This window comes from Micromonospora sp. NPDC057141 (genome assembly GCF_042670805.1).
Classification (GTDB): Bacteria; Actinomycetota; Actinomycetes; order Mycobacteriales; family Micromonosporaceae; genus Micromonospora.
Genome location: NZ_JBHUVA010000002.1, coordinates 1 through 56,811 on the forward strand (window position 1 = coordinate 1; position 56,811 = coordinate 56,811).

Consider the following 56,811-nt stretch of genomic DNA (forward strand, 5'->3'; position numbering starts at 1 on the left):
GGGGAGAGGCGCCGGGGCCACGACGGGCCCGGCCGGCTTCGGTGCTGCCGTGGGTCAGCGGTCGACGGCGGTCCCGTCCACCGTGGCCGCCTCGGCACCGGCGTTGCGCGCCGCGCCCAGCTTGGCGAGCAGGCCGGCCAGGTCGATGCCCGTCAGGTCGGTGCCGAGCTGGAGGCCCTGCGCCACGTTGCTCGCCACCGACTTCGTCAGCGACGACGCCCCGTCGGTGGAGATCACCGTCAGCTTGTCGATCGCGCCGATCGGTGCGCTGGCGGCCTCGACCACCTGCGGCAGCACCCGGACCAGCAGGTCCAGCACTGCGGCCTCCCCGTACGCGGCGAACGCCTCGGCCTTGCGCGCCATCGCGTCGGCCTCGGCCTGGCCCCGGGCGAGGATGGCCGTGGCCTCGGCCTGGCCCTCCCGCTCGACGGCCTCGGCGATCGCGGAGCGCCGGCGCTGCTCGGCCTCGCCCTCCTTGGCGCCCTCGATCGCGTTCGCCTCGGCCAGCGCGGCCCGGCGGGCCCGCTCGCCCTCACCGGTGAGCCGGGCCTGCTCGGCGGCGGCCTGCGCGGCGGCGATGACGGCCTGCCGCTGCGCGTCGGCGTTGAGCACCGCCGCGTTGCGGGCCGCCTCGGCCTCCTGCTCCACCTTGTACCGGGCGGCGTCGGCGGGCTTGCGCACCTCGGTGTCGAGCTGGCGCTGCTTCAGCTCGGCGTTGCGCTCGGCCACCTTCTGCTGCTCGGAGAGGATCGCCTGGTCCCGCTCGGCCTGGGCGAGCGGCCCGGCCGCCGCCGACTTCGCCTTCGCCGCGTCGATCTCCGCCTGGATGCCGGCCTGCTTGAGCGACAGGTTCCGGTTGGCCTCGGCGATGGCCTCCTCGGCGAGCAGCCGCTCCTGCTCGGCCTGCTGCCGGGCCCGTGCCTCGGCGATCGCCGCGTCCTTGAGGACCCGGGCCGCCTCCGGTCGCCCAAGGTCCTGGAGGTACGACCCCTCGGCCACGATGTCCTGGAGCTGGAACGTGTCCAGCACCAGCCCCTGGTTGGTCATCGAGTGCTCGGCCTCCTCGGCCACCGCGCTGGCGAACGCCGCCCGGTCCCGGATGACCTCCTCGATGGTGAGCCGGCCGACGATCGAACGCAGCGCGCCGGCCAGCACCTCGCGGGTGAAGTTGTCGATCTCGTCCTGCTGGTGCAGGAAGCGCTGGGCGGCGGCGCGGATCGCGTCCTCGGTGCCGCCGACCTTGACGATGGCGACGCCGTGCAGCTCGGCCCGGATGCCCTGCTTGCTGACCGCGCCCTTGATGCCGACGTCGATGCGGCGGCTGGACAGGTCCAGCGACTGGATCTTCTGCACCACGGGCAGCACGAACACCGACGCGCCGAGGACGACCTTCTGCCCGGACATGTCGGTGGACCGGCCGCCGTCGGCGGTCTGCGTGGTCCGGCCCTTGCGGCCGGTGACGATGAACGCCTCGTTGGGCCCGGCGACCTTGATCCGGGACAGCACGAACAGGATGAGGACGACGACGAGGAGTACCGCGCCGCCGATGGCGATGAGAAGGGCCATGCGACTTCCGCTCTGCGAGGGGGAAAGGGTTCAGTAGGTCTCGACGTGCACGCTGGTCTCGCTCAGGGCCTCGACCACGAAGATCTGTTCGCCCATCCCGATCGGCCGGTCGGCGCGGGCGTTGAGCTTGACCGGCTGGCCGGCGACCCTGACCCGGACCTCGCCGTAGCCGTCCACGGGGATCGGGGTCACGACCAGGCCGAGCGCGCCGACGAGGTGGTGCCGGGTGGGCGTGGGGTCGGTGCGCATCGTGCGGGCCGCCCGGCTCATTCGGGCCGCGACCCAGGCCGTGGGCACCGCCGCGACCGCGCCGCCGGCCACCGCCGCCGCGATCATCCCGGGGGTACGCGCACCGAGCAGCTCGTTGACGATCGCCGCGCCGAAGCCGAACGCGCCGGCGAACCCGGCGACCGCCTCCAGAGACACCGGCCCGTCGGCGCCGGGATGGCTGAAGTGGAACAGCTCGGTGCCGAGCAGGGCCAGCGCCAGCACGCCGACGCCCGCCCCGCCGATGATGAGGAAGATGAGCGTCCCGGTGGCCACGACCTGCACGGTATCGACACCGCGCAAGGTCATCCGGCGTCCGGCCGGCAGCCTCGTTACCGGGGGGCGACGGTGATGTTCCGGTCGACCAGCTCGGGCGGTACCGGCTGGCGCACCAGTTCCCGTCCGGTCGGGTCGGCGAGCACGAAGTCCCGGTCGCCGTACGGGCGTCGGTAGAGCAGGCGGTCGTCGGTGACGAAGGCGGCGTCGGCGGCCGGCAGGGACCGGACCACCCGGCCGTCAGCGGTCTCGACGAGCAGCGGTTCGCGCTGGCCCTGCACCACCACGAGCCGCCCGTCGGGCGACCAGGCCCACGGGCCGGACGGGTCGCCGGGCATGGCGACGAACCGGGTGGGCCGGCCGTCGTCGGCGGAGAAGAGCTGCACCCCCCGGCGGGGGTGCCGGGCGGACTCGGACGTGGGTGCACCCGGCTTCGTCTGCTGGAGCACCACCTCCCGGCCGTCGCGGGTCCAGGTGAAGAAGCAGGAGTCGGTGCAGAAGTAGCGGTCGGTGTCGACGGGAAACGACCGGAACCCGCCGTTGGCATCGAGCATGCCGAGGCGCATCGGATCGCCCTCCGCCCGGAGGGTCAGCAGGAGGCGGCGGCCGTCCGGCGACCACTGCGGCTGCATGAGCCACTTTCCGGTCCGGAACCAGCTCGTCCGCCGCCGGGCCGCATCGGCCAGGCCGATCTCCCCGGGCCGGTCCTCGTCTGCCAACGCACTGAACGTGCCCTTCGGCGCGGGCCATACCCCGTCGTACCCCTCGGCGCGCAGGTAGCGGCCCCGGTCGCGGTCCAGCACCCAGCCAAAGCCGCCCCGGACGGCGCTGGTGACCACCCAGCCGCCGGGCAGGGCCAGCGGCGACGCACTCCAGCTCGGCCCCGGGGTGGGCAGCATCTCCGGGGTCGGGGTGACCGTCGCCGTCGGCTCGGGCACGGCCGGCCGGACCGGTGATTCCGGCCTGAGCAGCACGAACGGCAGCGCCACGGCGGCGACGGCGACCAGGGCGGCACCCGCTGCCGCAGCCGCCCGCCGACGAACCCGCAGCCTCCGGCCGCGCCGCATCGCCCCCGCCGCCAGGTCCGGCACCGGCCGCGCCTGGAGTGCGAGATCACGTACGGCCGCCCGTAGCGCCTCCTCGGCCGGGGAACTCATCGGGACACCTCCGGACGCTCGGCGTACTCGGCGAAGCCCGGCACGAGCCGGCGGAGCTTGGCCAGGGCCCGGGACGCCTGGCTGGCCACCGTAGTCAAGCGTTGTTAGAAGCCAATCCTTGTAGGCGGGCGCTGAAATCCGACACTCGGCGCCATTCCTGTCAGAGTGACAGTAAGTCTATGGTCGATTCATGTCTGACGATCGTTGGGTTCCGCCGACCGTTCTTCTTGCGGTTGACCTCGTCATCCTCACCTTGCGGGAGTCCTGCCTTCATGTGCTGTTGATCGAGCGCGGGGTTGAGCCCTATCAGGGCGCCTTGGCCCTGCCTGGCGGCTTCCTCGGCCACGAGAAGGAAGACCTCGTGGCTGCTGCCCATCGAGAGCTTGCCGAGGAGGCGGGCTTGGGGCCGGATCAGTTGCACCTCGAACAACTTGGCGTCTACGGCGCGCCGGATCGTGACCCCCGAGGGCGGGTGGTCTCCGCGGCTTACCTGGCCATCGCCCCTCGGCTACCCGAGCCAGTCGCCGGCACCGACGCATCCCGGGCGTGTTGGACACCGGTGGAGCAGGCGTTGTCCGGTGACGGGCAACTCGCCTTCGATCATGAGCAGATCCTGACCGATGGGGTCGATCGGGCGCGGGAGAAGTTGGAGCGCTCGGCGCTCGCCACCGCCTTTTGTGGTCCGACCTTCACGATCTCGGAGCTTCAGGACGTCTACGAGGCGGTGTGGGGCGTGCGGCTGGACCCACGGAACTTCTACCGGAAAGTGCAGAGCGTGGACGGCTTCATCGTCCCCGCCGGGCCGAGTCGCAAGACCGATGGTGGGCGTCCCGCTCGGCTATTCCGTCCTGGGCCCCGCACGGCTCTTCACCCTCCGATGATCCGACCCTTCAGCCAGGCAGACAGGGAGACAGCGTGAGCACGAACAGCGGTCTCGTCGTGATCCTCACGGCGCTGGACCTCGAATACGCAGCGGTCCGCGACCAACTGACCGACCTACGTGTAAGGCGGCACCCCGCCGGCACCCGCTTCGAGGTCGGCCGGATCGGCCAGAGCGAATGCAGGGTCGCCCTGGGGCTGGTCGGTAAGGGCAATCATCCGGCCGCGGTGCTCGCCGAGCGGGCGATGGCCGAGTTCTCCCCGGACGCTGTGCTGTTCGTGGGAGTCGCCGGTGGCCTTTGGCCCAACATCCGACTCGGTGACGTCGTCGTCGCCAGCAAGATCTATGCCTACCACGGCGGCACCAGCGAGGACGACGGTTTGAAGGCCCGACCGAAGGCGTGGGAAATCCCCCACGAGGCCGACCAGATCGCCCACCACGTCGACAGGTCCGTCGCGTGGCGTCGTGGTCTCCCCGTAGGCGCAGCACCCAAAGTCCACTTCGGGCCGATCGCCGCAGGGGAAGTGGTGCAGGACTCGGGGATCTCCGAACAGGCCCGCTGGATCCGCCAGCACTACAACGACGCCGTTGCGATCGAGATGGAAGCGGCCGGTGTGGCCCAGGCGGGCCATCTCAACCGTGCCCTGCCCGTGGTGGTCGTGCGCGGCATCAGCGACCACGCCGACGGCAGCAAGGCAGCCACGGACGGACAGGACTGGCAACCGAAGGCCGCACGCCACGCCGCCGCGTTCGCCACCGCACTGGCGCGAGAACTGATTATCGACGGGCCGTCCAGCCGAGGCGGCGCGGACCGGGACGGGAGCCCCACGATGCGCATGAGCAACCGCAACATCGCCACCGGGAACGCCCAGGTCGGGGTGCAGGCCGGGCAGATCTACGGCAACGTCACCGTCGGCGCTGGCGCCGATCAGCCGATCGATCTGGCAGCGAGCATCGCAGACCTGCGAACCCACCTCAAGGAGGCCCACCTCGACGGACAGTTGGACGAAGAAACCTACGCCGCGGCCGAGTCGGAATTGGAGGCGGCGGCTGCATGCGTCTCGGCGGGCACAGCCGAGAAGAAGAATGGCCTGATGGTCGCGCTCAAGCGGTTGCGGGGCCTGGTCGCCGACGTGTCTGAGCTGGCCGCGCGGCTCGCAGTGATCATCGCCGTGGTGCGGGACCTGTGATGACGACCCCGACCGCGACCAACGTCGCCCAAGGAGACGCGCACGTCGACGTACAGGCAGGCGTAGTCCACGGTGACATCAACTTTTACCGCCTGCCCCCACACCCGAGTCCGGAGGAGCAGTTCGCCTTCGCGCTGAAGTATCTCGACGCGCGAGTTCGTGATCAGGCGCGCGAGCTCATCGAAAAGGCTGTCGCCGGTGGGTATGTGACCACGGAGGTCCAATTCTACCGGCTGATCGCCCTGTTGAGCGGACGCACCCTGCGCCAACTCGCCCCCGAGGAACTGGAGCGCCTCACCGCCATCTGCGCCAGCCTGCCCCACCTCGACGACCATGACGAGTGGACTGCGGGGTTGAAGGTAGTCATCCGCCTCCTGGCTCCCGTCGGCGCCGCCGAGACGGATCTCGTGGTTAAAGAGATCGACGCGCTGAACCGGCGTCAACGCGACGGGATCTACGGCCACCTCGAAGCGCTACGCGAAGGCGCGATGCAAGAAGAGATGTGGCGGAAGTCCGTCGCCCTGGCGGACTCGCAGCGCACAGCGGAGGACCGATTCAACCGCGTCTGGAAGTTCTTTCATCCCACACCCGCGCAGCCTCGGACCCTACCGGTGCAACCCGCTGCTGTTGCGCTGCGCGACTGGCTACGCGCCGGCGCCGGCGCGGCCGTGTTCACTCTAGCCGTGGTGCAGATGATCGTGCTGGTGGCGGCCCGCGGCACGCTCGACCCGTTCCTCGGTCTACTCGCCGCCCTGGTCGGACTGGCCGCGTTTTGCGTCGGTGGGGCGGACCGGTACTACCGCGGAAGACGGCTGCGCGCGAAGGAAGCCCAGATCCGTCCACCCCAGCAGCGGCGACGAGAGGCGCCACCGGGAGGCTTCGCCCGCAAGGTGGACCGGCTCTTCGACCGCTACTTCCGCCGGTACGTGCCCGAAGGAACCGACCGAGCCTACTGGCTCGACCAGACGGCGGGGATCCGGCGGCACCTCCGCGACGAGGTGGTCGAGCTCTACCGGGAACAGCGCATCGAGGCCGAACGGGTCGCCTGGCTCGTTCGACACCTGGTGGGAGATGTCCGAGGGCAATGGGAACGAGACACGCTGACGGCGTACCGCCAGCAGCTGCGTAACCCTGCCAGAACCAAGGCCCTCCACCTCGGGGGACTGGCCCTCCTTGCCGCGGGGAGCCTCTGGGCCGTTCCTGCCATCGTGACCAGCGCCCCCTTGTCCGGCACAGGTTGGTTTCTGCTCGCGGTGGCGTCCGCGGTGCCGGCGGTGCGCTCGTCGTTTCGGGTCGTCGCCGAGCGACGCAGGGTCGCCGACGACCAGGCGGAACGCAACGACAAGGACACGGCCCGCTGGGCGGCATACCACCGGTGGTGCCACAAGCTGTCCGACAAGCCGTCGGACACCGAGATGGCCACCTGGTTGGAAAGCGACCGCAAAGTCCTGGTCGACCAGGCCATGCAGCAATACCGACTCCGCCCCAGCCAGGTAATCGCCCACGCCTTCATCGAGGCGCCGGCACCCTCATACAAAAAGGCCCGCTACCCGCAAGGGCCATGGCGGTACTCCCGGTATCGCCTGCTGCTGTTCCTCCTCACCGACGACGGCGTCCGGCAGGTCAACATCGATCTCGACTTCGAAACCTCCGCAAGCCGCACCACCCAACGGCTCAACTACCGTTTCGACGCCGTCGCCGCCGTACGGATCGACGGCATCGCCACCCGACAGCAGACCTTCGAGCTGACTCTGTTCAACGGAGAACCCATCTCAATCCGAGTGAGCGATCCTGACAACGGGACGCTCCAGCACGACGAGGACCCAACCAAGATCGCTGAGCTGTCGCTAGACGCTGCCGGGCTCAGTCACACTCTGCACGTCCTCGAAGGCGTCGCCGCCGAAGGCAAGGAATGGGTCAAACACCGACGCGACCGCGCAGACGAAAGGCTTGCCAACCTCGCGAGCGCCATACGCGGGCTGCTCGATTAGGTCAGGGCGGTATCAACACCATTGCAGAAATTAGGTAGGAGCCTACCTATTTGGATGGTGCACCTTCCCGGTAGTCAAGTGGCTATAAAAGCCAAACCGTCTGCGTGGCACCTCTGGCTATGCGCTGCTCGGTGTGGACTTGGCTATTCAAGTCCCAAGCTGCGGACAGTAGAACTCGATAAGGGCGCGCGTGAGTTGTTCGCCACGGATGGCTACGGCCTGTAGGTCCGCAGGTGTCATCCGGGCGAAGTTGGTCGGGTATGCGACCACCTGTTCGCGCTCAACGAGGTCTGCTATTGGGACTGGGAGGCGGTCGTCACGCATCCCTAGGTAGGAGTACACGAATCCCTTGACGTGGCCTGTTGCTGCTAGTTCGTGGACCCGAGCGCGGGAACCGTCTTGATTGCGTGTGTGGGCGATCTCGAAGCTCCGCTTGAGTCTGCCCAGCATGAAGTTCGGTGCCCGAGGCGCCGTTCGGCCTGGGCCGGCGTCAACCGCGATGATGTAGTCGAGGTCGTACACGTGACTGGTGTGTTGCCTTGATCGTCCAGGGAGCAGCGGGCTGAGGCCGAGGTTGTCGTAGACGCCTCCGTCGGTCATCGACATCGTTCTGATGTGCTGGCTGCCGTCGGCTCGGGTGAAGGTGTAGGTGCGGTTGATTTGGGGCAAAAGGACCGGGAATGCGGCTGAAGCGGCCACTGCGTCTGCGACTGATACCGGTCCAATGATGGTGCCGTGCGGTGAGCAGGAGGAGACGTCGCTGCCAAACCGGACAGCATTGCCGGTTGACAGGTCAGTTGCCGAGATGACGGTGCTCAACCCGGGGTGAGTGACCTGGGGCATCGCCTTGGACCCAAATGACCGGGAGGCCAGCGCATCAACGAGCGCCTCGGTTCTGCTGCTGCGGCGAGGGCGGCTTTTTCCGCCGGGCAGTGCCGCGGACGTAGCGCTCAGGATGTTGGTCATCGTTCTGCGCGGCGTGAAGGTGCGCTTGGCGAGTTCCATCTGCAGGCCGCGACCGAGAAGGTCGGTGACGGTTGAGTCGAATTCCCCGAAGTCCTCCGGTCCATAGGCCCACATAGCCGTTAGCAGGCTGCCGCCGCTGATTCCTGAGACGACGCGCACGTTGGGCAGGACTCCGCGGTCGTGCAGCGCTCGTAGCGCTCCAAGCCCGAATGCGGTGGCACGAAACCCTCCGCCGGAGAGCGCGAGCCCGACACGTGGCCGCTCGGTCGCCGTGCTCACGGACGCCTCCTGAGCCATGCCCACCAGGGCGAAGGGCGACCGATCGGTCCTGGAACCGACTCGCCACCACGGCGTACCCGTACGGGGCTGCCCGATCCGCCGCGGAAGTACCATCCGGCGGGAAGCTGCTGAAGATTCAACCCACCCACGTACCCAGGGTGTCCGCTCATGACTGGGCCGTCTGAGCGCGGCACGACCCTAAGGTAGACATCGGGTCGGACTCCGGCCTTACAGTTGCGCCAGTTCCACCAGGTTCCCTCGTCGCCGCCTAGGATCATCATTAACGCCCGCCGGGTGGTCCCGTCCGGGGCAACGATTGATGCCATGCCCTGCTCATCCGTCGGACTCGGACGCGCGCGCCCTGAGGGATGGCTGTGCCAGAAGCCGACGAACCCGGTGGCGCTCGCGGTCCGCCTGACCTCAGCGCTGACGCGTTCCTGCGTGCCTTGGATACCGTGGTGGAAATAGGTCGCGGACAGGTAGCTGTCCGGCGGCGGGCCCGTGACCTTGTCGATGTACACGACGCCGGTCGCGTCGTCGAACGCCCCGAGGAGCATCCCGCCGGTCTCGATCTCCGGTGTCCGAACCCTAGCCCCGCGCTGGACTTCGGCGCGGGCTTCGGCAAGCGCTGTAACGCTCACTCGGACTTGGAACTCTCCTGATTCGTCGGTCTGCACGACGTCGGCTGGCCAGCTCACGCGTGAGGTACCGGTCGTGGCCGCCGCCCCCATCCGGACTGCGGAGGCGAAGGCCACCTGCTCGTCGCCTACCGTCTCCCGGTGGCCGCGGTCAGTTGCATGAAGGACCATCAGCGCTTCGTGGAGCATCATGCCGGCGAGCGCGGCCGACTGCGCTGCCGAGCCGACAAAGGTCGGCGAGGAGCAGCCAGGCTCAGGGAAGAATAGCTTGGTTCGCGGAGTTGCTGGGAACAGGTCGTCGCCTATATCGACCCATCCAGCTGTCTTCGACGCGGCCAGGAGTGACACCTTGCGGAAGGTATCGGCGGCCGCGCCGGTCGCCGCGGGCAGGTTCGTGGTGACCAGACCGCGTTCGGCGTTGTGTCCGATGACCATCGTGACCAACGGTGGGCGTACGGCGGCATCTTTTCGGGCTAACTCGATGTTGGAGCGGACTGATGCGTCAGCTGTCGCGTCGATGACCAGGTCGTACGCGCTCAGGTCCTGATCCGGTGCGAAGAACCCGGACCGTACGTTTCCGTGCGACGGCGTTACATCAAGGTCATCACGGATGGCGGACAGGCGGCGTGCAAGCGCGCGTGCCTTTCCGAGACCGATGTCGGCGTCGGTGTACGGCTGCCGGACCAGGATTCCGGGGTTCACCACGGCGTAGTCGGCGACGGTCAATTCCTTCACGTCAGCCCGCACGCAGAACTCCGAAACCGGCGCCCCCAGGGCGCCCGACCCGAGCACCAGGACGCGTCGGCCGGCAAGCCAGTTCGACGGGGTGCCCCGGTCGCGGCGTTGGGTTACCTCCGGCCGCATTTCCATAACCCGCATCCAGGCGATCGGTGAGGAGTCGAACAGGCTGAAGGCTAGGTCGCGGACCTTGCCCTGAAGCTCGGCAGACTCTCCAGACACCTGAAGGTCGCGAATCTGCGCGAACAGGTCGGTGACCGCCGCGCTCAGGGCGTCCAGCTTCCACGCGGCCAGGTGGGCCAGGCGCACGTCTCCCTCCACCCGTCGAGACGGCGTGCCGACGAGCATCGCCGTGAACAGCGGAGCTTCTTCGTCAGTCGTCTCGTCCCAGGGGTTTCCCGCTGCCTCTGCATTGAGATCGACCTGCCGAGCTCGTAGCTTCCTGTTGATGTACGTGCAGGACGCCAGGTCGTTGAGGAGAGCGTCCTTGTCATAGCCCGACTCAGCGAGCCCGGCACTAAGGGATTTCACGTCGTCGGGGTACTCGGATCCGAACTCGTCGGGCGTCAAGACAACCGGGATAGCGATCAAAGGCCTGCCACCGTGGAACACCTCGATCGCGTCGGCCTCTGCCCGAGCGATCGCTGCGTCCATGTCGACCCACTCCAGGACGTCGACCCGCTTGCGTCGGCTGTTCACCGCGCACCAGGCGACCTGGGTGCCGGCCTTTCTGCCGGACCCATCCGCAGCCCAGGGCACTCGGTCGGCCAAGTTCGGGTGAACTAGCAGCCGGCCAGCGTCGGCACTCGTGTACACCGCCGGCGGATGCAGCGGCTGACCCTCCGGGTCCAACGTCCCGGCAGCCGCGTTCTCGACCCACTTCGACAGCCGGCCAATAAATCCGCGCATGCCGTCTGCCGGACTCCACTCGACTGACGGCGCGGCGTACAGGCAAAGGGAACTTCCCCACTGGACGTGGGGCGTGCGAGCCCAGCGCTTGTGGACTGAGAACACACTCGGAGGCACGAACGGGAAGCCGTCATTGATGACGACCTTGAACCGCTCCCGATCGCGCACCGTAATTCCGGTCGCCGTGTGCGCAAGCCCCGAGGTGTCGAGCGAGATAGTGAACGCGGTGTTCCCGTGGACGTTCGTCCACTCCTTGAGCACCTCGACCGCGCCGTCAGCTACCTCGACCAGGTCGAGGAGCTGACGGCGGGCGAGGACGGCGCCGTCAGCGGTCACACCCGAACCCGACGGCAGTAGAGGGCGCGGCCTCTGAGCCCCTGTCGGCCTTGATCGCGGCCTGGACCCGCTCGGAGCCGGTCATGGCCGCTGTCTCGGAGACCGATACCACGCCACCGGCATACCGGCCCGCCGCGGTGGCCGCCGCTGCGACCTCCGACAGCCGCCGGCGCTTGCGGCCAGCGGCCTTCGCAACGTCCGCGCTCTTGGCGGAGTGCTCGACGACCTCATCCTCGACGATCCGGGCACCGTTCGCATCAATGCCGAGCACGACCGGCGACGGGTCCTCCACGGAAGGCCACTCCATCGTGCAGATCAACCGGTCGGCGTAGTCCTTGTACCGATCGGCCGCCTTCTTGTGCGGTGGGTTCGCGCCATCGACGTCCGAGGCCGGGATGGGACGGCTGCTCGCGACGACCACCGAGCCTTCGCGGGCGTGTCGCTCAAAGGCTTCGAGGATGTCGGTTTTCAGGACGTCCTTGCCGTCTTCACGCACGTACATCACGCGCTTGGAGCAGTGGTGAGGAGCAAGCATCAGATTCCACTCCAGGTACTGCGCTCTGTCGTGGCCCTCGCTGTACTTGAAGATCTTCATGATCGTCTCGTACGCCAGGTCACCGAACAGCAAGACCTTGCAATCCTGGCCGCCGTCTTCGGTGAGGGTGACCTGCAGTGACAGGGACGTCTCGTTGCGCGCGGCGGCACAGTCGTCCTTGAACGGCGCGTGGATGAAGGCCTCGAACCGGCCGACGTGATCGACGCCGTTGATCTTGGTGACGCTGATCCCCGGCTTCAGAAGGTACTCCTCGGGGAGTTCGTGGTAAGCGTGCTTGTGCTCGTCGGTGTCGTAGCCGACCACGAGGACGCGGTCACCCAGAGCGATCTCCTCGCCGTCGGCGACCGCCTTCTTCACCGCTTCGACGCGACGCTTGACCTCCTCATGGAATGCCTTGGCGTCCTCGCACAGGTCGGTGTCATCGCCGTCGTCCAGGTACTCCCGCCACATCCGCGGAGTAGCCCACAGCTCGCCGATCGTCGCCTTGTCCAGCAGGTCGGCGAACCCGCTGCAGTGATCCTTGTCCGCGTGCGTCAGCACGAACGCAGACAAGAAGGGACGACCGTCCGAACCGATCGGCAACGCCTCCACCAGCAGGTCAACGACGGGCACCTCAGGGGTGTCGTCGTCATCCGCCTTCGCGCGGTCGTTCAGGTCCACCTGCATCAGCACCTCGTCGGTGACCACCACCGTCGAACTGTCGCCTGTGCCGACCGGCCAGAACACCACACCCATATCGGGAAGTTCCGTACTCACTAGCACTCCTCGTCTTCAAGCAGGCCTGGTCGAAGCATGTATACGGACAGCTTCACAGGCCCTCCACAATGTGACGTCGGCACCCGAGCGGCGGCCTGCTGCCCGACTTCACGTGGCAACGAAGACCGCTAAGAGGTTAAAAACCGACATAAAGTGCACGTTGCGGATGCGCGGAACGGCCGCAGGCCCTAGGCTGCGAGCTCAGGCCCCGCCGTACCGAGGTGTCGCAAGCATCTCGGTGCGCGGGGTCTTTCCGTTCATGCCGCACGTGCAGGTCCGAAGCGGCAGGCGGCCCCGTGGGCCACCGCTCCGAGCGCCAGGGGTTGTGGGTGCAGGGTTTGACCCGGACGGCGGCCCTGGAGGGTGGTTGGACTCGCCGACATGCAAGCCGCCGAGGGGGTCCTCGACGGCTTGCCACCCGCTGGCCGAATTGGCGCCCCTCGGCCGGCTGTGGCTGATGTTGCGAGTGTGACTATACCGGAGGGCCCTAGCGATCACCAACTCCGTGTGAGGAAATCTGGCGTTCATTGGCTGTTCGTGTGAGATTGCAGCACAGAAAGCCGACGCGCCCTCGAGGAGTGGCGTCCACGCATGCTAGATTGATCAAGAAGTCCCTCCTGCCTGGATTGACGTGAATGACGACATCACCCGAAATGCCGGACCGAGGCGAGAAGCGGCCCGAGCCCGGCTGGTCCGTCCTGCTCGCCCGGAGGATCGCTGCCGAGGTTCGGTACTGGCGCGAGCAACGCGGCATGACCGCGCTCCAGCTGGCGAGGAGAACCGCTCAGCTCGGATATCAGATGCCCCGCAGTGTCCTCGCGAATCTGGAGAACAATCGGCGCGACACCGTCACTGTCGCCGAGTTATTGGTCTTGGCTGCTGCGCTTGACGTCCCCCCAGTTCTGCTCATCGCACCGGTCGGACGTGAACGCGGTATCGAGGTGCTGCCCGCAACGCGAACCACACCGTGGCATGTCCGCGGTTGGATTCACGGTGCGGTAGAACCTAACTACCAGGGATTCTCGGCCACGATGTGGCAACAGAGCAGGCGAGCCATCGCGCTCTACGACATCCACCGCCTCTTAGTCAGGGAACATCAACAGATCGAGCGACGGATCCAGCAGTTGGCCGATCAGGAGCATCTCGTCGTTGGCGAGATCGCCTCGGACGACCTTCGCCTAAGCCGAGGCCCGCTGGCGGACTTCGTCACCGAACTCGCTTACAGTCTCGACCGCCTGCGCGTGCATCGCGGCTTGATCAAGTCCGAGGGATTCCAGTTGCCCGAATTGCCGCCAAGTATTTCAGCGGCATTGAAGGAGACCGCATCAAGCGGCAGGCACCGCCAAGCGACTGGAGATGACCAGGATGATCACCTCTTGCCACCCCTGGTCTATCAGGAGTTGATGGCATCCAGGCCAGTTCGTGACGGCAACGAACCGAACCAAGAATCGCGCGGGTGATCGTCCTCAGAGCCCTACCGGCTCATGAGCCACCGGGAGGGATGCCACCTTGGCGTGGCGACTGCCGCCGTCGGCGCCCTAACTGGTCATCGACGCGTTTCACCCGCAATTGCATTCATGGCCGGCACCCGGCAGCGTCGCAGTCGCTCACCCTGACTCGGCGGGATTTCCTGCCGCAGCGGCACACCGCCCACACGGACGAGCAAAACCGTCCAGGCCCTGCCCGGACTGGTTGGATTGGCGCTGGTCCGAGCAGGATCCGTCCGTGGTGAAGCTTCCGGCGCGACGGCGCGGCCGGACGCCGCAGAGCGTCGACGGGTCATCCACCGTCCCTGGTCAGCGCGGCCGGGTCGAGCGCCTGCTGCGGAGGGGGGCGAACCGCCCGACCGACTCCAGCCTCGGGAAAGGCGAGCGCGTTGAAGAACTTGTCCGACTCCGCGGCGCGGATGACCTCGATCTTTTCCAGGAAGGTGCGTGTCGCCTCGCGAGCGAGTTTCTCGCGACGCCTTGGGTCATCCATCAATTCGGCCTGGACGAAGTCCATATTCCAATGGTGGAAAGCATAGGTGAGCTCGAAATGGCTGCGCCGGAGCAGGCTCCACATCTGGTCCCACTGGTAGAAGGTGCGAAGGCCCGTTGCTGTGGCGATGGTTACGCCGGCGAAGGCGATCGGCGCATCCTTTCCCGGGTAGCTGAACCCGGCGAGCAGCGGCAAAGCCGAACTGATTGTAATGACCAGGACGCCACTCGCCCGGAAGCGCCGGCCGTGCCATTTCGCCCGCCAGTCGTACTTTTTCTGCAGGCTTTCGAATCTGGTCTCGGCCAGTCGCCGGTGCGTGGTCATTGCTTCGTCTAACGCCACGGACCTGCTGCCGACATCCTCGCGATCCCCCGCAACTCATCGGGCATGCCCTGATGCTAACTGTCACTCACAAGACGGTCTATAGCTGGAGAAAACAATGTTGTCGGCAAATTGTCGGGCGAACTGTTCCTGCTCCGGCGTGGCGACCGGCCAGGCGACCACCGGCACGCCTCGCCGACGCCACCAAGCCACCAGCCGCGACGGGAACCCGTCAACCTCGTAGGCGAGGAAGTCCGGCCGGACTACGAAGTTGCTGACCATGCTCCTACCGAGCATCCGGCTTACGGGATCGGCAGTGCGCAGCAGCCCGCAGATCCGTCCGACGGGGGACCGCCGCAGCATCGCGACCCGCAGTGCCGCGACCAGCAGCGGATCAAAGGACTCGACCGCATACTGCCCGGAATAACCGGCCAACTGCTGCAGTACGGCGACAGCCAAGGACGGAGGCGGCGAGGGCACCGGGCGCTTCAACTCGATCAGCAGAGGCACCCGCCCGGCGACCCGGTCCAGCACCTCGCCGAGAGTCGGGATGCGCTCGTCGGTGCCGTCGAGCCGTAAGCGCTGCCGGTCCATCGGACCGAGCTGGCCAGTCCGTATGGCCGCGCCGGTCAGGTTGGTCAGGTCATAGTCGTGCACCACGACCAGCTCCCCCGCCGACGTCAGTTGAACGTCGAGTTCGCACGCGTAACCAGCCGCAGCGGCGGCCTCGAACGCGGACAGGGAGTTGGCAGGCCGACCCGCTGCTACCAGACCGCGATGCGCGATCGGCAGGTCGACCAGCCAGCCGGATCCAGACGCCAACGCTTCCTCCTGACTCACCTTCTGACCGTCTACCGCGAGACCAGGCAGGAGGCGTCCGGGCAAGCGGGCATCATCCTACCGACGCTTGCCCCAGCCGTGGGTGGTCGTCGGCGGGCGCCTCCAACGGTCGGGCAGGGACTTGGTTCGAGTTCTTCGTCCTGACGTACGCCGCCGTAGGGCTCTATCCCACTGCGGCTCAAAACGACCTGTCACGATCGGTACCCCGAGACCGTGCCGCGACGCGCGGGTGATCCCCGCACGGGCGGCGGCCTGCGCGGGCCTAGGCTAGGCGGTTGCACGACCATGGGCGAGCGCAGAGGGTGGAGCGGGTGCGGAAGTTGACGTTGCCGCAGTTGGAGCGGCATCTGTTCGCGGCGGCGGACATCCTGCGAGGCAAGATGGACGCCTCCGAGTTCAAGGAGTACATCTTCGGGATGCTGTTCCTGAAGCGCGCGTCGGACATGTTCGATGCCGAGCGGGAACGAGTCGTGGCCCGCTACGCCGAGCGTGGTCCGCAGGAGGCCGAGCACCGCGCCGAACAGACGGAGTCGTACCGGGAGGCGTTCTTCGTCCCGAAGAGCGCCCGCTGGAACGATCTCCGGCGGCTGCACGACGATGTGGGTAGCGGCATCAACAAGGCTCTGTCTGCCTTGGAGGATGCCAACCCGGACTCGCTGGAGGGAGTCGTCCAGCACATCGACTTCAACCGGCAGGTCGGCAATTCACGCATATCAGACAAGAAGCTGCGGGACCTGATCTCGCACTTCAGTCGGCACCGGTTGCGCACCGAGGACTTCGAGTTTCCGGACCTTCTGGGCGCCGCGTACGAGTATCTGATCAAGCAGTTCGCGGACTCGGCCGGCAAGAGGGGCGGCGAGTTCTACACCCCGAGGACTGTCATCCGGATGATGGTCCGGCTGGTCAAGCCGACCGAAGGCATGAGCGTGTATGACCCGTGCTCGGGCTCCGGCGGCATGCTGATTCACGCAAAGGAGTACGTCGAGGAGCACGGCGGCAACCCGCGCAACCTGCTGCTGGCTGGGCAGGAGAACGCTGGCAGCGTCTGGTCAATCTCGAAGATGAACCTGCTGTTGCACGGCATCCCCGGCGCGGCGATCGAGAACGACGACACCCTGGCCAACCCACGCCACGCTCACGGCGGCCAGCTCGATTTGTTCGACCGGGTGCTGTCCAACCCACCGTTCTCGCTGAACTACTCCAGCGACGGAATGCGCTACAGCAACCGCTTCCGCTGGGGCTGGGCACCGGAGGGCGGCAAGAAGGCCGACCTGATGTTCGTCCAACACATGGTCGCCGTACTCAAGACCAACGGGGTCGCCGCCACCGTCATGCCGCACGGCGTGCTGTTCCGCGGCGGCGGCGAGCGGGACATCCGCACCAACCTGCTGAACGACGACGTCATTGAGGCCATCATCGGCCTCGCGCCCAACTTGTTCTACGGAACCGGCATTCCCGCCTGCGTACTAGTGCTCCGCGCGCCAGGCTCGAAGTCGCCGTCGCGCGCAGGCCGAGTGCTGTTCATCAACGCCGACCACGAGTACGCCTCCGGCCGCGCACAGAACTACCTACTGCCTGAGCACATCGAGAAGATTGTGTATGCGCACGAGGCGTTTACGGACATCCCTGGCTACGCCCGCGTGGTGACCCGCGAGGAATTGCGGGACAACGATGACAACCTCAACATCCGCCGGTACGCCGACAACGCCCCGCCGCCGGAGCCGCACGATGTAGGTGCCCACCTGCATGGCGGCGTACCGAAGGCCGAAGTCGCCGGCAAGGCCGACCTGTTCGTCGCGCACGGATTCACCGCCAACGCCGTGTTCGTCGACCGCGACGACGCCTACTTCGACTTCGCCCCGGATGTCGATCGCGCCGCACTCTCAGCGCTGGTAGCCGACCATGCTGGGGTACGGGACCGCGAGGCGACGCTGGTCGCCGCCCAGCGCGAGTGGTGGGACGAGCACCGCAAGCTGATCATCGAGCTCCCAGCCACACAGCGACTGATGGCAGCGCGCGCCGAGCTGATCGAGTCGTTCACCACCGCGCTGCTGCCGGTCGGGTTGCTCGACCGGTTCCAGATCGCCGGGGTGATTGTGCGCTGGTGGGACGCCAACCAATACGACCTGCAGGCCCTTGCCACGCACGGCTTTAGCGGCGTGATGGACGGCTGGGTCACCACGATCGGCACCGCCTTGGAAGACGAACGGCCACAGACAGACCCGTTGGAGCACCGAGTAGTGCCGAAGCTTGTGCCCGAATATCTAGAGGAGTTGGCTGGGGACGAGGCACAGCGGGCCGAGCTAGACGCTCAAATCGCGGCAGCCAGCATGTCGACCGACGAGGACGACAATCCGGCAGACGAGGACGCCGAGCGGACGCTCAGCCCGGCGGACCTGAAGCGGCTTAAGGCGGAACTGACGAAGTTGCGCAAGCGGCAGCGCGAACTGAAAGCCCAGTTCATCGTCACGCTTGACCAGGCACGGGCGGCTCTGACCGGCCTAGAGGACCAGGATCTGGTAATGAAGATTTGGCAGGAAGATCTGGCGGCCCACCTAAACGGCTACGTGACTGAGCATCGCCGTCACGTGATCGCCGCGTGCGAGAACTGGTGGGACAAGTACGCCGTCTCCGTGGCTGACATCGAGTCTCAACGCGCCATTGCCAGCGCCCAGGTCACCACGTACCTCAAGGAGCTGGGCTATGCCTGACTCGATCTTAAACCGATTCTGTCCGGAACTCCCGAGCGGCTGGAGCACCGAACGGATCGGGGACTGCCTGACGCAAGTAATTCACCCGATCCGCATGAAGGATTCGGAGGCTTATCGCCTCGTTAGCATACGACGCCGAAATAACGGGATGTTTGATCGCCACATCCTGAAAGGGAAGGATATCCTTACGAAGGACCTCCAAAAAGTCATACCCAACAGTTTCGCCATCGCGCGGCGTCAAATCATCCACGGAGCTTGCACTTTCGTTGATGACGACTTCGCCAATGCGGCGGTATCTTCGAGCTACAGCATATTTCTTGGTACGGGGAAGTGCGACGCGCGGTACTTCTCGTGGCTGGCCCAGCACCCACTGATGTACGCCTACTTCGTGGCGGCGAGTCACGGCATCGTGATCGAAAAGATGAATTTCGACCAAGAGCGGTGGTTGGGATTCTCCATACGTCTTCCTCCTCTACGCGAGCAGCGGCGGATTGTGGAGATTTTGGACTCGGTGGACGAGTCAATTCGCTCCACCGAGCGCCTGATCGAGAAACTTCGACAGGCCCGCACCGGACTGCTGTCGGACCTGCTACGCGATGACGGGTCCAAAGGATACTTAGGTATCGGGCCATCTTCATGGCGGACAGAAGCACTGGGATACCTGGCGGATATTGCCGGCGGGGTGGCTCTTGGTAGGTCCTTGCCAGGAAGCGGAGTTATCGAGCTGCCATACCTCCGGGTGGCTAATGTGCAGGACGGGTACATTGACGCCTCTGACATAAAAAGCGTGCGGGTCGCGCGGAGCGAAGTCCGTCGCTACGAGCTTGCCCCCGGAGACTTTCTGATGACAGAAGGCGGCGACTTTGACAAGCTGGGTCGCGGCGCTGTCTGGGACGGCTCGATAGCTCCCTGTCTCCATCAAAATCACATCTTCAGGGTGCGGACCGATCGGTCGCGGCTGCTTCCCGAATTCCTGGCCATGTACGTCGGATCTTTCAGGGCGCGGAGATATTTCGTCGGCGCTTCCAAGCAAACTACAAATCTAGCGACGATCAATATGACCCAGGTGCGCGCATTCCCGTTGCCTGTCCCGCCGCTAAGTGAGCAAGAGCGAATCGCCTCCACTCTCGCCTCATATGATGAGCAGGTCCAAGCTCATGTCAGGGAGCTTGGAATGCTACGGCATGTCAGACAAGGCATGATGAACGACCTGTTGACGGGGCGGGTGCGCGTTCTAACGGAGGAGGCTTAGCAGCGTGAGCTTTGGGCCGGAGTATGAGCGGGTCGAGCGGCCGCTGATCGAACAACTCGTGCGCCTGGGCTGGGGGCACACCGAGGGCGGCAGAGCTTCCGCCTCGACTACTACCGGCCGCGAGAGCTTTCGGGACGTGCTCCTACTCGACCGACTCCGGGCCGCGCTGCGCCGGATCAACCTCAACGACAACAGCCGCGAGTGGCTCGACGACGGCAGAATCAACCAGGCGATCTCCCAGCTCACCCGGCCCCAGGCGACATCCCTCCTTGAGGTCAACGAGGAGCTGACTGAGCGGCTGCTGCGCGGTGCCACCGTGGATGGCGTAGACGGCTGGGACGGTGGCCGGGTTCGCACAGTCCACTTCGTCGACTGGACGAGCCCCGACCCGCTCGCTCGTAACGATTTCCTGGTGGTCAACCAATTCCGGGTGGATCCACCCGGCGGCCGTTCGCCGATCTGGCCGGACGCGGTGCTGTTCGTAAATGGCATTCCACTGGTCGTAGTCGAGGCCAAATCGCCGACTGCACCCGATCCGATCGGTTCGGCCGTGGAGCAGCTTCGCCGGTATGCCAATCAGCGGGAATCGGTGGAGCCGGAGGGTAGCGAGCGACTGTTCCACACCAACCAGTTCGTGGTTGCGACCTGCTTCGAGACTGCGAAGTCCGGCACGTTCACTGGATTGGTGGAGCACTACGCCGAGTGGAAGACGACCGCCCCCGTACCGGAGAGGGATGTGGAGGCTTCCCTCGGTGTGGCGCATCTGTCACCGCAACAGCGGCTGGTCGCGGGCATGCTGCATCCGGCCCGGCTACTGGACCTGGTGCGGCACTTCACACTGTTCACGCAGCCGGAGGACCGGAAGATCAAGGTGATCGCCCGGTATCAGCAGTACCGGGCTGTCCGCACGACGATCGAGCGGCTGCTGACCGGCCCGACCCGGGCGCAGGACGGCGAGCACGATAGGCGCGGCGGAATCATCTGGCATACCCAGGGGTCGGGCAAGAGCCTGACCATGGTGTTCCTGGTTCGGGCCATGCGATCGCACCCGGCGTTGGTCGGGTTCAAGGTCGTTGTGGTGACCGACCGCAAGGATCTGCAGAAGCAGCTCGCCGAGACGGCGGAGCTAACCGGTGAGACGGTCCGTACGGCGACCAAGGTGGCCAAAGCCAAGGAGCTGCTGGCCATCCCAGGCAAGGCGCTGATCTTCGTGATGGTGCAGAAGTACCGCAACCCCCAGGCGAAGAAGACCGACGACGCTGCACTGAAGAACATTGGTGAGCTGGACAAGTCCGCCGAGGTGCTGGTGTTTGTCGACGAGGCGCACCGGTCGCACTCGAACGCGTTGCATGCGGCGTTGCAGAAGGCACTGCCCAACGCGGCCAGGGTTGGGTTCACCGGTACGCCGATCATCATGGGTGCAAAGAAGAAGACCCATACGATCTTCGGTGAGTACCTGGACCGGTACGACATCCGCCAGTCCGAGGCCGACGGGGCGACCGTGCCGATCCTGTACGAGGGCCGTACCACCCGTGGCGGTATCAACGACGCTGACGACATCGACGAGTTCATCGACCTCTACGGGCTCACCCGGGAGCAGACTGAGGAGCTGAAGAAGCGGTACGCCACCAAGCGGCACGTCGCCGAGGCCGAGCAGCTTATCGCCGCAAAGGCGGCGAACATGCTGCGCCACTATGTCGAGGTGGTGCTGCCGAACGGCTTCAAGGCGCAGGTGGTGGCCACCAGCCGACTCGCCACCGTCCGCTACCGGACCGCGTTCCTGGCTGCCCGGGATGCCCTGATCGCTGAGCTGGATGCTCTCGATCCGGCGTGGAAGACCCCAGACGCCCTGGAGCGGGTCGATCGGCTGACCGCCAAGCGTGCCCTACTGGTGCGGGCGTGGCCTTATCGGGACGTCGTCGCGCAGCTCGACTTCGTACCGGTGATCTCCGGCATGCAGAACGACAAGTCGCCCATCGTGGAGTGGACCAGCGGGTACGAGCAGGTGGTCGACGACTTCAAAAAGAAGAAGCTGCCCATGCCGGGCGTGCCCGCTGACCAGACCAGCCCGGTGGCGATGCTAATCGTCAACGCCATGCTGCTGACCGGCTTCGACGCACCTCGCGAGCAGGTGCTCTACCTGGATAAGGCGATTCGAGAGGCGGACCTGCTACAGGCCATCGCACGGGTCAACCGCACCACCTCGGGTAAGAGCGTCGGCTACGTCGTGGACTACTACGGCGTCGCGCACCACCTGGCGCAGGCGTTGGAAGCGTATGCAGACGACGACATCGACGGCGCGCTGACCAGCCTCAACGACGAGGTACCGAGGCTGGCCGCCGCTCACGCCGCGGTGCGTCAGCTCTTCGCGGGCATCAGTGATTTCAGCAGTGTGGCGGGGCAGGACGCCTGCGTGGAGGCGCTGGCCGAGGAGCGGCTGCGGGCCAGGTTCGAGGCAGCACTCAAGGCGTTCAACCGCAGCATGGAGATCGTTTTGCCGTCGGATAAGGCCCTGCCGTATGTGGCCGACGCGAAGGCGTTCGGCACGATCGCGCTGCTGGCCCGCCGCCGCTACCGCGACCATACGCTGTTCGACGTTCGGGTCTACGGCGAGAAGGTCCGAGCGCTGATCGACGCGCACGTCCAATCCCTGGGCATTACCCAGAAGATCCCACCGATCTCCATCACCTCGGCCGACTACGCGGAGAAGGTCAGCGGACTGACCAGCCCGCGAGCCAAGGCATCAGAGATGGAGCATGCCATCCGGCACCACATCGGCGAGCGCATGGACACCGACCCGGCCCACTACCAGCGGCTGTCCGAGCACCTGGAGCAGATCATCAGCCAGCTGCGGGACCAGTGGGAGCAACTCGCACTGGCGCTGGCCGACTTCCTACCGGTGGTGACCTCTGGCCGAACCGAGGACAGCAACGGACTCGACCCGGGTATCGAGGCACCGTTCCACGACCTCATCGCCCAAGAGTTGGCCGACTACGGCCGACCGGTCGCCACCGAGATCGCCGGACCGCTACGGCAGGCCACCATCGACGTCGTACACCTCATCCGCGACGACATACGTCTGGTCGGGTTCTGGGACAACCCGCACAAACGCGAACAGCTCCGCCGGGCGATCATCGCGCGACTGGACGACAGCCGGCTGGAGGACGGCAGCGACCTGTTCGAGTACGCCATGCTGCGACCGCTCGCCGACCGGCTGCTCGAGCTGGCCAAGCACAACCACCACCGGCTGGCGTCGTCGCCGTGAGCGTGGCCGAAGCGCTACCCGACACGATGCTCATCGGTGACCTGCACTTCGCGGTCCGTGAGTCGCCGCGCCGCGCCACCGTCGGCATCACCGTCGACCGGGACGGGTCGCTGTACCTGCAGGCACCTACCGGATGCCCACCTGACGCGTTGGCCGCATGGGCGTACTCGAAACGGATGTGGGTCTACCGCAAGCTGGCCGAGAAGGACCTCCTGCTATCCGCCCGGCCAGCAAAGGAGTTCGTCAGCGGGGAGGGGTTCGCATACCTGGGCCGTAGCCACCGCCTGCTCGTCGCAGACACCGATGAAGTACGGATGGAGCGCGGTCGGCTGCTTCTTCCCCGAACGGCGGCGGCCGGCCCAGACCCGAGCGCATATCTGGTCCGCTGGTATCGCGCTCGGGGCCGGCAGTGGTTGCCAGGTCGGATCCGTCCGTGGACCGACCGGATGGGGATGTTCGCGACCGGGCTGGATGTGCGGGACCTCGGCTACCGATGGGGGTCCCTGAGCGGCAATGGCCGGCTCAATATCCACTGGGCAACCCTGCAGCTACCGCCGTCGCTGATCGACTACGTGCTGGTGCACGAGCTCGCGCACGTAGCGCACCCGCAGCACACGCCCGCGTTCTGGGCGATGGTGGAACGGGCTATGCCCGACTACGAACGCCGCAAGTCCGATCTGCTCGGCGCCGGTGCCCGACTATGGATGGGTTGACGTTCGATGAGCATTACTTGGCGAGAGTCACTGCCATCTGCAGCTATGGTCGTCGCACGGGAGCTGTTTCATCCTTGCCTGAATCGGGCCGTCTGCCCCGCCACTGTCGAGACCAGGTCACGCTCACGGTACGCAATCTGAGCATTTTGTGCTTGCACTACGTCACAGTGTAACTTCAGATCGCCCGCGCCTTGAGTAAGTGCTGATAGGGGTCTACATGCGTGAGGTCGTACGTCGGTCGGTACGGGCGATCCTGTGGGACGAACGCGATCAGCTCGTGTTGATCAAGAGGACGAACCCTGGCCATGCCCCTTACTGGACTGCGCCCGGTGGCGGCCTCGAGCCGACGGACGCATCCCTCGATGCAGCCCTGCGCCGTGAGCTGCGGGAGGAGTTGGGCGCGGAGGCAGAGCGCCTTAGCCAGGTGTTCTTGTTCAGCTCGCTGTCCGGCGAGGGGGTGTCCGTACAGCACTTCGTCTCCTGCCGGCTCACACGGGTTGACGAGAGTGCCCGTACGGGTGCGGAGTTCACTGATCCGGGCCGTGGTGGCTATGCCTTGGACCGGGTGGCAGTCGACCAGCTTGCTGAGGTGGACCTGAAGCCTGAGGCCCTGAAGGAGTTCATCCTCGCGAACGCCGATGCCTTGCTATCGGAGTTCAGCTGAGGCGGGCCAGATCCCTGCCGGTTCGAGCGTGAATCGGCGCGCAGCTTCGAACACGTCCTGGGGGCGACTCGCTCCGGCGGTGATCGCTGCGATGGCGCCGATGAGTACTCGGTGCGAGACGATCAAGGCGGTGTTTCGTCCGGCGGGGTGTCCGAGGACCACCGCGGCGGCCATCGCCCGTTCGTAGAGCGCTGTGAGGCTCTCGCCCCCGGCCAGGGCCGAGTCCGGGTCGCGGAGCCGGTCCGTGCGCCAGTTCTGGTACTCAGATGGGTACTCCTCAGGTCCTTTGCCGAGAACGCAATCGGGGGCGCGCCACTCGGCGTACAGCGGGTTTGGGGTGGCGAGCGGCGCGCCGAGCAGCGCAGCCAGGATCTCCGCGCTTGTGGCGGCGCGCGGATGCGGGCTGGTCAACACGATTGCCGGCCGGACACCACGCTTGCGGAGTGTGTGGGCGGTGGCGGCGATCTGTGCCGCGCCGCGCGCGGTGAGGGGTGTGTCGGGTCGGGCATGGGCGTGGGGGCGGGTGATTCCGTCGAGGCTGGTTCCGTGGCGGATCCAGAGGGTGGTCATGACAGGTGCCAGCCGCCGTCGATGTTGATCGCTTGGCCGGTGATGAATCCCGCTTCTGGTGAGGCCAGGAGGGCGATGGCGGCGGCGACGTCTGAGGGTTGGCCTCGTCGTTTGATGCACTGTCGGTCGAGCTGGCGTCGGACCATGGCGTCGTGGTCGGGTACGACGCTGTATTCAGCGGGGACCTCGATCGAGCCGGGCCGCACGGTGTTGACGGTGATGTTGTGGGGGCCGAGTTCGCGGGCGAGCGCGCGGACGAGTCCTTCCAGGCCGCTTTTCGCGGCGATGTAGCCGGCGAGGTCGACGCGTCCGAGCTGGGTCATGACTGAGGAGACGGCGATGATGCGGCCGTAGTTGTTGCTGATGAAGGCTGGTGTGGCGGCGCGGATGACAGCGGCGTGCGTGACGAGGTTGAGTTCGAGCTGGTCGCGAAGGACGTTGAGGTCCGTCTGGCTCCACGGGATGCGGGGGTACGCGCCGGCGTTGCTGATCAGGGCCGCGAGATGGGTAGCGTGTTGCTCGATGGTGGCGCTGAGTGCGGCGTGGGTGTCAGCGGCGGTCAGGTCGCCGGTGACGGTGTGGGTCTGTGCGCCGTGGCGGCGGGCGGCCTCGACGACTGCGGCGAGGTTGGTGTCGTCGTACCGGTGGGTCAGGACGAGGTCGAAGGCGGCTGACAGCCGGGCGGCGATGGCCGCTCCGATGCCTGTGCCTGCTCCGGTGATGACGGCGATGGGGCGGCTCATAAGGGCGGCTCCGCTGGCGTCTGAGTGGTCAGTCCGAGGATCTGCTCCAGGTCGGCGTCGGGTGCGTAGAGGTCGGCGAGTAGGCCCAGCGACAGAGCGGCGTCGCGGGGTTTCAGGAACTGCAGTGGGTAGACGGCGAGGATCCGCATGGCGAGGTACGGGCGTATCCAGGTGAGCAAATCCGTAGCGGCGGAGAGTGCGAGCGGCCGGGCGAGCGTCGTGAGGTATCGGGTGATGGCTCGCCGCCGGGCCGGCGATGGTTGGTGCTGGTAGTCGATGCCGACGGCTCGGTGGGAGAGTCTCTTGAGCCGTACGGTGGGTTCGACAGCTTCGGCGAGTGCCTTCCTGTGGTCGGCGTAGGCGTCGGTGTTGTAGTGAGGGACGAGCCAGGCGCCGTGCAGTCTCTGGTACCAGAGGAAGCAGGCGATCTCGCCGGGGAGGGCGTTGAGGCCTGCGGTGTCGTAGTCGAACCAGACGGGCTGGTTGTCGGCGTCGAGGCCGATGTTGAAGTCGGTGGGATCGCCCTGGGTCATCGCGGCCCAGACCTGCTCGTCCGGGTGGAAGGCGTCGCGCAGCTCGCTCACGAGGACAGGAAGGTCGAGCCGTCGGGGCTGTCCGTTGACCATGAGGGTGGTCTCCCGCAGCTCAGAGGGCCGGAGACCGTCAGCGTCGGCAAGTTTGAGCACGATCGGGTTGTGGCCGTAGTAGTGATCCAGCCTGCCGCCAGGCTGGGCCCGGTCCCGGTAGAGCTTGCTGTTGGCGCGTGAGGCGGGGACTCGGCAGATGGTCGCATCGATGGTTCGGCGGTAGTGCCGGAAGGTTGCGTCGAGCCCGCAGTCGAGGTTGGCCGCGCTGCCGGGGCCGGTGGACGTGAGAGCGTCGAGGAGTAGGCCGGCGTCCGGGAGGTCGGGTTGGTGGCGGTCGTACAGGGTGAGGGTCCAGTGCCCGATGCGGTATTGGGAATGCAGCCTCGGTAGCCGGTAGTGGTGGCGGATGCGTTGGTATCCGGCGGCTTCGGCGGCGGCCTCCGCAGGGTTCGGGTTCACTTTGGCGAAGAGGCGGTGTGCCCCGATGTCGAGGTGGAAGGTGCGGTTCATGGTGAAGCGGCGGTAGCGGGCGACGCGGATCATCGGGGCCACCAGCCGGCGCACTCTCCCGCGAAGTCGGCTATGTCCTTGGTGGGGATGGCGCGGAGGTCGCTCGCGGTGGACCAGAGACTGTCGTCGTAGCGGTCCCGCACGGGACACGCGTCGGCGACCGACATCAGGTGCGAGAACGGGGTGGCCACCGCGTGGTGGCGTGGTGATCCGGTGATCCATTTGGCGTAGCCGTGCCGTCCGTAGAGGCCGACTACGTGCGGTTGGGTGCCGTCCGCTCGGATGGTGAGCGCGGCGAGATGGGTCAGGCCGGTGTCGTTGCCGATGACCAGCTCGGCGGTGGCGAACAGGTCAATGCAGTCGACCGCCGTAGGGCCGTGAAGTACTTCGATCTGCCCTGCGGGTGCCGGGAGGTGGTGGCCCGGTGGTGTCACCAGGCTGAAGCGCCAGGCGCCCGAGTGGCGGGCCGACAGGTGTTCGGCGACGACGCTGAAGTTGTCGATGCCGTAGTCCTTGCGGTCGGGGCGACTCGTCGTGGCCACGAAGATCACGTGGAATGGCTGCGGCTCTGCGACGGTCGCCTGGAACCTGGGGCATGGATCATCGGACGCGGGGAGCCTGACGCCGAGGGTTTGCTCGATGTCGAGGTAGTAGCGCATCGGCAGCGCGGCATGGACCTCGACACTGTCGGCGTCGATGAGGTCGAGCAGCGTTGGAGGCGATTCCGGTACCGCGTCGAATTCCGAGGCGTTGTCGCTGCCGGGCGTGCCGAGTTGGTGCCCGTCTCCGCTCGTGACCGTGACTGGAAGGGTGCACCGGGCGATCAGGTCCGCCCGGCTGCCGCAGTACTCCAGGGTTTCGTACTGGTCGTGTGTGGCGTCGTGAAGTGCCTGCGCCATGGCGAGGCCGAGCAGCAGGTCGCCGAGTCCGCGAGAGCCGAAGTCGACGCGCCACCCGGTCTCACGAACCGCGTCGAGCCGTGCCCGCAGGGGCGGGGCCCCTCCATTGGCCCGTCGATACGGCAGGAGCCGGCCGAGCGGCGCCTGTTCACGACGGACGAGGTACCGTCCGCTGCGGTGGCGCACCGGCTCCTCGACGAGGTTCACAGCGTGGTCAGTACGCACAGCGGGACCCCATTGCGCTCGAGTAGCTGTCGGCCCTCGCCTGCGGTGTCTTCGACGAGGCAGAGCGCGCCGGTGATGTCGGCGCCGGCCGCGCGAAGCGCCTCGACGAGGTTGGTCAAAGTGAGTCCGGTGGTGATCTCGTCGTCCACGATGAGGACGCGCAGTCCTTCGAAGTCGCCGTAGGCGAAGACCTCAAGACGCCGGGCATGCGGCTCGTGGAACACGAGCTTCCCGGGTAGGTCGAGGTTGACCTTCCAGGCGAGCCGGTACTGGCTACCACTGGCCCAGGCCAGCGCGATCGTCGGCACGATGCCGCCGGCGTCAAGGCCCAGGAGAAGATCGTGCGGCCGGTACGCCGGGTGCTCGCACCATCGCTTCCACAAGCTGCGTCCCGTCGCCAGCACCTGTTCTGCGGCCACGTCGGTGCGGATGCCGTCGAGGCCGTGGACGACGCGGATCGGACGAGTGGTGTCTCCCACCCCGAGCCGGGTCACCCGATCGGCGTGAAGAACCTCGTCAAAGGCGGTGGTCATCGAAGATCTTATCCTTCCGTCTGGGGGGTGTTGGACGCGGCCGAGCAGCCGAGCGCGTCGTGGTAGGCGAGGATCTTGGCGGCGGCGCTGTGGACCCGGTGAGAGAGAGTTCTGTCCTGTCGCCACCGGTCGCCGCTGACCTCGGCCACTGCTGGGAGGTCGACGTCGGCGTCCGGATGGCTGGTGGTGAAGGCGAGGCGGACCTCCTCGCTGGCGTCGAGGTCCACCCCGTCGGCGCGCAGGATGACTTTCATGATCAGCACGACGTGCTTGTAGACAGCGCGGACATCGGGCTCGGGCTTCGCGGCGAGGCGCCGCAGCACCATCGCCACGAGCGGCAGCTCGCTGCGTGAGGCGCGGTCGTCGGTTGGTGCGTCTAAGGCGTTGAGTACGAGGCCGCTTCGGCGGTAGAGTAGGCCGCAGCCGTCGTGGGCTATCTGCCGCACCGCGTGCAGTAGTCGGGGTGGGACCGACCCGGTTAGCATCTCCCGGGTGGTGAACGACGACAGTGCAATCTTCTCGCCTGCCGGTCCGCTTTGGGGTACACGCCTGGTCTGGAGCCAGTGCAGCGGCAGCGTGTCGCGCACAACAAGGAGGTCGATGTCGCTCCATCCCGGCAGCCAGCCCTGATGGGCGAGGCTCCCGGTGGCGGCGACGAGCGCGGTCTCAGAATCGGTCAGTCTGGCGACGCAGTCCGCGAGTACCGGTTGCAGAGCCTCAGGGATGGCCGTGTCGGCGTGCGGTGGAACCCTGGCCCCGGACCTGCGGTGAACAACTTCCGTGACCGCCCTCTTCAGCGCGGCCAGGCTGCGGCCGTTGTCGATGGCCGTGTCGGCGATCGACGCGATGCGGTCTGCGCCCCGGCTCCGCTTGATCGCGTCGCGGGTGGCGAGCGATTCCACGGCCTCGGTGGCGCGCTGCGCGCGAAGCCTGTCCGGAAGGCGGAGGAACACGATCTCGCAGCGCTCGCCCCAGATCCTGCGGAGGTGTGCTGTGGCGTCGAAGCGGTGCGCGCTCTCCAGGCTGATCCGGTGCGAGCCCGGGTTCAGCGCGGCGAAGCGCAGGATCTCTTCCGTGAGCATCTGTGCCTGGGTCAGCTCGTCCCATCCACGATATGGATCTGCCGTACCGAGCCGATCGGCGGCAAGCCGCATGAGGTAGCCGATCTTCAGCCGGGTGGCTGTGTGCTCCGCGCGGAGCAACTCGCCGACCGTGCTCTTGCCGCTCTCGGACATACCGGCGAGCACCCATAGGTGCTCGATCCTGTCTGGCGGCAGCGGGACGACCGGCACGTCGAGTTGCACCAGGGCCTCGCGGATTTCGCGCTGCACATCGAGGATCGGGCGGTGCCCGCGCACCACGATGGCTTGGTACTCCCCGCCATCGACTTGAAGATCGACCGCCTCGGCCAGTCGCCGCTGATACTCGGCGTAGCGCTCGGTGGTCGGCACAGGCTCACGCGCCATGGCGTGGTGCGCCTCGGCCGCCGGCTGGTCACTATGGCGCAGTAGCAGGTGCAGCTCACGGCGCGGCGCGGGGGCGTAGCGACGTGCTTTGGTCTCGACTTGCGCGAGCGCCTCGGCGGTGGAGATGCCGTCCTTGACCGCCGCTGTCGCTGCGCAGGTCGCCACAAGCATCGGCCAGCCGCGGTCCTCCAAAGCTAAGGGGCCGCCATCGGCACACCGCGCGGCGTGGGAGCTGAAGACAAGGTCGATGTGTTCGTCAGTAGTGCTGTCGACGAACCACCACTGACTGAAGTCTCGTCGCGACACCTCGGCCCATCGCCGGTCCCACCGATCGATTGTCCCGGTGAACTCGACATCCGGCATCGCCGACGCCAGCCAGCGAGCGTTCGTGGTCTTGCCGACGTTGTCGGTGCCGTTGAGGGTGACGGCGATCCTCATCGCGGCTCCCGATAGCTCTTCAGCATGCGCCAGTGAGGAATGCGGCGGCGGCCTTCATGGATGTCGAGCACAAGGGTGTCGAAGGCTTCGGTGAGTTCGGTGAACTGCTGGAGCGCCAGCGAAGGATCGACATCGCCCGGGTCCAGCTGGGCGGTTTCCGAGAATCGCCTCCACCGAACCCATGCGATGGCCAGGCGGTCGATCACAGAGCCGATCGTCTCGGTGTGCAACGGTGCCCCGCCCAGAGGCCGGATCACTTGCTCAACCCAGGAGTCGATCTCCCCAACCAGAGCGACGCGAGTGGCGTTGAGACGGTCGATCGACCTCTTGGCGGCAGCCACCACGTGGTCGTCAGCGGATGGATCGCGGGAGATTGTCTCCGCCGCCCATTGTTCGCGGTGGTGCGAGGCGAGCCGAGATGCCGCGTGAAGGGGAACCACCCAAACCTCTGGCAGAGGCTGCGGGCGACCACCGAATGTACTGGTGATCACGTCTGAGCTGGGCAGCGTTGGACATCGTTGCTGGTCAGGGGCGAGTGGTGGGTCACCGACGGAACGGAGGGGCATTGGGTGAGCCTCCTTGATCCTTCGCAGGGCTTACTAAGGACGGCGGCCGGTGCCGAGGCCGGCGAGAGCGGTGGTCAGCGCTCACCGTCCTCGTGGTGGTGGCACTTGGTGACGCAGTCCTTTCGGATGCGGACGAGGTGGTGAGTCATGCGGGCGGTGGCGGGGTGACCGGGATGCTCGCGGCGGTGCGTGGCGATGGTGTCGGCGAGCAGGTTGCGGGCGGCTTGGCAGTGGCCGAGGTCGTGCAGGACGAGAGCTGTTGTGGCGTGAATGGCGAGGGTGCGTGGGCCGCGTGGGCCGTCGCTGCTCGCGGAGTGTTCGCCGAGCTGCCGGTAGAGGTGGTATGCGCGTTGATGGTGGCCGGCGCTGCGGTGGGCCGCAGCGAACAGGTGCAGGGCCTGCAGGCTGCGCCGGTCCGTGGCCCCGTAGAGGTGGTCGGCGCTGTGGTGGGCGTACCCGGCCCAGGAGGTGGCGGCGTCGAGTTCACCGAGCCGCAGGTGCAGTACGGCCAGGAGGGTGGCGGCTTCGGCGTGCACCGGGTGGGGTGAGGCGCTGGCGGGGTCGATGCCGATGAGGCTGTCGTGCAGGAGGTGTCGGGCGCGTAGCGGATCGCTGAGGGTCAGGTCGCGGGCGGCGGCGACCCGTTGCGCACGTTCGGTATCCCAACGGTCTGAACTGGCCAGGGGTACCGCCCGCCAGGTGAGGGTCATATCGCGAGCGACGGCGCCGACGGTCACGCGTGTCAGGACGCGATGAGCGTGCATGGCGGCCAGGTGTGGAGGCGTCGGTGTCCCTGCGGAGGAGGGGACGATCCGTGGAGCGTGTCGCAGGATCGCTCGACCGACATGAGCGGCGATGATGACGGGATCGAGTGGCCTGGGCCAGCAGTCGTTTCCGCAGAGGTACGCCGGTGCCGCGTCGGCTGGCTCAGCCTGAGCCACCGGTTGGTGGCAGAACTTGCAGTGCAGCAGCCCGGGAACCAGGTAGATATCCCATGGTCGGGTGTTGTCCGCTCCTCGGTCCGCCCGCTGCGCCGGTGGAGTGGTGGCCTTGGTGACCCATTTCTGCACGGTGCGGGGATCGAGGTTTAACTGGCGGGCGATGGTGGTGACGGCGCCATAGGCCTTGATGGTGCGGGCGTCAGCGACGCGCTGGACGACAGCGTCCACGAGGGCGGGCGGGTATCTGCGAGGGAAGGCCATGGTCTGTCCGTTGGAGGGGGTGGCCGGGTTAGGCGTGCTGGTCTTGCCAGCGGTTGTCGACCGGACGCGCGGGATTGATCGGCATTGGGCTGCTGGCGTGGTGGGGGTTGCGGCGCATGGGTCGCAGACTCGGCCCGTTCGGCAGGGTGAGGGGTGGGCGGAGCGTGTAGCCATAGCGGGCGAGCAGGCGCTCCGTCTCTGCGGGAAGGGTGGTCCAGGAGGGCAGGTCGATGCGATCGAGGCGGGCGCGGTGATGGCCGAGCAGAGCGCTGCCGAGGCCGGTCTTCTGCCAGCTTGGGGATACGGCGAGGAGCGCCAGGTGGTAGTGCGGTTCGGTGGGCTGCTGTTGCGCGATCAGGCACTCAAGCGCGGTGAAGCGCTCAGCGTGTGACCCAGCGGCCTCCACGAGGCGAGTCTGATAGTTGGCCGGTGGCGGGATCGGCCGGTAGCGGTGAAAGCCGACGATGGCGGCGGTGAGGTCGTCGGTGAGGTGCACGTCGCCGAAGAACATCGCGTGTTCCACCCACATCGCGACGACGGCGGTCATCACCCGGCGGCGCTGCGCCGCGTCCGGCACCAGCCAGTTGGCGAACGGGCTGGGGTGCACAGCGTCGGCGATCAGCGCGGCGACGGCCTGTCTGTCCGTCCAGCGGGCGGCACGGATACGAACGCTGGGGTCCACGGGTGTCGTCATCTCCTCGGCGGTCTATCGGTAGGTGGCGGTGGCGAGGTCACCGACCGCGGCGTCGACGGCGGCGGTGATCTCCCGGATGGAGCGGTGGTGCTGGGCGGCGATGGTCTTCAGGCGGGCGGTGAGCGTGTGGGTGTCGTCGTCGAGGTAAAGGTGGTCGGCGAGGCCGAGGACGGCGACGAGTCCGGCGAGCGCGGCGGTGTGGTTGTCCGGTTTTTCGCGGCCGGTGGCGAGGTAGCGCAGCCGGCCGCGGGCGACGACGGCCCACTTGGTGTCGGTGGCGAGGTAGGCGTCGGCGCGGACCAGGCCGCCGAGGCGGCGGCGGGCGGTGTGGCGCAGGATGCCGGCGGCGACGAGTCCGGCGCGGGTGCGCTCGTACAGGTCGTCGGCGAAGCTGCGCAGGAACGCCTTCACGGTCGGGCTGGTTCGGGAGTGGTGGATCGCGGCGAGGGCGGTGTCGGCGATCAGGTCACCGACCGGGTGGTCGGAGTTGAGGCGTAGCCACCGGTCGGCGGCCGAGTGGTCGTCGTAGAACTGGAGGGTGATCCGTCCGGCGAGGAACAGGTCGATCAGTACGCCGCCGGCCATGCCGAGGGCCAAGGCTTGGCGGTGCAGGTGCGGCTGGCCGGTGTCGTCGTTGTGCCCGAGCAGGAACAGCTCGTCGCGCAGCGGCAGCTGGGGTATCGACGCGGTCATCAGATGCCCCTATTCCTGGACTGCGGCGAGGTCCCGCAGCCTGGCGTGCGCGTCGCGGTAGGCGGCCAGCGGGTGCGGGAGCAGCGCCTTGTCGATGGCGGCGAGGACGGTGTAGTTGGGGTCGCAGACGTTGCCGATGGGTGCCCGCCCGGCCTGGGAGATGAGCTGGTAGGCGTCCAGGGTCTGTAGGCCGCACAGGTCGACGGTCCATGCGGTGAGGTCCTGGTGGGCGATGCGGTAGGCGTCCTCTAAGGGGCGGGCGCAGCCGACCGACATGATTGCCGTGTCGGTTTCCAGCCGGGGCCATGCGGTGTCGGCGCCTTTGATGACCTCGACCGCCAGGGTGGTGACGGTGGCGATCTCCACGCCGACACCGCACGCCTCCCCGTGGCCTTGGCGGGCGTGTCCGTCGCCGAGAGCGAGCATCGCCCCGTGCACGTTCACCCCGAGGTACAGGGTGGTCCCGGCGCGCAGTTCGGGGGTGTCGAGGTTCCCGCCGTAGTAGTCCGGGACGATCGTGGACCGGGACTCCATGCCACCCGGGGCGACGCCGATGGTGCCGATCATGGGATCCAGCGGTAGCTCGACGGTGTGCTCGCTGGCGGTGGCCCGGTAGCGGGCGATGCCCGCGTGTCGGTCGATGTCGTACACCCACACCCGCTCATCGAGGGGTGGCTGCAGGGTGGCGGTGTGCGAGGTCGACGTGAGTGCCCCGAAGTACGGGAACGTCGCCGACACGCCCCAGTCCCGGGCCAGTTCGATCGACACGAGGTGCACGGCGAGGGTGTCGCCTGGTTCGGCGTCCTCGACGAAGAACGGCCCCGACACCGGGTTCAGGTACGGCATCTGGCACACCTGCGACGGCAGGTCCGCCGGCCCCCGCACGAGACCGCCGAAGCAGTCCTGCGTGTGCACGGTGAACACATCGCCGGAGCGGACGTGGGCCACCGGGAGACGGCCGCCGAAGGTGTAGGCCAACTCGTCGCGGGCGGGCCGGTAGGTGAACTGGCTCATCCCGATCACACCCGCTCCATGTCACGTCCGACGGCCTGGGCCGGGGCCAGGCCGGTCAGCGCGGGCCGGCGGCCGGTCAGGTACAGGCCGGTCAGGACGAGCACGCCGAGGCCCAGCCAGGCCAGGCCGAGGCGCTGCGCGGCGATGTTGGCGTTGACCACCACGTAGGCGAGGATCGCGAAGCCGACCGCGGGCATGAGCAGGTGCGCGAACCAGTTGCCGCTGCGACGGCGGATCAGGTGGTGCACGACCACGGAGACGTGCAGGACCAGGAACGCGACCATCGCCCCGAAGTTGATCAGCGACGACAGCAGCGTGATCCCATCCGCCCGCGTCGCCATGTACAAGCCCAGAGCGAGGGACACGACACCGGTGAGCAAGGTGGCGTTGACCGGCACGCTGCGGCGCAGCGACACCTTCGCCAAGAAGCCCGGGAGCTGCCGGTCGCGGGCCATCGCGTACAGCAGCCGGGAGGTGGCGACCTGCGCGACCATCGAGTTCGGCAAACCCCACGCGATAGCCGTCGCCACTGCGCATACCGTCGCCAGCCAGCCTCCGTCAGCCGCCGCGGCGGCGTCGTAGAAGGCGGTGCCGTTCACATCGCCCTCGGCTCGCAGCGCGTCCGGGTTGGGCACGAGCATCGCCGCCAGCCACGTCTGCGCGATGAACAACACCCCCGCCAGGACGAGCACCGCCGCCATCGCCCGACCGATCTGCCGGGCACCGTCACGGGTCTCCTCCGCCAGCATGGAGATGCCGTCGAAGCCCAGGAACGACAGCACCGCGATCGACACCGCCCCCGCCACGAGGGACCAGGTAAAGGTGTCGGAGTTGTAGAACGCGTCCCAGCTGAACCGTCCCCTACCCGAGGCGAGGGCCCATCCGGCGACGGCGAGGAAGACCGCCAGGACGATCAGCTCACCGACGAGCATCACCCGGGTCACCAACGCCGTCATGCGGATGCCGACCGAGTTGACGACGGTGTTGACCGCGACGAACCCGAGCAGCCACAGCCACACCGGCACCGCCGGCACGGTGGAGTGCATCGCCACCGACGCCACCAGATACAGCAGGCCGGGCACGAGCACGTAATCGAGGAGGATCACCCAGCCGGCGAGGAAGCCGACCGGCGGGCTGATGCCACGACCCGCGTAGTTGTAGACGCTGCCCGACATCGGAAACGCCTTCACCATCTGCGCGTACGAGAAGGCGGTGAACACCAGCGCCACGACACCGATGGCGTAGGCGAGGGCCACCATGCCGCCGGAGCCCGCGTAGACGCTGCCGAAGATCGCCATCGGTGCGATCGGCACCATGTACACCAACCCGTAGGCCAGTAGGTCCCGAAAGCGCAACTGGCGGCTCAACTCCTGCGGATAGCCGTAGCGGGCCAGGTCGTTCGAGGCTGTCATCGGTAATCCTCACGAGGATGGGAAGCGCGGGGAGACGCCTACCGGGTGGTCGTAAACGACCCGACGGCGACGGGTATCCGCAGTCGATGTTGTTGTGGCAGCCACTCCATTCATCACCGGTGGTGGCTACATCCGGACCTACGGTGATCCGGCTAGGCAAGCTTGCCAAGTGCATCCACGTGAATGGATCCCCAGTCGTGGTGAGGTTTTCCCCCACCCGCGCACGCCTACGACCTGCACATGATTTGATCAATTAGCGAGGAGCTACCCATCCCAGGGCCGGTCGCCTCGCCGCGCCCCGTATCGATTCCGGTGAGAGGGGCGATACCGTGCGACAGGAGGCCGAACGTAGGAGGTGACCGCGATGGCAAGGACGACGGGCACCAAGGCGCAGCGCGATCACGTACGCCAGACACTGGCCGGTTTCGGAGCGACACCGACAGCCATCGCCGCCGAGCTACAGCGACGCTTCGGGCTGCGCCCCCGAGATGCCTTCCGCCAGGCCCATGGTTGGACCCAGGACGCGGTGGCCGAGAGACTGAACGCCAGAGGGAACGGGTCGGCGACGTTCACCGGGGCGCGGATCAGCGACTACGAGCGGTGGCCCTTCGGCGGCCGTCGGCCCACCTTGGCCGCCTTGAACGCGCTGGCGCAGGTCCTCGGAACCGAATCGAGCAGTCTGGTCGATCTCGATGACCTGGCCGCCATGCAGGAAGCAGACCGAGAGGCGCTGAGCGGCAGGAACGCCGCCCTGATGGCTGCGCCATCGGCCGCATCTTCAGCACCGCCTGGCGCGATGGCTGAGCCTCTGCGGTGGGACCTCAGTGCTCTGCAGGACGAGATGGAACTGGTGATAGCGGTGGCAGAACGCACGGCGAGCTTCGGCGCATGGGCGCAAGGCTCCAACGTCGGGCCCTTGACTCTTGAGGATGTCGCTGCCTCCACCCGCAGGATCGCGGTCGACTACCTGACCGAGCCGCCCGTTGTCGTCTACGCCCGGGCCGGGCTCCTGGCGGATCGCGTATTTCGCCTTCTGCAGACCGGGCGTCAGGATCCTGATCAGTCTCGGGAGCTCTACACCTGGGCGGGCTACCTTTGCACGCTCCTCGCCTGGATGGCTGGCGACCTCGGTCACCCGGCCGCAGCCGAGTCCCAGGCACGCACCGCCTGGATGTGCGCCGAGACTGTCCGCGACAACACCCTCCGTGCCTGGGTTCTCTCCACGATCAGCAAGATTCACCTGTGGGAGCGACGGTTCGAGGACGCGGCGAACGCCGCCATGCGTGGCTACGGCCACGCGGCCGAGGGGAGCGCGGCGGTCATGCTGGCTTGCCAGGAAGCGGACGCGTGGGCGGAGATTGGCGCTGCCGAGCCGGCCCGGGCAGCACTGCAACGGGCCGAGGAGGCCCGCCAACACGCCAGCCGTGACCCGGTGGGTGGCCTTCTCGCCTGCGGCACGGTGCGCCAACACAACTACGCTGGTTCGGTGCTGCTCCGCATCGGCGAGGCCGCCAACGCCATCCAGCACGCCGAGCACGCCCTTACGGAAGCCGCCGCGGACCCGTCGGTCGCCTACGGCACGCTCGCCCAGATCCGCATCTGGGCTGCGGCGGCGCATCTCAAAGCCGGCAGCCTTGATGGCGCGGTTTCGGTCCTGTCACCAGTGCTCGCTCTGCCACCCGAACAGCGGCTCGACCCGCTGGTGCACCGCCTCCGCGGCGTCGGGCGCAGCCTCGCCGGCAACCCGTCGCTGCGCACGAGCATCGAGGCCCGCAGTGTCCAAGCAGCCATCACCGAGTTCTGCGCCACCGGCGCAGCCCGGCAACTTCCCTGAGACCTGGAGAACCCATGGCAGTCCCGCACGCCACCAATATCCGTAACCACTGGTACTGGCGACCAGGTTGGGGCATCGGCTCCCGCTTCTACACCTGGCACATCACCTTCGACGGGCAACCCGAAGTCGAGAAGCTCGCTGACCAGTACCGATCGCTACTGTCCTCGCAACCCAGCCTCGACGTCATTCCAAACCGATGGCTTCACCTCACCATGCAGGGCATCGGCTTCGTCCAAGACGTCGCCACCGACGACGTCGACGCCATCGTGGCCGCCGCCAATGACCGCTGCTCGCGCCTGTCACCTTTCAAGCTCACCATCGGCACCCCCCACGTCGATCCCGAGTCCATCCAGATCGCCGTCGACCCGATCGAGCCCGTGCGGCAACTACGCGCCGCCATCCGTACCGCCATCGCCGATGTCTGGGGGGAGGACCGAGTACCCGAGGCCGCCGAGCCCTACAACCCTCACCTCAGCCTGGCCTATACCAACACCGACGGTCCCGCGGCACCGCTCATCGAGGCCCTCTCCTCCGCACCGAAGATCGCCGCGGACGCGCTGATCACCTCGTGCCAGCTCATCGTCCTCAACCGGGACGAGGGCATGTACGTGTGGGAACCGTACGCCACGGTAGAACTCGGCTCCTGAATCGTGTTTCATGTCCGCCATGTCACTCCGTGGTGGTGATCATCAAGCCCATGCTTCCTCGCTCCGCACCTCGTCGCGGGCGGCAGGGGGGGGGTCGCCGCCTGCGATGGCTGCTCACTCGGTGGGCGTTCGGGTGAAGGAGGCTGCGCCCGCCCCGAGGCGGAGCGGGCGCAGGTCACGCGGCGCGTGGCGGTGCGGGTTGGTGTAGGCGGAGCAGGCGGGCGAGTGTGGTGGCTTGGTCGATGGTGGGGAGGCCGGCTTCGGCGGCGAGGGCTTGGATTTCGGTTTCGGTTTCGGGGTCGGTCAGGTAGCGGGCCATCGACAGCGTCCCTGGCAGGAGCGGAGCGTCCGCCTCGGGGTGTGCGGTCGGGGCATCGCCGCCGGTTGTCCGCGTGGGCGGGGTCGGCGGCGACAGGTGTGGTGTGTTCGCGCGTGATTGCTGGTCACGGCGTGTGGCCATGTCCCTCCCAGGACGGCTCGTGGCGTGGGGGTGAGGTGTAGGTCCATGGGCATCTCCTCTCTCGGTTGGCAGGCAGTTCTGAAGATCGATCGCCGGATACCCCAGCCGGAGCCATGCGGCGGATCGACGCGGTCGCCGGTCGGGGTGGACCTCTGCTGCGGCGAGCAGCGCGTGGGGGCCGCGGACGGTACCTCCGGTGGCCGCGGAAGTGAAGGGGTTCGCAACTCACAGCGACTCAGAGCAGCGTGCCGTCGGTGTGAGTACTCGGACGGGCGCGGGTCTGTCGCCGAACTGCGCTGCTGACAGACTCTGACGGCTCCCGTCCGACGCGGGCGGTCCGCTTGCATCGCCCTCGGTGCGCGCCCGCACGCAAACAACGGCTACCGCCCCGGCAGGTTTGGCGGGTGCGGGTAGTCCAGCGGTGTGGGGCGTTCAGGCCGCCGTACGCGCCGTGTGTCCCGCCGGACCTCATCAGCGACCCGCTCATCTGGGGCGGGCTGGTCGTGGCTGGGGTAATCCTCGTCGTGGTGGGTGTCGGTGTAGGGCAGGTCGATGAGGCGGTGCCGGCCCGCGCGGCCGGGCATTTGCCAGACCTGGTGGGCAGGGCTGGCAGCGAGTGCGGTACGTAGTTCGGCGGTGGTGGTGGCGATGACGGTGGCCAGGCCGGTGCCGGCGATCCGGTGGTGCAGGTTCGCCTCGCGACGGGCGGACGGGAGATGGAACAACACCGGCCATGCCCAGGTGCTCATCGTGTACAGCCGCTCGTACTTGATGACCTTGTCGATGAGGACCTGCAGGTTCTCACCGCTGGTGTCGTACTCGAGGAAGAACGGTACGGACCGTCCGCCCTCGGCCCACACCCCAGCGCCGTCCGGGCGGGGGAAGCCGGTCGCTCCCGCGATGATGATCTGCGGGTCGCCGCCTTCGCGGTAGAGGGTGCCGGGTTCGTGGTAGGCGGATGCGGGCTGCCAGCGGACCAGCTCGGTGTGGGGGTGGGTGCGGGCGTGGGCGGCGAGGTCGATGAAGACCTGGTTGCCGCCGAGTAGGTGCGGCAGGTCCGGTCGGGAGGTCAGCGATTGTTTGCGGCGGCGGGCCTGGTCCCGGCGGCCTCGTGGGAGTCCGCGTTGGACGTGGACGTGGTCGTAGCCGAGTTGGTCCAGGACGTAGTGGTAGGGGTAGGACCCGCCGTACGCTCGGTTGGGCCGGAACCGGTCGACCGCCCGCAGGGCGGTGAGGCGACGTAGGCGGCGTTGGGTGAAGTCCAGGGACGGGAACAGGGCGGCGGCGATCTGGTCGGTGGTGAGGACGCCGTGGTCGTAGAGCCAGCCGAGGAGCCGGTCGTCGCGGGCGGTGATGCTGGCCTGCAGGCGCAGCAGCGGATCCGCGGCCGGTATGGGTTTACGCATGGGCAGCCCTTGGGGGGAGACCCGAGACTGGAGGGTCTGTCTGGAGTGGTATCGAGTCGCTGACAGCGGGGCTGACCTGGGCTGTGAGTGGCTGTGGGGGGTCGGTTCGGGGGTCAGGATCAAGACGGACGGTGCAACGGGGATCGGCACTGACACCGACCCGACCGGCCACACCGGGTCCGGGATGACGGTGCTGCTGGGAGAGTCTGTGTGAGCCGTACTGGTAGCGGCGCTCGTGATGGCCGCTGTTCGGGGTGGTCATGTGTTGTTGCTCCATGGTCAGAGGTACGGGCGGATGGGTGGTGCGCGCACCAGCCGCTGCGGCGGCGGGAGCGCGTGGACAGGTCTGGTCCGGTTCTGTCAGCTCGCGGACCTGCTGACATGCGCGGAGGATGGTCTGACAGCGGCGGCTCGGTCTGACAGCAGCCGCAGGTAGGGGTGTTGTCATGCGGCCTCCCGCGGTGACAGATCCGGTGCGGGCGGGGTGGTCTCGGCGCGTAGGACGCGCACGAGCGCGGAGGCGGTGGCGTTGGACAGCTGGTGCCCGCCGGCGCGTAGTTGTCGGGCGAGGGCCTTGCGGGACAGCGGTGTCCCCTCGGCGGTGAGTGTGCGGGCGGCGGTCCGGGCGGCCGGGACCAGCGCAGTGATCTCCGGGCTGCTGTCCCCGCCCGGTGCACCGCCGGTCCGCCGGTCCGGGACCGTCGGGTCCTGGTCTACGGTGGCGGGGAGCGTGGTGGTGCAGTCTCGGACCGCCGTCGCGTCCGCGAGGGCCGGCAGCCGCGGTCCGGGGACCGGCGCTCTGGTGTCCGGGACCGAGGCGTCAACGGTCAGCGGTGACCCTGACTCGGTCCGCGTGGGCCCGGCGGTGCGGTCCGGTGGTGGGGCGGGGTCGGCGCGGCCGAGGGCGATCTTCACCATCGTCAGGAAGCCGAGCGCCGGCAGCGCGGCGGCGACCCACCCGATCACCGACGCTTCCGCCTCCACCACCTGAGCGGCGAGGGACAGGAACACCGCCACTGTCAGGACGGTCGCCGGGAAGGCGATGCTCTTGCACCGCCGCCGGTTGCGGCGCAACTCCAGACCGGCGGCGATTGAGGTCAACTCCAGCACGACCGCGTCGGCCCAAGCGAGCCAGCCCGGCTGACCGTGCGCCGCCGCGACGTCATGCACATGTGTGAAGGAGGCCGCGCCGGCCGCGCCGCCGATCAACAGCATGATCAGCACCTGGATGCGGTTCTCCAGCCGCTCCCGCCCCAACCGCTGATCAGCGGGGAAGTCGTGGGATCGCTTTTCAGGTATCGCCAACGGCCCACCTCCCGCAGTCAGGCAGCACGTGCACGGTCCTGACCGGCGTCGTCGCGCCGGACCGGACCGAGCCGGCAGTCAGCTTGATGGGATGGATGTGGATTAAGGTCACGTTCGTGCTCCAGTGGATAGGTGTTCGAGGTGCGGTGCTTCGGGGATGCCGTCCAGGCCGCGTCCGTCCGCTCCGATCAGGATCTGGGCAGGCGCGACCTCGCCGGGGTGACGCCCGGCCGGACGGAACCCCGGTTGACGGTGCGGGGGCCGATAGATGTCACTGTGGTCGAGTCAACGAGCAAGCCGAATTCCCCGCGCGGGGGCAGGAACCAGGGCAGCAGGCGTCGCCGCAACCGGCACAACCAGGTGCGGTCAACAGGCGGACACGGGGGCGGACGGCAAGCCGAGCCACGAGGGCCTCTCAGGCCACCGGGCAGCGCTCGATGAGCGCCATGGTGGATGCGGCGGCTCAACGCGCCGACGAGCGATCCTTCATGCGGGGCCTCCTTCTCTCCACGGTCCCGTCATCGCCGGCGCGAACAAGAGCAGGCACCCCGGCTCTGGGAGTGCCTGCCCGCCTTCCTCCGGGCCGACCACGCCGGCCGGAGGTGCGGGAACGTGCATCCAGTACGCCCCGGGAACACCCGTCGAGTCAACCCCCAATTCCGCAAGGATGACCCCGGAGTCTTGACCTAAGTCCGGTGGAGTGCTATCTAGTCCATTCTGGTCGCGGGAAGTCCGTGTGCGTCCACCCAGCGAGAGGCAAGAAACTTTCCGAATAAGCCACATCGTGAGACGACTATCTCGATTGTTGGACCGGGAGGCCGCATGGCGGGTGGTGAGCGGTCCCTCGTTACCTCAAGCCGGGAAGGAAGCGGGCGTCGGAGCACTACCAGTATGCCGATCCTGGTAAGCGAGTTCCACGGTCAGATCGGTACCTCCACGTCGCACGGCCGACCGCCCTGTTGACTACACTGCGTTACTGCTGAAGTAGTCACGCTCGCACCGGATCGCGGCAGATCCGGATGGCGTCGACCGGTCGCGGTCATCGCTCGGGCACGACCTGGATCTCCACTCGATGCCGGAGGTAGTCGTCGTTTGAGGTGCGAGCGATCTGCACGGCCTGAGCAACTTGGTCGCGCAGTTGGCTGGGGTACATCTGTGGGTCCAGGGTGAGGCCTGGCAGTATGCATCGGCGCAGGTCCAGGTCGTCGTCGGCCAGGAAGCGGCGTAGTGCGGTAAGGCGGTACCGCTCGCGCAGGTCGCTGGCCGCCTCGTATTCGGCGGCGCTTTCCGGGGCCATGGTCGTCGTTCCCGGTAGGTACCTGACTCCTACCGAGGCCCAGTACCAGGCGCGTGCCGCGCCTGCCGCGTCGGCGGGGGCACCGGTGTCGAGATAGTCAAGCAGCGCAACCTGGACGCGACGGCGGCCGAACGCGGCGATGGCGGGTTCGACCAGTTGCCGGTTAAAGCTCGGATCCGGCTCGTACACTGCGGCTCGGATCAGCGGTTCGAACCATTCGTCGGGCATACCGCGAGCACCGGTCGGGTGCTTGGCCCGGCGTGCGACGGTCTCACCGATCATCCGCCGGGCACGATGACGCCAGAACAGACGGTCGTCGGGCTCGTCAACGTCCGGGGGTTCGGCGCCGACGAGGTCGAGCAGTGCCCGTAGCGAGGCGTGATAGACCGCCGAGCGATCAACCGTACGCCCAGGTAACGGCTGGAACGTAGCGGGCGTCTCGTTCGTCGATGCCATGGGCGACCAATGGTAGCCGGCGCTTCTCAGCCCGACCTCGCTCAGGTTTCCCAGCTCTTGGCCAGCTGATTGCCGTGACGCAGAGCGACGCTCCGAAGGCGGCAGACAGCGCGTCGGAGGCAACCTTGGTGCATCTTCGTTGGCGCTGATTGCAGATGGAGAGGCGCGTCGGGCCGTTTCGAAACGAAATCTCCACCACCTGTCTCGCCCGCGCTTTTCCTCACTGAGGCGCACGTACAGAAGAATAGCAGCTACCTGTCCACAGGCGTTACCTGTGCGAGGGGTACAGCAGGCGGTATCGGGCATGGGTGGCGTCGCGACGGAAGTTCGACTGCTCCGGATATGACCATTCGGGGAACTGTTCGTTCCAGAGTCGGTGCCGTTCAGCCCAAGGCTTGTCAGAATGTTGAGCACACGCGAATGCCGCAAGGCGAAGGTGCTTCGGCGTCATGCTTCGGCGTTTGACTGAAGTGTGCTCGCTGCGGGCTTGCTCGAAGGCGTGGAGCACCTCCTGCGGAGTAGCGGCCGGGTCGATGTCCAGTTTGATCCGGCGGGCCCAGTCGAGATCGACATTGTGGCGCACCTTGAAGGCTGGTGAACTAACTCTGACGATGGAGATCATTGGCGTCACGCCCGTCAAAATGAAGACGGTCGCCTGAACCGGCTGCCAGCCGAGGGCGTCAGCCAGGGTTTCTCCTAGTTTTGAAAGCTGGTCAAGTACGCCGTCGGCCTTGACGAAGCAGCGGCGAACTGCTGTATCGCCGGGGAGCGCATACGCGATGACGCGGCCCGAGAAGCTGACGCTGCCCGTGATCTCCGCTATCGGCGGGTTGAACGTGACGGTCGGACCGGTCCAGTCGTGGGTGATCCCCTCTGGGATGGTGAAGGTGATGTCCGAGGCGCGTTCACCTTCGCTTTCGACGTGGCCTTGGATCCACCTCTCGACTTCCGTCCTCGGTATTAGCCCGTCCGGTAGGTGCTTGGTTCGGAACGCCACAACTATGGGATCGACGGCGGCATGATGGGCGACGAGTTGGGATAGCGCCCACGCTCGTTCCTGCCCAACGCTGGGACCGCGCTCGTCGGCGGATTCGGCCGGCGTCTCGACAGGGGCTCGGGAATCGAGGATCATCCGCCCCTGCTCGACCAGCCAGTCGGGTTCCTCAGCTCCAGCAAGAACGTCGTCGACGTATCCGTCGCGCAGAAGCATCGACCAGATCGTTCCCGACAGACTGTGACGCAGCCGCTTCCTAACGTAGTGCTCAAGCTCTCCCGTTTGCATCAGCTAAGGCTACTCGAAAGCTATGCAACAAGCTGTTCGTCATGACCGAGGGGCAGGACAACCCATCCACGCCGCGCCAGCGGCTGCGCAGATTGAACGCGCGACTCATCGACTTCATCGACACGATCCGGCGGATCCGCCGGGTGCTTACCGAGCTGATCTCCCTCCTGACGGCGGTCGCAGGTCTCGTCGCCCTCGTCCTGAGCTGGCTCCGGTGAGCTGGAGTGGCCAGCAAAGACCGCAGTGAGAATGGCCCGGACCTGTAGGGCTTGCCCGAACGGGTGAGACGGTTCAACCGCGTAGCCGCAGCAGGTGTCAGGAACGCAACCCATAGTCCTGCACCGCGATCGGCTCGGCAATGTTATCCGTGAACGTCTGCCGTCACGGCTCCTGACCGTCGCGGCGCTGGTCATGGTCACCCTGCTACCCAATGCCACCTAACGTAGGTTGATCATGGGGTTGTGCTGGTCTTTTGTGGCTCGGGTCGTGTCGCGGCCGGCGGTCAGGCTGTGGCCGTTACGGTCTGTGGGTGGTCACGGATGCGGGTGTCGTGGGTGGACGGTTGCCGGACTGGATCTCGTTGGGGGTCCTCGCGGTCGAACCACCTGAAAACAGGCACTACGCACAGTCGCGTGCGGTTACTCGGAAAGGCTCACTCCGGCCAGCGGACCCACCTCGACCACTTATGCCGCACGCACGGCGACCGACGATGCAGACGGCTGCCTCGACGACAGGCCTGCCTCTGGCTGAGAAGGAGAAGTGGAGAACCAACCGCGGAAGGCGGTCGGCCGGCGGGCGGTGACGGCGGCACGGCCGTACGCCGGCCTCGACCTGGGCGAAGTGGCGGTCGCGCCGGGGCGGTGAGCGAGGGTCATGGCACGACGGGCGGTGCGGGCGGCGGCGCACACGCCGCGTTGCCGGCGGCACTGCAGGTTGCGGCAGTTGCCGCGCTCGTCGGGCTGGTGGGCTGTCGCGACATCGAGAGCGAGCCGCCACAGCAGCGGATCGATCACGTCGTCGGGCAGGGCGGCGAGGGCGCTGAGTCGTTCGCGGGGCACGGCGAGAACCTTCCGTCGAGGGGTCGGGCCGCCCGCCGATTGCGGTGGGACGGCAGACATGATCGACGCTCACCTCTGCCTGAAGGTCAAGTCGTTCGTAGCTTCCCCGATCAACACCCCAGCTCAGGCCACTTGCTGGTCTTGCAGGCCGAACTTCCAGGTCCAGTCGAGGCGGTGGCGGCCGAAGGTGCGGCGTTCGCCCTTGAACCCGGCGCGTAGGAGTTTGATGTCGGCGACGGTGCGGATGATTTCCCGCTTGACGGGGATGTTGTCGCCGAGTTCCTGCCACGCCGCCACCGCCTGATCCCCGATCCGTCCGCGCAGCACGGTGGGGATCCCGGCGTCGGCGGCGCGTTGCTCGTACTCGGCGATCTGCGCCAGCAGGCCCTTCTCGGCTCGGGCGTAGGCGATCGCGGTGACCTCGCCCTCCTCACCCAGCTTCCGCCACTCCTCCAACTCCCCACGCAGCCGCTGTGCCTCGGCGCGGGCGTGCGCCACTTCCTCGTCGGTAGCGCTGGCGGCGGTGAGAATGTCGTACACGTCGGGGCGCGACAGCCACGCCACCACCGTGCGCTGCACGTACTCGTCGAGGAACTCGGCCTTCACCGCAGCGCAGCGCTTGTGCAGGCAGGAGTACACCTGACCGGTCCAGCCGTGCCGGTTGACCCGCTGCGACGACAGCGGTCCGTCGCACACCCCGCAGCGCACGAGGTAGGACAGCAGGTGCACCGCCCGCCCAGGGCGGGTCGTGGTGCGGGACGGATCGCCCAACATGCGCACCACCGACCAATACGTCTCCTCCGCCACCAGTGCCGGCCAGATCCCGTCACCGACGATCTCCCCGCGCAGCACCCGTTTGCCGATGTAGGCCGGGTTCATCACCTGCATCCGAATAACGCCCCGCCGCCAGATCCCACCCTTCGGGCCCGGGATCCCCAGCCGGTTCAACTCCGCCTCCCGCACCGTCAACGGCATGCCTTCGGAGATCTTGCGGAAGTTGTCCCGCACCACCTGCGCATGCGAATACTCGCTGACCGTGCCGTCCGCGGCGACCGCCGTGCGGATCTCGGCGTCGGGTTCCTGGCGCAACAGGGCCTTGGTGCGCTGGTCGTAGATCCGTCGATACCCGTAGGTAACTTGCCCGTGTGGGCGGCCCGCCTCTGCGGCACCGACGATCCCGCGCAGCACGTTGTCGCGGATCGAGTCGGCCATCCACTCCGCCTGCACCGCCTGGAAACCGAGCATCATCCGGTCGTTCTTGTCTCGCAAGTCGTACAGCACCCCGCCGACCAGCCAGAAGTACAGCCCGACCTCGTGGCACATGTCCCGGATCTTCACGAACACCGCGAGGTCACGTTCCTTGCGGGAGATCTCCCAGACCACCAGCACGTCACCCTTGCCCGCGCGGATCTGCTCGATCAACAACTCGAACTGCTCCCGCTCCTTCGTCGCGCGCCGGCTCGCCGAGCGGTGGTTGTCGGTGAACGACCCCGCGTCGGTCCAGGACCGCTTCGTGATCTCCGCCAGGTTGAGCACGCCCTGGTCGTGAACGCTCTTGCCCTGCTCCTTCTTGTCCTGACTCGCGCGCTGATACCGCAACGCCCGCACCTCTACGCCACCGGCCAGCAGCGCGTCCTTGCTGTCGAACCGGCCCCAATTCCCCGACCGGGCCTTACGCCGTACCATCAGACCGTCCCCCTAGATCGACGTTCGTGTCGGCAACATCGACCATAGCTTCTAACGATTCTTGACAGTCCCCGTCCGGCAGCCCAGCAGCGCGGCCGTCTGCTCGACGCTCAGGTCCTCCAGGTACCGCAGGGTCAGCACGGCGCGCTGCCGGGGCGGCAGCGTCAGCAGCGCGTCCCGCAGCAGCATCCGCAGGTCGGCGTCGTGGCCGCTGTCCCGCGCCGCCGGCACCTCGGGCAGCGCGTCGAGCGGCACCTCGGGCCGCCGGGCCCGGCGACGCCAGCCGGAGACCTGATCGTGGTAGAGGATCCTGCGCACGTACGGCTCGGCGTCGCCCCGGATCTGCGGCCAGCGCGTGTACGCCTTGGCGAGGGCGTTCTGGAGCAGGTCCTCCGCGCCGTGCTGGCTGCCGGCCAGGGCGTACGCGACGCGCAGCAGGGCCTCGCCGCGGTCGTTGACGAACGCGGTGAACTCCCCGTCGGTCACCTCGGCCACCGTCCACCTCCGATGGTCAAGACGCCGGCCGGGACCGGAAGTTTGCCTCACCGGGCGGCCGGATCGGGCCGCCGCGCACCGGCAGGGGAGAATGAGGGTGTGCGCTGGACCGTGCTCGACTCTCCGATCGGCGAGTTCTCCGTGGCCACCGACGACGACGCCGTGTGCGGCACGCACTTCGGGCGGGTGGAGTCGGCCGTCGAGGCCCCCGGCGACGAGTTGTCCGGCCGGGCGGTGGCCGAGCTGCGGGCGTACTTCGCCGGGGAGCTGACCGAGTTCACCGTGCCGGTGGCGGTGCGGCGGGGCTCCGAGTTCGAGCGCGCGGTGTGGCGGGAGATGACCCGCATCCCGTACGGGGAGACGTCGACCTACGGCGCGGTGGCCCGGTTGGTCGGCGACGGCGACCCGGGGGCGGCGCGGGCGGTCGGGGTGGCCTGCAACCGTAACCCGATCCCCGTGATCGTCCCCTGCCACCGGATCGTGGGTGCGGGGGCGAAGCTGGTCGGGTTCGGCGGCGGCCTGCCGCGCAAGGTGAAGCTGCTGGAACTCGAGGCCGGCGTAGCCCTGCGCCGAGCCTGGTCCTGACGCGCTTGGTCCCGACGGCTGTAGATGCTGCGCAGGGGTGGCCCAGGGCTGGGGCCATGATCGTCTGACGTTCACCGAGAGAATGAACGGCGTGTCGCGTCGGTGAGCGACAGACGATCATGGGCAGGCGAGCGATTCCGCTAGATCTTGGACGATTTCGGCCCCCAGAGGGGCCATAAACTTCCAAGATCTCGGAGTCGCGGGACTGGGCTCAGGCGAGCCGTCCGGCGCGGAGGTCGGTGAGGAAGGCGGCCCAGTCGGCGGCGGGGAAGAGCAGCGTCGGGCCGGTGCGGTCCTTGCTGTCGCGGACGGCGAACCGGCCGCTGCCGTCGAGCACCGGCCCCGCCTCGACACAGTTGCCGTCGCCGTTGCCGCTGCGGGTGCTGACGTGCCAGGCCACCGGCAGCCCGATGCTGGTCGAACCGTCGACGGTCGCCATGTGCTCACTCCAGACGCGCTTCGAGATCGAAGAGGATCCGCTGCACGGCGCCGTTGCGCAGCGCCGCCCGGCGCAACCGATCGTAGCGCTGGTGCAGCGAATCGGCCTTCTCCCCTTCGACCACGACCGTCCCGACGACCGTGGAGATGCAGCCAGCGGGCGGGTAGGGGCGGCGCATCCGGAAGACGTCGAAGGCGCCATTCGGGCTGGCATGGGCACCTGCGGTGAGCGGCAGGATCATGATCTCGACGTTCGGCCAGCCAGCCACCGAGCGGAGGTGGGCGAGTTGGGCGCGCATCACCTCGGGCCCGCCGACCGTCCGCCGCAGCGCACCCTCATCGATGATCGCGGAGAGCCGGATCGGCTCGGGATGACTCAAGCGCTGCTGGCGGTTCATGCGCAGCTCAACGAAGCGTTCGAGTTGATCAGCGGGTAGGTGCTCGTCGGCGGCTCGGATGACGGCCTCGGCGTACTCCCTGGTCTGCAGCAGGCCAGGGATCACGGAGTCCTGAAAGGAGTCGATCGCGGAGGCGCGGCTCTCCAGCCAGATCCAGTCGATCAACGACGCGGCAACGTTGGCGGTGAGCCCGTCCCACCAGCCCTTCTGCCACACGTCCTGCGCCATCGTCTTGAGGTCGTCGCGCCGCTTCGGGTCGTCGATCCCGCAGACGTCGAGGTAGGTCAGCACCTCGGGCACCCGGGCCGGCAGCATGCCGGACTCGATCCGGCTGACCGTGCTGGCGTTGCGGTTGAGGCATTCGCCCACGTCTCGCAGCGTGAGCCGGGACTTCTCCCGCATCTCGCGGAGTTGCTGGCCAAGCCATTGAGCGCGAAGCGTGAACGCGTGTTCGTTCGGCACCATCGCTCCCTTCCATCTTGGACAGCATGCCGAACACATTCCACTCGTGCAAGCTTGCATCGCCTCGCGATGTCATGCATGCTGCGTGTGGCTGCGGTTACCGAAGGTGATCGGCGGTCGAGGTAGGACGGACCGGGGCGGGTCGGCTTGGCGGCATGCCCACCCCGGTCCGGGAACGAGCCGAACGGGAGACACATCGCGATGGATGGCGTCCCGGGGTACGACTCCCCGACTGTCTACCACGTCGTACCCGCCACGAGCGGGCACCGGCGCGCGTGCGAGGTGCGTACCGCTTCGGTTGTGGGCCGGGGGACGCGCTGACCCGACAGCGCATCCCCGGCGTCGAGCCGGGCGGGCGCGCGGACCCCGCCGCGAATCCCCCTCGCGGCGGTGCCGGACCGCGCGTCCGCCCCTCCGGGCGAGGGGTACGCACGAATGGGGCTGCACGAAAACGGGCCGGGGTCGTGACCGGGCGCAAACTGCCGGTGCTGGTGCGGGCCGCCTGGCTGGTGTTGGAGCACCACCGGCACCGCCGTTGCCGGGCGTGCTGCGTCGGGGGCGGCTGTCCCGCCGTCGAGGTGGCACGGGCGCGGATCAGGGCGTGGCGACGGTTCGGGTCGTGAGCGCCGAGGTCAGGGCCGGGGACGTGGTCCACGTGACCGAGGCGGCCAGCGTCCAGTTCGTCAGTCGGCCGATCGTGGCGCGGGTGATCCGGGTGCGCGACGACCTGGTCACCTACCACGGCTGGTGCTGGCTCGACGTCTACCAGCTCGACGCGAAGGGCAACGCGACCGAGCGCCGGACGATCTTCGTACGGCCGGACGGGCTCCGCATCCAAGGCGACCTCGGGCGGGTGCCGGGGGCACGTCGTGCGAGTGCGTCGGCGAGCAGAGGAGGAGGGAACCGATGAAGATCAGGTCCGAGGTCGAACAGCGGCTGCGTGAACTGGCCGAGGCCGAGCGCCGGTCGATGCACGAGCCCGTCGAGGTGGCCATCCGGGCGTACCTCGACCGTTGCGAGCGCGACGAGTGGACGCGTACGGCCGCCCGGCGGGCCTTTGCGGAAAACGCCGAGTTCTTCGAGATGCTGGGCGACCGGTGAGGTGCGGCTCGCGCTGCGGCTGTCGCCGTACCTGGGAATGCCGGCCTGAACGAAACACGGAGGGCCGGGTCCCGACGGACCCGGCCCTCTCCCGATCGTGCTGGGGGTCAGCGCGTCAGCGCTCGACCTCGCCCTTGATGAAGGACTCGACGGCGGCGTGCGCGTCGTGGTCGGCGTACTGCACCGGCGGGGACTTCATGAAGTACGACGAGGCCGACAGGATCGGGCCGCCGATCTTGCGGTCCAGGGCGATCTTCGCGGCCCGGACGGCGTCGATGATGACGCCCGCCGAGTTCGGCGAGTCCCACACCTCGAGCTTCAGCTCCGCGTTGAGCGGGGTGTCGCCGAAGGAACGGCCCTCCAGGCGGATGTACGCCCACTTGCGGTCGTCGAGCCACGGCACGTGGTCCGACGGGCCGATGTGCACGTCGCTCTTCTGCATCTCGTGCGGGATCTGGGACGTGACCGACTGGGTCTTCGAGATCTTCTTCGAGACCAGCCGGTTGCGCTCCAGCATGTTCATGAAGTCCATGTTGCCGCCGAAGTTGAGCTGGTACGTGCGCAGCAGCTCGACCCCCCGGTCCTCGAACAGCTTCGCCAGGGCCCGGTGCACGATGGTGGCGCCGACCTGGCTCTTGATGTCGTCGCCGACGATCGGCAGGCCCGCGTCGGTGAACTTCTTGGCCCACTCGGGGTCGGAGGCGATGAAGACCGGCAGGGCGTTGACGAACGCGCAGCCGGCGTCGATCGCGGCCTGGGCGTAGAACTTGTCGGCCTGCTCGGAGCCGACCGGCAGGTAGGAGACGACGACGTCGACCTGCGCGTCGCGCAGCGCCTTGGCCACGTCGACCGGTGCGGCGTCCGACTCCTCGACGATCTCGCGGTAGTACTGGCCCAGGCCGTCGAATGTCGGGCCGCGCTGCACGCTGATGCCGGTCGGCGGCACGTCGCAGAGCTTGATCGTGTTGTTCTCGCTGGCGACGATCGCCTCCGCGAGGTCCATGCCCACCTTCTTGGCGTCCACGTCGAACGCCGCGACGAACTCCACGTCCGAGACGTGGTAGTCGCCGAAGGTGACGTGCATGAGACCCGGGACGCGGTCGTTCGGGTCGGCGTTGCGGTAGTACTCCACGCCCTGTACGAGGGACGAGGCGCAGTTTCCCACACCGACGATGGCGACGCGGACGGAGCCCATAGCGTCTGCCTCCTTCTTCTTCATCACGGCCGCTCTTTCCTGGACTCTCCAGGCGGAGGCGGGCTGTCGTTATCTCGTCGGCCGCCGGCCGTCCCGGTTTCCGGGACCGTCGGGGCACGGCCGGAGCGCTCGTTGGCGATGAGCTCCTCCAGCCAGCGGACCTCGCGCTCACAGGCGTCGAGGCCGTGACGCTGCAGTTCCAGCGTGTACGCGTCGAGGCGCTCGGCCGCCCGGCCCAGCACGTCGCGAAGCCCTTCGCGGCGTTCCTCGATCTTGCGGCGGCGACCCTCCAGGATGCGCAGCCGGGTCGCCTGGTCCGTGCGGGCGAAGAACGCGAAGTGCACGCCGAAGCCCGTGTCGTCGTACGTCTCGGGGCCGGCCTGCGCGATGAGCTGGGCGAAGCGTTCCTTGCCCTCCGCAGTGATCTTGTAGACCACCCGGCCCCGCCGGCTGGTCAGTGCGGGAACCTCCTCGGCGGTGGCGGGCGTCTCGGCGGCTTCGGTGATCCACCCGGCCGCCTGCAGCCGGCGCAGGGTGGGGTAGAGCGAGCCGTAGCTGATCGCCGCACGGATCGCGCCCAGCTTGGCCGTGAGCTCCTTGCGGAGCTCGTAGCCGTGCATCGGGGACTCCTGGAGGAGGCCGAGGATGGCGAGATCGAGCACGGGCCACCCTCTCTTACCCCCGGCGCGGAGGCTCAACCACCGCGATGTATCGGACCGATACATCGCACGTTAGCTGCTCACTCAGGCCAGGGCAAACCCCCACGCCGAATTCCCAGGGTCACTGATTGTGACGGCGGTCGCCTCGTCGAGCCGGACCGCGTACCCTTCTCCGCATGCGTACGCAGCGCCAGGTCGTCGACTACTCGCTCCGGAAGCGAGCGGTGCTGCGTGAACTTCTCGCCGGCCAGGTAGGCACGTACGACGTCTGCGACGCGTCGCCGTACCTGAAGAACGCCGCCCACTTCCACGGTGAGCCCACCGAGGAGCGCTGCCCGATCTGCCGCAGCGAGAACCTCACCCACGTCCACTACATTTACGGGGACGAGCTCAAGCAGTCCGCCGGGCAGGCGCGTAGCCTTGCCGAGTTGCCCGTCCTGGCGATGACGCTGCGTGAGTTCCAGGTCTTCGTGGTGGAGGTGTGCCTCGGCTGCGGCTGGAACCACCTCGTCGAGCAGTTCCTGCTGGGCCGGGACGGGCTGGCCGGCGGCGCGGAGGACGGGTCGGACCAGGGCGCGGCCGGTGCTTCGGCCGCCACGGCCCCGGGTGCCGGCCCGGCCGTTCGGCGGAGGCGAGAGGCGCAACGGTGAACCCAGCTGACTCGGTTGGTCCGGTGTGGAGGAGGCGGAACGACCGACAGCTTGTGGGCCCGATAGGTCCGATTGATCCGGAAGCGATGCCCTCGGCCCGACCCGTTCGGGCGGCGGCATCCTGTGTTTCAGCTCACGGCAAACCGGTGGCGGCGCGATCGCGTCCCACCGCGACCGGCAGGGTGTGAGGAATGAACTCGTACGGCGAACCCAGCTCCTCGCGCGGGCGGGCCCAGATACCGGGCGCCAACGGCGACCCCGGCGCGGGCCCGGCCGACGCGTACCGTCGCGGCGACGACGCCCGCGGCAGCTGGTCAGAGGGTACGGCACAGCCGGGCCGCGCCTCCGTGCCGCCCCGCGGCCAGGCTGCGGGAGGCCGCGCCTCGGTAGGCGGCTCCGCCGCCGTGCCGCCGCGCGCCGGCTCCGCAGCGGTGCCGCCGCGCGGCACAGCCGCGGCCGGCTCGGCGTCGGTGGGCTCAGCCTCGGTCGGGCGCGCGGTTCCCGGTCGGGCCTCGGTGCCCGTCTCCCCGGCTCCGGGCGGGCCGACAGCCGGCCGGGCCGGCGCGGGCCGCGCCTCGGTGCCGGTCTCCCCGGCACCCGTCTCCCCGGCCGGTCGGGCCTCGGTCGGTGTCGGCTCCGCAGGACGGGCGAGCGTGGGCGCCGCGTCGGTGAGTGGCGCACCGTACGGCGGCCCCGCCGGCCGGGCCTCCGTCGCCCGGGCGACCGTGCCCCCGGCCTCCGGCATCGGCGCACCGCCCGGCGGGGGCGGCCGGGGCCCCGACGGCCGCACGAAGTCGGCGCGGGCCCGCAAGCGCCGGCGGGCGAACATCCTCATCGCCGGCTTCGCCGTCTTCATCATGCTCGCCGGCATCGGCGTGGTCGGCTTCACCTACTACTCGACCAACGTCGTGCTGCCCGAGGACACCACGCCGCCGCAGGCGACGACCCTCTACGCGTTCGACAACAAGACCATCATCGCCAAGGTGGGTGAGCAGAACCGCACCCTGGTCACCATCAACCAGATCCCGCAGCACGTGCAGGACGCGGTGGCCGCCGCCGAGGACCGCAACTTCTACCGGCACTCCGGGGTGGACTACAAGGGCATCGCCCGGGCCGCGTGGAACAACGTCTCCGGCGGCGACAAGCAGGGCGCGTCGACCATCACCCAGCAGTACGCCCGCAACGCGTACGACAACCTGAAGGAAGACTCGTACGCCCGGAAGGTCAAGGAGGCGATCCTCGCCTCCAAGCTGAACGACAAGTACGGCAAGCCGCAGATCATGCAGCACTACCTCAACGTGATCTACTTCGGCCGGGGCGCCTACGGGATCGAGGCGGCGGCGCAGACCTACTTCGGCAAGTCGGCGAAGAGCCTGACCGTCGCCGAGGGCGCGGTGCTCGCCGCACTGATCAAGCAGCCGGTCGCCAGCGAGACCCACAAGGGGTACGACCCGGCCGTCAACCCGGTCGACGCCAAGTCCCGCTGGGACTACGTCATCAACGGCATGGTCGAGGAGGGCTGGCTGAACGCCCCCGGCAGGCCGGAGCGCCCCACCGAATACCCGAAGAACGCCAAGAGCCCCAAGAACGGCGGCGCCGGGATCGACTTCGGCGTGAACACGCCGTACGGCAACGTGATCAACTACGTCAAGGTCGAGATGCGTGAGAAGGGCCTCTGCGTCGACAAGGAGGCGGAGGTCACCGACACGAAGCCGCTCTGCTCGCAGGCGCTGATGGCCGGCGGCTACCGGATCCGCACGACGATGGACACGAAGATCCAGAAGGCGGCGGTCGAGGCCGCCCAGCGCAAGACGAAGGGCTCGGAGCTCGCCGGCCAGCCGAAGAACCTGATGGCGGCGGTCGTCGCGATCGAACCGGCGACCGGGCGCGTCCTCGCCTACTACGGCGGCGACAACGGCACCGGCACCGACTTCGCCGGCAAGAACACCGACGCCAACGGCACGCTCAGCGGCGGCCACTCGCCGGGGTCGAGCTTCAAGATCTATACCCTGGCCGCCGCGCTGAAGGCCGGCAAGGCGCTGGAGTCGCGGTGGAAGGGCCGGGGCTTCACCCCCGAGGGGACGAAGTTCAAGGTCAGCAACGCCGGCGTGGACAACCCGTCCTGCGGCAACTCCTGCACCCTGAAGGTCTCCACCCTCAAGTCGCTGAACGTGCCGTTCTACCACGTCACGCAGGAGATCGGGCCGGACAAGGTCATCGACATGGCCAAGCAGGCCGGCGTCACCACCATGTGGCGCACGGACACCGACCCCGCGAAGGCGTACGACCTGACGAAGACCGACCCGAAGGACATCGCGCCGTCGCCGTTCTTCCACGTCGTCGGCTACGGCCAGTATCCGATCACCGTCCTGGACCACGCCAACGGCGTCGCCACCTTCGCCAACGAGGGCGTCTACAACAAGGCCCACTTCCTTTACTCGGTGGAGAAGCAGAACGAGACCACCGGCAAGTGGGAGAAGATCAGCAGCGAGAAGATCGAGTCCAAGCGCCGGATCGACAAGGACATCGTCGCCGACGTGACGTCGGTGCTGAAGGAATACCCGGGCCAGGTCAACCACCGGCTCGCCGACGGCCGCGAGGCGACCGCCAAGACCGGCACCTGGGAGCTCAAGTCCGACAGCGAGGACAACGGCGACGCCTGGATGATCGGCTACACACCGCAGCTCGCCACTGCTGTCTGGGTGGGCAACGAGCAGAAGCGGCTGCCGCTGAAGCTGAGCGACGGCCGCAGGGTCAGCGGCGCGAACCTCCCCGGCACCATCTGGGAGCGGTTCATGAACGACGCCCTCAAGGGCGAGCCGAAGAAGACCTTCCCGCCGGCCGCGAACATCGGCGACCCGGAGGCCGGCAACGGCGACCCGCCGCCCCCGCCGCCCACCCCGGACCCGCCGGCGTGCAACCCGCTGGACATCTTCTGCCAGAACCCGGGTAACGGCACCCCGACCACCCCGGACAACCCGGGCGAGGGCGGGCTGCCCGGCAACCCGGGCGGGGGCGACACACCGGCGACCCCCGGGCCCGGGAACGGCGGGGGCACCGGCGGCGGCCTGCTGCCGACCATCGCGCCCCGCACCCGGGAGTAGCCAGCGAATGTAGTGCGAACGGCGGTTGGGCCGGTGGTCCGGCCGCCGTTCGCCGGCCCTGCTGCTGGCTATAGCGATGGGGCAGGCCAGCACGGAAGCAAGCGCGGAGGGCATTCCGACGTACTTCGGCGACCCTTCCGTGGCGTTCGCAGGCCATGGGGTCTGCGGCGATCCGGAGGCCCTGAACGCTATGGTCACCACGATGACCCCGGGTGAGCACGGCGTGGTGCCGGACTGGCTGCCGGAGAGCTGGAACCAGTACGGCCTCTCACAACAGTCCTTCCACCCGAACATGGACGGATCAGCACGGTATGCATCGATGATGAACCATGTCGCCGTCAATATGATGGGCCTGTGACCCGAGTCGGCTGGCGGCGTCCGTGAGGAGGGCTCTCCTCGCGGGCGTCGCCCTGCTCTGTCTCTCCAGTTGTGGCCTCAACTCGGAGCAGCAGGCGAGAGACGAGGCGACCACGTCGGTCCGGGACCGCGC

At 67.7% G+C, this 56,811-nt stretch carries 50 protein-coding genes and 1 pseudogene (1 of these 51 only partly in view); 20 read left to right on the forward strand and 31 right to left on the reverse strand.

The window, feature by feature from the left end; genetic code table 11:
* Positions 1-54: 54 nt before the first annotated feature.
* The 3 genes from ACFT41_RS01905 to ACFT41_RS01915 are packed head-to-tail and all read right to left on the reverse strand — an operon-like array spanning position 55 to position 3,266.
* A complete protein-coding gene (locus tag ACFT41_RS01905) occupies positions 55-1,566 on the reverse strand; it encodes a flotillin family protein (RefSeq protein WP_377581353.1) in 1,512 nt (503 codons plus the stop codon).
* Positions 1,567-1,596: 30 nt separating this feature from the next.
* The gene (locus ACFT41_RS01910; RefSeq protein ID WP_377581356.1) at positions 1,597-2,142 is read right to left on the reverse strand and encodes a hypothetical protein; all 546 of its coding nucleotides are present in this window, start codon (positions 2,140-2,142) and stop codon (positions 1,597-1,599) included.
* 23 nt (positions 2,143-2,165) lie between these two features.
* Positions 2,166-3,266, reverse strand: a complete 1,101-nt coding sequence (locus tag ACFT41_RS01915) for a hypothetical protein (RefSeq protein ID WP_377581358.1) — start codon at positions 3,264-3,266, stop codon at positions 2,166-2,168.
* Between the two features lie 190 nt (positions 3,267-3,456).
* Between ACFT41_RS01915 and ACFT41_RS01920 the strand changes: the two genes are divergently transcribed.
* Genes ACFT41_RS01920 through ACFT41_RS01930 form a run of 3 tightly spaced genes read left to right on the forward strand, consistent with a single transcriptional unit; the run spans position 3,457 to position 7,327 of the window.
* Positions 3,457-4,185, forward strand: a complete 729-nt coding sequence (locus ACFT41_RS01920) for an NUDIX domain-containing protein (protein WP_377581362.1) — start codon at positions 3,457-3,459, stop codon at positions 4,183-4,185.
* Positions 4,182-5,336: a purine phosphorylase gene (locus ACFT41_RS01925; RefSeq protein WP_377581365.1), complete on the forward strand. Its 1,155-nt coding sequence runs from the start codon at positions 4,182-4,184 to the stop codon at positions 5,334-5,336. Before ACFT41_RS01920 ends, ACFT41_RS01925 begins: the two co-directional genes overlap by 4 nt.
* Positions 5,336-7,327, forward strand: a complete 1,992-nt coding sequence (locus ACFT41_RS01930; protein ID WP_377581368.1) for a hypothetical protein — start codon at positions 5,336-5,338, stop codon at positions 7,325-7,327. Before ACFT41_RS01925 ends, ACFT41_RS01930 begins: the two co-directional genes overlap by 1 nt.
* Positions 7,328-7,474: 147 nt before the next feature.
* Here ACFT41_RS01930 and ACFT41_RS01935 read toward each other — a convergent pair whose 3' ends face one another.
* The 3 genes from ACFT41_RS01935 to ACFT41_RS01945 are packed head-to-tail and all read right to left on the reverse strand — an operon-like array spanning position 7,475 to position 12,505.
* Positions 7,475-8,572 carry a patatin-like phospholipase family protein gene (locus tag ACFT41_RS01935; protein WP_377581370.1) on the reverse strand — a complete coding sequence of 366 codons (1,098 nt, stop codon included), beginning with the start codon at positions 8,570-8,572 and terminating at the stop codon, positions 7,475-7,477.
* Positions 8,569-11,193 (reverse strand): ThiF family adenylyltransferase, encoded by a 2,625-nt coding sequence (locus tag ACFT41_RS01940; protein ID WP_377581373.1) that lies wholly within the window; start codon positions 11,191-11,193, stop codon positions 8,569-8,571. Before ACFT41_RS01940 ends, ACFT41_RS01935 begins: the two co-directional genes overlap by 4 nt.
* A complete protein-coding gene (locus ACFT41_RS01945; RefSeq protein ID WP_377581375.1) occupies positions 11,183-12,505 on the reverse strand; it encodes a hypothetical protein in 1,323 nt (440 codons plus the stop codon). The genes ACFT41_RS01940 and ACFT41_RS01945 overlap by 11 nt, the downstream gene beginning before the upstream one ends.
* Before the next feature lie 635 nt (positions 12,506-13,140).
* On the opposite strand from ACFT41_RS01945, the gene ACFT41_RS01950 reads away from it, so the two are divergent.
* The gene (locus ACFT41_RS01950; RefSeq protein ID WP_377613714.1) at positions 13,141-13,965 is read left to right on the forward strand and encodes a helix-turn-helix domain-containing protein; all 825 of its coding nucleotides are present in this window, start codon (positions 13,141-13,143) and stop codon (positions 13,963-13,965) included.
* A gap of 319 nt (positions 13,966-14,284) precedes the next feature.
* Here the strand turns inward: ACFT41_RS01950 and ACFT41_RS01955 are convergent, their stop codons facing one another.
* Positions 14,285-14,809, reverse strand: a complete 525-nt coding sequence (locus tag ACFT41_RS01955) for an SLATT domain-containing protein (RefSeq protein ID WP_377581377.1) — start codon at positions 14,807-14,809, stop codon at positions 14,285-14,287.
* Positions 14,810-14,890: 81 nt separating this feature from the next.
* Positions 14,891-15,646, reverse strand: coding sequence for a glycerophosphodiester phosphodiesterase family protein (locus ACFT41_RS01960; protein ID WP_377581379.1), 756 nt, complete (start codon positions 15,644-15,646; stop codon positions 14,891-14,893).
* A 311-nt stretch (positions 15,647-15,957) separates the two neighbouring features.
* Between ACFT41_RS01960 and ACFT41_RS01965 the strand changes: the two genes are divergently transcribed.
* The 5 genes from ACFT41_RS01965 (at position 15,958) to ACFT41_RS01985 (ending at position 24,251) form a co-directional block, all read left to right on the forward strand.
* The gene (locus tag ACFT41_RS01965; protein ID WP_377581381.1) at positions 15,958-18,357 is read left to right on the forward strand and encodes an N-6 DNA methylase; all 2,400 of its coding nucleotides are present in this window, start codon (positions 15,958-15,960) and stop codon (positions 18,355-18,357) included.
* The gene (locus ACFT41_RS01970) at positions 18,350-19,609 is read left to right on the forward strand and encodes a restriction endonuclease subunit S (protein WP_377581383.1); all 1,260 of its coding nucleotides are present in this window, start codon (positions 18,350-18,352) and stop codon (positions 19,607-19,609) included. Before ACFT41_RS01965 ends, ACFT41_RS01970 begins: the two co-directional genes overlap by 8 nt.
* Before the next feature lie 4 nt (positions 19,610-19,613).
* A complete protein-coding gene (locus ACFT41_RS01975; RefSeq protein WP_377581385.1) occupies positions 19,614-22,874 on the forward strand; it encodes a type I restriction endonuclease subunit R in 3,261 nt (1,086 codons plus the stop codon).
* Entirely contained in the window at positions 22,871-23,587 is a 717-nt protein-coding gene (locus ACFT41_RS01980; protein WP_377581387.1) for a M48 family metallopeptidase, read from the forward strand. The genes ACFT41_RS01975 and ACFT41_RS01980 overlap by 4 nt, the downstream gene beginning before the upstream one ends.
* A gap of 217 nt (positions 23,588-23,804) precedes the next feature.
* Complete coding sequence (locus ACFT41_RS01985; RefSeq protein WP_377581389.1) at positions 23,805-24,251, forward strand: NUDIX domain-containing protein; 447 nt, start codon at positions 23,805-23,807, stop codon at positions 24,249-24,251.
* Here ACFT41_RS01985 and ACFT41_RS01990 read toward each other — a convergent pair.
* From ACFT41_RS01990 to ACFT41_RS02045, 12 genes are all read right to left on the reverse strand, one after another.
* Positions 24,234-24,821: a histidine phosphatase family protein gene (locus ACFT41_RS01990; RefSeq protein WP_377581392.1), complete on the reverse strand. Its 588-nt coding sequence runs from the start codon at positions 24,819-24,821 to the stop codon at positions 24,234-24,236. The two genes, ACFT41_RS01985 and ACFT41_RS01990, sit on opposite strands and share 18 nt — an antisense overlap.
* Complete coding sequence (locus ACFT41_RS01995) at positions 24,818-25,564, reverse strand: SDR family NAD(P)-dependent oxidoreductase (RefSeq protein ID WP_377581394.1); 747 nt, start codon at positions 25,562-25,564, stop codon at positions 24,818-24,820. The genes ACFT41_RS01990 and ACFT41_RS01995 overlap by 4 nt, the downstream gene beginning before the upstream one ends.
* Positions 25,561-26,694 carry a hypothetical protein gene (locus tag ACFT41_RS02000; RefSeq protein WP_377581396.1) on the reverse strand — a complete coding sequence of 378 codons (1,134 nt, stop codon included), beginning with the start codon at positions 26,692-26,694 and terminating at the stop codon, positions 25,561-25,563. Before ACFT41_RS02000 ends, ACFT41_RS01995 begins: the two co-directional genes overlap by 4 nt.
* Positions 26,691-27,767: a glycosyltransferase family 9 protein gene (locus ACFT41_RS02005; RefSeq protein ID WP_377581399.1), complete on the reverse strand. Its 1,077-nt coding sequence runs from the start codon at positions 27,765-27,767 to the stop codon at positions 26,691-26,693. Before ACFT41_RS02005 ends, ACFT41_RS02000 begins: the two co-directional genes overlap by 4 nt.
* Positions 27,764-28,318 carry a phosphoribosyltransferase gene (locus tag ACFT41_RS02010; RefSeq protein ID WP_377581402.1) on the reverse strand — a complete coding sequence of 185 codons (555 nt, stop codon included), beginning with the start codon at positions 28,316-28,318 and terminating at the stop codon, positions 27,764-27,766. The genes ACFT41_RS02005 and ACFT41_RS02010 overlap by 4 nt, the downstream gene beginning before the upstream one ends.
* A gap of 8 nt (positions 28,319-28,326) precedes the next feature.
* Entirely contained in the window at positions 28,327-30,222 is a 1,896-nt protein-coding gene (locus ACFT41_RS02015; protein ID WP_377581404.1) for a hypothetical protein, read from the reverse strand.
* Positions 30,219-30,788, reverse strand: coding sequence for a DUF4254 domain-containing protein (locus ACFT41_RS02020; RefSeq protein WP_377581406.1), 570 nt, complete (start codon positions 30,786-30,788; stop codon positions 30,219-30,221). The genes ACFT41_RS02015 and ACFT41_RS02020 overlap by 4 nt, the downstream gene beginning before the upstream one ends.
* Positions 30,789-30,862: 74 nt before the next feature.
* The gene (locus ACFT41_RS02025) at positions 30,863-31,957 is read right to left on the reverse strand and encodes a hypothetical protein (protein ID WP_377581408.1); all 1,095 of its coding nucleotides are present in this window, start codon (positions 31,955-31,957) and stop codon (positions 30,863-30,865) included.
* Between the two features lie 61 nt (positions 31,958-32,018).
* Entirely contained in the window at positions 32,019-32,684 is a 666-nt protein-coding gene (locus tag ACFT41_RS02030) for a GNAT family N-acetyltransferase (RefSeq protein WP_377581411.1), read from the reverse strand.
* Positions 32,685-32,696: 12 nt separating this feature from the next.
* A complete protein-coding gene (locus tag ACFT41_RS02035; protein WP_377581414.1) occupies positions 32,697-33,377 on the reverse strand; it encodes a GPP34 family phosphoprotein in 681 nt (226 codons plus the stop codon).
* Between the two features lie 9 nt (positions 33,378-33,386).
* Entirely contained in the window at positions 33,387-34,391 is a 1,005-nt protein-coding gene (locus ACFT41_RS02040) for an acetamidase/formamidase family protein (RefSeq protein ID WP_377581416.1), read from the reverse strand.
* Between the two features lie 5 nt (positions 34,392-34,396).
* Positions 34,397-35,803 carry an APC family permease gene (locus ACFT41_RS02045; RefSeq protein ID WP_377581418.1) on the reverse strand — a complete coding sequence of 469 codons (1,407 nt, stop codon included), beginning with the start codon at positions 35,801-35,803 and terminating at the stop codon, positions 34,397-34,399.
* Positions 35,804-36,167: 364 nt separating this feature from the next.
* Here ACFT41_RS02045 and ACFT41_RS02050 point away from each other — a divergent pair, with 364 nt between their 5' ends.
* Positions 36,168-37,637, forward strand: a complete 1,470-nt coding sequence (locus ACFT41_RS02050; RefSeq protein WP_377581421.1) for a helix-turn-helix domain-containing protein — start codon at positions 36,168-36,170, stop codon at positions 37,635-37,637.
* 14 nt (positions 37,638-37,651) lie between these two features.
* A complete protein-coding gene (locus tag ACFT41_RS02055) occupies positions 37,652-38,284 on the forward strand; it encodes a 2'-5' RNA ligase family protein (RefSeq protein WP_377581424.1) in 633 nt (210 codons plus the stop codon).
* Positions 38,285-38,459: 175 nt separating this feature from the next.
* On the opposite strand, the gene ACFT41_RS02060 is transcribed toward ACFT41_RS02055, so the two are convergent.
* From ACFT41_RS02060 to ACFT41_RS02080, 5 genes are all read right to left on the reverse strand, one after another.
* On the reverse strand, positions 38,460-38,603 hold the full coding sequence (locus ACFT41_RS02060) for a hypothetical protein (RefSeq protein WP_377581426.1): 144 nt from the start codon (positions 38,601-38,603) through the stop codon (positions 38,460-38,462).
* Between the two features lie 521 nt (positions 38,604-39,124).
* Entirely contained in the window at positions 39,125-40,150 is a 1,026-nt protein-coding gene (locus ACFT41_RS02065) for a replication-relaxation family protein (RefSeq protein ID WP_377581429.1), read from the reverse strand.
* Between the two features lie 444 nt (positions 40,151-40,594).
* The gene (locus tag ACFT41_RS02070; protein WP_377581432.1) at positions 40,595-41,455 is read right to left on the reverse strand and encodes a DUF2637 domain-containing protein; all 861 of its coding nucleotides are present in this window, start codon (positions 41,453-41,455) and stop codon (positions 40,595-40,597) included.
* A gap of 1,039 nt (positions 41,456-42,494) precedes the next feature.
* Positions 42,495-43,208: a hypothetical protein gene (locus ACFT41_RS02075; protein WP_377581435.1), complete on the reverse strand. Its 714-nt coding sequence runs from the start codon at positions 43,206-43,208 to the stop codon at positions 42,495-42,497.
* A 268-nt stretch (positions 43,209-43,476) separates the two neighbouring features.
* Positions 43,477-44,418: a hypothetical protein gene (locus ACFT41_RS02080; RefSeq protein ID WP_377613715.1), complete on the reverse strand. Its 942-nt coding sequence runs from the start codon at positions 44,416-44,418 to the stop codon at positions 43,477-43,479.
* A 113-nt stretch (positions 44,419-44,531) separates the two neighbouring features.
* Between ACFT41_RS02080 and ACFT41_RS02085 the strand changes: the two genes are divergently transcribed.
* Entirely contained in the window at positions 44,532-44,708 is a 177-nt protein-coding gene (locus ACFT41_RS02085; RefSeq protein ID WP_377581441.1) for a hypothetical protein, read from the forward strand.
* A 963-nt stretch (positions 44,709-45,671) separates the two neighbouring features.
* Here ACFT41_RS02085 and ACFT41_RS02090 read toward each other — a convergent pair.
* Positions 45,672-47,234 (reverse strand): recombinase family protein, encoded by a 1,563-nt coding sequence (locus ACFT41_RS02090; protein ID WP_377581444.1) that lies wholly within the window; start codon positions 47,232-47,234, stop codon positions 45,672-45,674.
* A 54-nt stretch (positions 47,235-47,288) separates the two neighbouring features.
* A pseudogene (locus ACFT41_RS02095) lies at positions 47,289-47,729 on the reverse strand (SigE family RNA polymerase sigma factor); the annotation flags it as partial.
* A gap of 99 nt (positions 47,730-47,828) precedes the next feature.
* Here ACFT41_RS02095 and ACFT41_RS02100 point away from each other — a divergent pair.
* Positions 47,829-48,314: a methylated-DNA--[protein]-cysteine S-methyltransferase gene (locus ACFT41_RS02100; RefSeq protein WP_377581447.1), complete on the forward strand. Its 486-nt coding sequence runs from the start codon at positions 47,829-47,831 to the stop codon at positions 48,312-48,314.
* A 211-nt stretch (positions 48,315-48,525) separates the two neighbouring features.
* Here ACFT41_RS02100 and ACFT41_RS02105 read toward each other — a convergent pair whose 3' ends face one another.
* Both ACFT41_RS02105 and ACFT41_RS02110 read right to left on the reverse strand, forming a co-directional pair.
* A complete protein-coding gene (locus ACFT41_RS02105) occupies positions 48,526-48,753 on the reverse strand; it encodes a DUF397 domain-containing protein (RefSeq protein ID WP_377581450.1) in 228 nt (75 codons plus the stop codon).
* Between the two features lie 4 nt (positions 48,754-48,757).
* Positions 48,758-49,615 (reverse strand): helix-turn-helix domain-containing protein, encoded by an 858-nt coding sequence (locus tag ACFT41_RS02110; protein ID WP_377581454.1) that lies wholly within the window; start codon positions 49,613-49,615, stop codon positions 48,758-48,760.
* Between the two features lie 461 nt (positions 49,616-50,076).
* Between ACFT41_RS02110 and ACFT41_RS02115 the strand changes: the two genes are divergently transcribed.
* The 3 genes from ACFT41_RS02115 to ACFT41_RS02125 are packed head-to-tail and all read left to right on the forward strand — an operon-like array spanning position 50,077 to position 50,713.
* Positions 50,077-50,235 (forward strand): hypothetical protein, encoded by a 159-nt coding sequence (locus tag ACFT41_RS02115; RefSeq protein WP_377581457.1) that lies wholly within the window; start codon positions 50,077-50,079, stop codon positions 50,233-50,235.
* Entirely contained in the window at positions 50,232-50,522 is a 291-nt protein-coding gene (locus tag ACFT41_RS02120) for a hypothetical protein (protein ID WP_377581459.1), read from the forward strand. Before ACFT41_RS02115 ends, ACFT41_RS02120 begins: the two co-directional genes overlap by 4 nt.
* Entirely contained in the window at positions 50,519-50,713 is a 195-nt protein-coding gene (locus ACFT41_RS02125) for a ribbon-helix-helix protein, CopG family (protein WP_377581462.1), read from the forward strand. Before ACFT41_RS02120 ends, ACFT41_RS02125 begins: the two co-directional genes overlap by 4 nt.
* A 115-nt stretch (positions 50,714-50,828) precedes the next feature.
* Here the strand turns inward: ACFT41_RS02125 and ACFT41_RS02130 are convergent, their stop codons facing one another.
* Positions 50,829-51,908: an inositol-3-phosphate synthase gene (locus tag ACFT41_RS02130; RefSeq protein ID WP_377581464.1), complete on the reverse strand. Its 1,080-nt coding sequence runs from the start codon at positions 51,906-51,908 to the stop codon at positions 50,829-50,831.
* 23 nt (positions 51,909-51,931) lie between these two features.
* Positions 51,932-52,570, reverse strand: a complete 639-nt coding sequence (locus ACFT41_RS02135) for a PadR family transcriptional regulator (protein WP_377581467.1) — start codon at positions 52,568-52,570, stop codon at positions 51,932-51,934.
* A gap of 173 nt (positions 52,571-52,743) precedes the next feature.
* Between ACFT41_RS02135 and ACFT41_RS02140 the strand changes: the two genes are divergently transcribed.
* From ACFT41_RS02140 to ACFT41_RS02155, 4 genes are all read left to right on the forward strand, one after another.
* Positions 52,744-53,217 (forward strand): DUF5318 domain-containing protein, encoded by a 474-nt coding sequence (locus ACFT41_RS02140; RefSeq protein WP_377581470.1) that lies wholly within the window; start codon positions 52,744-52,746, stop codon positions 53,215-53,217.
* Between the two features lie 191 nt (positions 53,218-53,408).
* Positions 53,409-56,321 carry a transglycosylase domain-containing protein gene (locus ACFT41_RS02145; protein ID WP_377581473.1) on the forward strand — a complete coding sequence of 971 codons (2,913 nt, stop codon included), beginning with the start codon at positions 53,409-53,411 and terminating at the stop codon, positions 56,319-56,321.
* Positions 56,322-56,397: 76 nt separating this feature from the next.
* Positions 56,398-56,679: a hypothetical protein gene (locus ACFT41_RS02150; RefSeq protein WP_377581476.1), complete on the forward strand. Its 282-nt coding sequence runs from the start codon at positions 56,398-56,400 to the stop codon at positions 56,677-56,679.
* A 22-nt stretch (positions 56,680-56,701) separates the two neighbouring features.
* Positions 56,702-56,811, forward strand: partial view of a hypothetical protein gene (locus ACFT41_RS02155; protein WP_377581478.1) — the 5' portion only. It continues 349 nt past the right edge of the window; only the first 110 of its 459 coding nucleotides appear in the window; it begins with the start codon at positions 56,702-56,704; the stop codon falls past the right edge of the window.

What these genes read in the sequence shown, in the direction of transcription:
- ACFT41_RS01970 (WP_377581383.1), top strand. Translation starts at nt 18,350, where the DNA reads ATGCCTGACTCGATCTTAAACCGATTCTGTCCGGAACTCCCGAGCGGC.
- ACFT41_RS02075 (WP_377581435.1), bottom strand. Translation starts at nt 43,208, where the DNA reads ATGGCATCGACGAACGAGACGCCCGCTACGTTCCAGCCGTTACCTGGG.
- ACFT41_RS02020 (WP_377581406.1), bottom strand. Translation starts at nt 30,788, where the DNA reads ATGCCCCTCCGTTCCGTCGGTGACCCACCACTCGCCCCTGACCAGCAA.
- ACFT41_RS02000 (WP_377581396.1), bottom strand. Translation starts at nt 26,694, where the DNA reads ATGATCCGCGTCGCCCGCTACCGCCGCTTCACCATGAACCGCACCTTC.
- ACFT41_RS02080 (WP_377613715.1), bottom strand. Translation starts at nt 44,418, where the DNA reads ATGCTTCTGCGCGACGGATACGTCGACGACGTTCTTGCTGGAGCTGAG.
- ACFT41_RS01910 (WP_377581356.1), bottom strand. Translation starts at nt 2,142, where the DNA reads ATGACCTTGCGCGGTGTCGATACCGTGCAGGTCGTGGCCACCGGGACG.
- ACFT41_RS02130 (WP_377581464.1), bottom strand. Translation starts at nt 51,908, where the DNA reads ATGGGCTCCGTCCGCGTCGCCATCGTCGGTGTGGGAAACTGCGCCTCG.
- ACFT41_RS01995 (WP_377581394.1), bottom strand. Translation starts at nt 25,564, where the DNA reads ATGAGCCGCCCCATCGCCGTCATCACCGGAGCAGGCACAGGCATCGGA.
- ACFT41_RS02040 (WP_377581416.1), bottom strand. Translation starts at nt 34,391, where the DNA reads ATGAGCCAGTTCACCTACCGGCCCGCCCGCGACGAGTTGGCCTACACC.
- ACFT41_RS02055 (WP_377581424.1), top strand. Translation starts at nt 37,652, where the DNA reads ATGGCAGTCCCGCACGCCACCAATATCCGTAACCACTGGTACTGGCGA.
- ACFT41_RS02050 (WP_377581421.1), top strand. Translation starts at nt 36,168, where the DNA reads ATGGCAAGGACGACGGGCACCAAGGCGCAGCGCGATCACGTACGCCAG.
- ACFT41_RS02125 (WP_377581462.1), top strand. Translation starts at nt 50,519, where the DNA reads ATGAAGATCAGGTCCGAGGTCGAACAGCGGCTGCGTGAACTGGCCGAG.
- ACFT41_RS01930 (WP_377581368.1), top strand. Translation starts at nt 5,336, where the DNA reads ATGACGACCCCGACCGCGACCAACGTCGCCCAAGGAGACGCGCACGTC.
- ACFT41_RS02030 (WP_377581411.1), bottom strand. Translation starts at nt 32,684, where the DNA reads ATGACGACACCCGTGGACCCCAGCGTTCGTATCCGTGCCGCCCGCTGG.
- ACFT41_RS02145 (WP_377581473.1), top strand. Translation starts at nt 53,409, where the DNA reads ATGAACTCGTACGGCGAACCCAGCTCCTCGCGCGGGCGGGCCCAGATA.
- ACFT41_RS02140 (WP_377581470.1), top strand. Translation starts at nt 52,744, where the DNA reads ATGCGTACGCAGCGCCAGGTCGTCGACTACTCGCTCCGGAAGCGAGCG.
- ACFT41_RS02015 (WP_377581404.1), bottom strand. Translation starts at nt 30,222, where the DNA reads ATGAGGATCGCCGTCACCCTCAACGGCACCGACAACGTCGGCAAGACC.
- ACFT41_RS02035 (WP_377581414.1), bottom strand. Translation starts at nt 33,377, where the DNA reads ATGACCGCGTCGATACCCCAGCTGCCGCTGCGCGACGAGCTGTTCCTG.
- ACFT41_RS02110 (WP_377581454.1), bottom strand. Translation starts at nt 49,615, where the DNA reads ATGGTGCCGAACGAACACGCGTTCACGCTTCGCGCTCAATGGCTTGGC.
- ACFT41_RS01920 (WP_377581362.1), top strand. Translation starts at nt 3,457, where the DNA reads ATGTCTGACGATCGTTGGGTTCCGCCGACCGTTCTTCTTGCGGTTGAC.
- ACFT41_RS02090 (WP_377581444.1), bottom strand. Translation starts at nt 47,234, where the DNA reads ATGGTACGGCGTAAGGCCCGGTCGGGGAATTGGGGCCGGTTCGACAGC.
- ACFT41_RS02150 (WP_377581476.1), top strand. Translation starts at nt 56,398, where the DNA reads ATGGGGCAGGCCAGCACGGAAGCAAGCGCGGAGGGCATTCCGACGTAC.
- ACFT41_RS01905 (WP_377581353.1), bottom strand. Translation starts at nt 1,566, where the DNA reads ATGGCCCTTCTCATCGCCATCGGCGGCGCGGTACTCCTCGTCGTCGTC.
- ACFT41_RS02010 (WP_377581402.1), bottom strand. Translation starts at nt 28,318, where the DNA reads ATGACCACCGCCTTTGACGAGGTTCTTCACGCCGATCGGGTGACCCGG.
- ACFT41_RS01950 (WP_377613714.1), top strand. Translation starts at nt 13,141, where the DNA reads ATGACGACATCACCCGAAATGCCGGACCGAGGCGAGAAGCGGCCCGAG.
- ACFT41_RS01985 (WP_377581389.1), top strand. Translation starts at nt 23,805, where the DNA reads ATGCGTGAGGTCGTACGTCGGTCGGTACGGGCGATCCTGTGGGACGAA.
- ACFT41_RS01915 (WP_377581358.1), bottom strand. Translation starts at nt 3,266, where the DNA reads ATGAGTTCCCCGGCCGAGGAGGCGCTACGGGCGGCCGTACGTGATCTC.
- ACFT41_RS01955 (WP_377581377.1), bottom strand. Translation starts at nt 14,809, where the DNA reads ATGACCACGCACCGGCGACTGGCCGAGACCAGATTCGAAAGCCTGCAG.
- ACFT41_RS02045 (WP_377581418.1), bottom strand. Translation starts at nt 35,803, where the DNA reads ATGACAGCCTCGAACGACCTGGCCCGCTACGGCTATCCGCAGGAGTTG.
- ACFT41_RS01990 (WP_377581392.1), bottom strand. Translation starts at nt 24,821, where the DNA reads ATGACCACCCTCTGGATCCGCCACGGAACCAGCCTCGACGGAATCACC.
- ACFT41_RS02060 (WP_377581426.1), bottom strand. Translation starts at nt 38,603, where the DNA reads ATGGCCCGCTACCTGACCGACCCCGAAACCGAAACCGAAATCCAAGCC.
- ACFT41_RS02065 (WP_377581429.1), bottom strand. Translation starts at nt 40,150, where the DNA reads ATGCGTAAACCCATACCGGCCGCGGATCCGCTGCTGCGCCTGCAGGCC.
- ACFT41_RS02105 (WP_377581450.1), bottom strand. Translation starts at nt 48,753, where the DNA reads ATGGCGACCGTCGACGGTTCGACCAGCATCGGGCTGCCGGTGGCCTGG.
- ACFT41_RS02085 (WP_377581441.1), top strand. Translation starts at nt 44,532, where the DNA reads ATGACCGAGGGGCAGGACAACCCATCCACGCCGCGCCAGCGGCTGCGC.